The organism is Gracilibacillus thailandensis, assembly GCF_010994055.1.
Lineage (GTDB): Bacteria > Bacillota > Bacilli > Bacillales > Amphibacillaceae > Gracilibacillus > Gracilibacillus lacisalsi.
Genome location: NZ_WJID01000026.1, coordinates 1 through 46,138, shown reverse-complemented (window position 1 = coordinate 46,138; position 46,138 = coordinate 1). Strand labels below are relative to the sequence as shown.

Annotated in this window: 30 protein-coding genes and 1 pseudogene; 23 read left to right on the top strand and 8 right to left on the bottom strand. The window is 37.0% G+C overall.

The features are described from left to right. Positions 1 to 337: 337 nt before the first annotated feature. Positions 338 to 535 carry a hypothetical protein gene (locus GH715_RS09905; protein ID WP_153836207.1) on the bottom strand — a complete coding sequence of 66 codons (198 nt, stop codon included), beginning with the start codon at positions 533 to 535 and terminating at the stop codon, positions 338 to 340. Positions 536 to 832: 297 nt separating this feature from the next. On the opposite strand from GH715_RS09905, the gene GH715_RS09900 reads away from it, so the two are divergent. Beyond that, a complete protein-coding gene (locus tag GH715_RS09900; RefSeq protein WP_153836234.1) occupies positions 833 to 3,343 on the top strand; it encodes a rhamnogalacturonan lyase in 2,511 nt (836 codons plus the stop codon). Positions 3,344 to 3,726: 383 nt separating this feature from the next. On the opposite strand, the gene GH715_RS09895 is transcribed toward GH715_RS09900, so the two are convergent. The 4 genes from GH715_RS09895 to GH715_RS09880 are packed head-to-tail and all read right to left on the bottom strand — an operon-like array spanning position 3,727 to position 8,486. Then, positions 3,727 to 4,806, bottom strand: coding sequence for an MBL fold metallo-hydrolase (locus GH715_RS09895; RefSeq protein WP_153836208.1), 1,080 nt, complete (start codon positions 4,804 to 4,806; stop codon positions 3,727 to 3,729). After that, entirely contained in the window at positions 4,806 to 6,458 is a 1,653-nt protein-coding gene (locus GH715_RS09890) for an ABC transporter permease (protein ID WP_153836209.1), read from the bottom strand. The genes GH715_RS09895 and GH715_RS09890 overlap by 1 nt, the downstream gene beginning before the upstream one ends. A gap of 39 nt (positions 6,459 to 6,497) precedes the next feature. After that, entirely contained in the window at positions 6,498 to 7,514 is a 1,017-nt protein-coding gene (locus tag GH715_RS09885) for an ABC transporter substrate-binding protein (protein WP_153836210.1), read from the bottom strand. Positions 7,515 to 7,517: 3 nt separating this feature from the next. Next, positions 7,518 to 8,486: an ABC transporter ATP-binding protein gene (locus tag GH715_RS09880; RefSeq protein ID WP_153836211.1), complete on the bottom strand. Its 969-nt coding sequence runs from the start codon at positions 8,484 to 8,486 to the stop codon at positions 7,518 to 7,520. Between the two features lie 147 nt (positions 8,487 to 8,633). On the opposite strand from GH715_RS09880, the gene GH715_RS09875 reads away from it, so the two are divergent. Then, a complete protein-coding gene (locus GH715_RS09875) occupies positions 8,634 to 9,524 on the top strand; it encodes a LysR family transcriptional regulator (protein ID WP_163578580.1) in 891 nt (296 codons plus the stop codon). Positions 9,525 to 9,613: 89 nt separating this feature from the next. Here the strand turns inward: GH715_RS09875 and hpaB are convergent, their stop codons facing one another. Beyond that, positions 9,614 to 11,041 (bottom strand): 4-hydroxyphenylacetate 3-monooxygenase, oxygenase component, encoded by a 1,428-nt coding sequence (hpaB, locus tag GH715_RS09870; RefSeq protein WP_153836212.1) that lies wholly within the window; start codon positions 11,039 to 11,041, stop codon positions 9,614 to 9,616. A 295-nt stretch (positions 11,042 to 11,336) separates the two neighbouring features. Between hpaB and GH715_RS09865 the strand changes: the two genes are divergently transcribed. Beyond that, the gene (locus tag GH715_RS09865) at positions 11,337 to 12,200 is read left to right on the top strand and encodes an AraC family transcriptional regulator (protein ID WP_153836213.1); all 864 of its coding nucleotides are present in this window, start codon (positions 11,337 to 11,339) and stop codon (positions 12,198 to 12,200) included. A gap of 39 nt (positions 12,201 to 12,239) precedes the next feature. Next, positions 12,240 to 14,546, top strand: a complete 2,307-nt coding sequence (locus GH715_RS09860; protein WP_240469372.1) for an Ig-like domain-containing protein — start codon at positions 12,240 to 12,242, stop codon at positions 14,544 to 14,546. Between the two features lie 776 nt (positions 14,547 to 15,322). On the opposite strand, the gene GH715_RS09855 is transcribed toward GH715_RS09860, so the two are convergent. Further along, positions 15,323 to 16,288 (bottom strand): M23 family metallopeptidase, encoded by a 966-nt coding sequence (locus GH715_RS09855; RefSeq protein ID WP_153836215.1) that lies wholly within the window; start codon positions 16,286 to 16,288, stop codon positions 15,323 to 15,325. A 260-nt stretch (positions 16,289 to 16,548) separates the two neighbouring features. Here GH715_RS09855 and GH715_RS09850 point away from each other — a divergent pair, with 260 nt between their 5' ends. The 6 genes and pseudogenes from GH715_RS09850 (at position 16,549) to GH715_RS09825 (ending at position 24,160) form a co-directional block, all read left to right on the top strand. Next, on the top strand, positions 16,549 to 17,928 hold the full coding sequence (locus tag GH715_RS09850; protein WP_153836216.1) for an MATE family efflux transporter: 1,380 nt from the start codon (positions 16,549 to 16,551) through the stop codon (positions 17,926 to 17,928). Between the two features lie 33 nt (positions 17,929 to 17,961). Continuing rightward, positions 17,962 to 18,423: pseudogene (locus GH715_RS09845) on the top strand (VOC family protein). A gap of 304 nt (positions 18,424 to 18,727) precedes the next feature. Continuing rightward, on the top strand, positions 18,728 to 19,387 hold the full coding sequence (srtB, locus tag GH715_RS09840; protein ID WP_163578579.1) for a class B sortase: 660 nt from the start codon (positions 18,728 to 18,730) through the stop codon (positions 19,385 to 19,387). Between the two features lie 3 nt (positions 19,388 to 19,390). Then, positions 19,391 to 22,831 carry a carboxypeptidase regulatory-like domain-containing protein gene (locus GH715_RS09835; RefSeq protein ID WP_153836218.1) on the top strand — a complete coding sequence of 1,147 codons (3,441 nt, stop codon included), beginning with the start codon at positions 19,391 to 19,393 and terminating at the stop codon, positions 22,829 to 22,831. Between the two features lie 100 nt (positions 22,832 to 22,931). Beyond that, positions 22,932 to 23,561, top strand: coding sequence for a hypothetical protein (locus GH715_RS09830; RefSeq protein WP_153836219.1), 630 nt, complete (start codon positions 22,932 to 22,934; stop codon positions 23,559 to 23,561). Positions 23,562 to 23,935: 374 nt separating this feature from the next. Next, positions 23,936 to 24,160: a hypothetical protein gene (locus tag GH715_RS09825; RefSeq protein ID WP_163578578.1), complete on the top strand. Its 225-nt coding sequence runs from the start codon at positions 23,936 to 23,938 to the stop codon at positions 24,158 to 24,160. 335 nt (positions 24,161 to 24,495) lie between these two features. Here GH715_RS09825 and GH715_RS09820 read toward each other — a convergent pair whose 3' ends face one another. Continuing rightward, the gene (locus GH715_RS09820; RefSeq protein ID WP_153836220.1) at positions 24,496 to 25,344 is read right to left on the bottom strand and encodes a CvfB family protein; all 849 of its coding nucleotides are present in this window, start codon (positions 25,342 to 25,344) and stop codon (positions 24,496 to 24,498) included. A gap of 697 nt (positions 25,345 to 26,041) precedes the next feature. Here GH715_RS09820 and GH715_RS09815 point away from each other — a divergent pair. From GH715_RS09815 to GH715_RS09755, 13 genes are all read left to right on the top strand, one after another. Then, on the top strand, positions 26,042 to 31,414 hold the full coding sequence (locus GH715_RS09815; RefSeq protein ID WP_153836221.1) for a phosphodiester glycosidase family protein: 5,373 nt from the start codon (positions 26,042 to 26,044) through the stop codon (positions 31,412 to 31,414). A 263-nt stretch (positions 31,415 to 31,677) separates the two neighbouring features. Then, positions 31,678 to 33,006: a S8 family peptidase gene (locus GH715_RS09810; protein WP_153836222.1), complete on the top strand. Its 1,329-nt coding sequence runs from the start codon at positions 31,678 to 31,680 to the stop codon at positions 33,004 to 33,006. Between the two features lie 313 nt (positions 33,007 to 33,319). Further along, entirely contained in the window at positions 33,320 to 33,757 is a 438-nt protein-coding gene (locus tag GH715_RS09805) for a GNAT family N-acetyltransferase (protein WP_153836223.1), read from the top strand. 136 nt (positions 33,758 to 33,893) lie between these two features. Further along, positions 33,894 to 34,901 (top strand): LacI family DNA-binding transcriptional regulator, encoded by a 1,008-nt coding sequence (locus GH715_RS09800; RefSeq protein WP_153836224.1) that lies wholly within the window; start codon positions 33,894 to 33,896, stop codon positions 34,899 to 34,901. 352 nt (positions 34,902 to 35,253) lie between these two features. Further along, positions 35,254 to 36,603: an ABC transporter substrate-binding protein gene (locus GH715_RS09795; RefSeq protein ID WP_153836225.1), complete on the top strand. Its 1,350-nt coding sequence runs from the start codon at positions 35,254 to 35,256 to the stop codon at positions 36,601 to 36,603. Positions 36,604 to 36,668: 65 nt separating this feature from the next. After that, entirely contained in the window at positions 36,669 to 37,565 is an 897-nt protein-coding gene (locus GH715_RS09790; protein ID WP_153836226.1) for a carbohydrate ABC transporter permease, read from the top strand. 17 nt (positions 37,566 to 37,582) lie between these two features. Beyond that, positions 37,583 to 38,413 carry a carbohydrate ABC transporter permease gene (locus GH715_RS09785; RefSeq protein WP_153836227.1) on the top strand — a complete coding sequence of 277 codons (831 nt, stop codon included), beginning with the start codon at positions 37,583 to 37,585 and terminating at the stop codon, positions 38,411 to 38,413. 41 nt (positions 38,414 to 38,454) lie between these two features. Then, positions 38,455 to 39,528 (top strand): Gfo/Idh/MocA family protein, encoded by a 1,074-nt coding sequence (locus tag GH715_RS09780; RefSeq protein ID WP_153836228.1) that lies wholly within the window; start codon positions 38,455 to 38,457, stop codon positions 39,526 to 39,528. A gap of 612 nt (positions 39,529 to 40,140) precedes the next feature. Beyond that, positions 40,141 to 43,485, top strand: a complete 3,345-nt coding sequence (locus GH715_RS09775; protein WP_153836229.1) for a ThuA domain-containing protein — start codon at positions 40,141 to 40,143, stop codon at positions 43,483 to 43,485. Positions 43,486 to 43,563: 78 nt separating this feature from the next. Beyond that, positions 43,564 to 43,770, top strand: coding sequence for a SipW-dependent-type signal peptide-containing protein (locus GH715_RS09770; RefSeq protein ID WP_153836230.1), 207 nt, complete (start codon positions 43,564 to 43,566; stop codon positions 43,768 to 43,770). A gap of 120 nt (positions 43,771 to 43,890) precedes the next feature. After that, entirely contained in the window at positions 43,891 to 44,487 is a 597-nt protein-coding gene (sipW, locus tag GH715_RS09765; protein WP_153836231.1) for a signal peptidase I SipW, read from the top strand. Between the two features lie 35 nt (positions 44,488 to 44,522). Then, positions 44,523 to 45,110 (top strand): CalY family protein, encoded by a 588-nt coding sequence (locus GH715_RS09760; protein ID WP_153836232.1) that lies wholly within the window; start codon positions 44,523 to 44,525, stop codon positions 45,108 to 45,110. Positions 45,111 to 45,222: 112 nt separating this feature from the next. Further along, positions 45,223 to 46,080 carry a sugar phosphate isomerase/epimerase family protein gene (locus GH715_RS09755; protein ID WP_324186996.1) on the top strand — a complete coding sequence of 286 codons (858 nt, stop codon included), beginning with the start codon at positions 45,223 to 45,225 and terminating at the stop codon, positions 46,078 to 46,080. Positions 46,081 to 46,138: the final 58 nt, after the last annotated feature.

The following is a 46,138-nucleotide window of genomic DNA, read 5'->3' as shown; positions in this document are numbered from 1 at the left end:
TGAGAAGGTGCAACAATTCTTGTCATAAGTAATAGGTTGATTTTTTTACAATGGACCGTTATCTGTGGGTATAAAAGCGGCTGTGTTACTTCCTGCTATCGTTGTAGAGCCTGATAATAGCGAAGGCCGCACACTTCCACTCCTGTGGGAATTGTTTGACCTGAAGATCCACTTTTTTGAGCGGATTTTTGCTCAAAAAAGTTAGCTGAAGGACAAACCCCACGGAAAGGGAAGTGGGCAGCCGGAGTGGTGCTCAAGCAGTTGATATTATTCCATAATAACCACTAGAGGAAGCGTAAATCTAAGCATTCTCTCCTAAGTTTTGTCGCAAAAATAACTAATCGTTCTCTTTCTTAAAGACATTAGAAATAATGATTAGAATGATGCCAATGATTATCGCAGGCATAGAGAAGGAATACACACTCGCAGGTACATCTTGAATGATACCTAATGTCTCGTTAAACATAAAGCCTAGAATAAATATGAGAAAACCTAACCAAAAAATTACTTTGCCGAACAGAGTATGTTTTTTCATCGAATTCCCCTTTATTATCGCAAACTCATTTCTAGTTTAACATATTTCTATTTAACAGAGCTTGACCTCTGTTTTTTCATCATTTCCCTCTGATATTTGGAATTACTGAATCCGCTTTCTCTGATATAATCGTGTTTACGAAGGGAGGCGAGTAGGTTGAGCTAAGCAAACTTTCTTATACCAGAAGATGTAAGCGTTTACTATGTTTGTGTGGTATGAAAAGTTTCAAAAAATTAGAGGAGTGATTATTTGGGAAATCGATCGTTCACAAAAAAAGTATTTAGTTCAATCACAGCCATGACTTTACTTCTATCAGGTGCAGCAAGTGTATCAGCAAATGAACATAACACAAACGAACAAACGGATACAACAGAAGGTATCCAGTTAGAGAATTTAGACAGAGGTTTAGTAGCTGCTTCTACCTCTGAAGGTATTTATTTAAGCTGGCGTCTTCTAGCAAATGAAGTATCCGGATATTCAGATAATGGTTTAACAGGTGTGGATTTTAACGTGTATCGCAACGATGAAAAACTGGCAACAGTTGAGGATAGTACGAATTATTTAGATACGGCAGGTTCCTCTGATGATCAATATGTCGTCCGTGCAACAGTAGATGGAGAAGAAATCGATGAGAGTAAAACAACTATTCCATGGGATGAAAGCTATTATGATTTACCTTTACAAAAGCCAGCTGACGGTGAAACACCGGTCGGGGAGTCATACACGTATCATGCAAATGATATGAGCGTTGGTGATGTGAATGGTGATGGTCAATATGAATATGTCGTAAAATGGGAGCCGAGCAACGCTAAGGATGTATCACAGGTGGGTTACACAGGCAATACCTACTTAGATACCTATACTTTTAACGGAGAATTACTTTATCGAATTGATTTAGGCGTTAATATTCGCTCCGGAGCACACTATACGCAATTTTTAGTTTATGATTTTGATGGGAATGGTAAGTCGGAAATCATGTTTAAAACTGCTCCTGGAACAAAGGTGATCAAGTACGATGAAGCTGGCGAGGTAGCTTCGGAAGAATATATTACAATGCCTGAAGAAGATATCGAAGCAGGATTTAGCCACGATGATGATTACCGGATGAGTAGCGATGATTATTATGAGCATGTTGTTGATTTATTTATGAGTTGGCATGACCAAGAAGAAGTAGAAAAAGGTGACTGGCCGGCTACTTTGGAAGAAGCTTTTGACATGGAACCGCAGTATGATTATCCATTATCTAGAGAGGACGCAGAGAGTTTAGCTGATTACTTCATGGATGAATATGCCCCGTCACGGAGCGGCAATAATGATCTTCGAAACTTCGAGGGCTTTATTTTAGAAGGACCAGAATATTTATCCGTGTTTGACGGTGAAACAGGAGACGAGTTAGAAACGATCCATTATAAGCCGGCACGTGAGGACGATGGATTGAGATGGGGAGATTATGCGATGTCTCGTATTGAACCAGGAAATCGTGTTGATCGGTTTCTGGCTGGAGTTGCCTACCTAGACGGGGAAAATCCGTCAGCCGTTTTTGCGAGAGGATACTATACGAGATCTACCATTGTTACTTATGATTGGGATGGAGAGAGTTTAAAGGAAAATTGGTATGTAGATAGTGGCTGGACACCAATGAGTAATCCTTTTAATGATGGGCCTCATGGTGTAGATGGAACAGATGAAGAGTTTGGAACGATAACAACACAAGGGTTCCACTCTTTAAGTGCAGCAGATGTCGATGGAGATGGTAAGCATGAAATTGTTTACGGTGGTGCAACAATCGACCATGATGGATCATTGTTGTATAGCACGTTCGCTGAAATGCCAGAAGAAGGAGCAGCGGAAGGTATGGCACGATTAGGTCACGGTGATGCAATGCATGTAGCTAACATTGATCCAAATCGGCCTGGTTTGGAAATGTTCATGGTATTTGAAGGTGGAGCTTGGGCACCATATGGCTACGCACTCCGTGATGCAGCAACTGGTGAAGTGATTTATGGTGATTATACTGGTCGCGATACTGGGCGTGGCATGATTGGTGACGTACTTCCTGATGAACCTGGATTAGAAACATGGGCAGTCGGTATGCATACAGCAGATGGAAGAGAAATTGCCGATAGCTGGCAAGATATTCCGGGAACGAACATGAGCATTAGGTGGTCAGGAGATATGACAACCCAAATCATTAACGGTTCCAGAGATCAAACACCAACAATCGACCACTGGCAAAAGGGAACAGTTCTAACTGCTGAAGGAACGAGAACGAACAACTGGACAAAAGGGAATCCAAGCTTAGTAGCTGATATTTTTGGGGATTGGCGAGAAGAATTACTCGTAAGAACGGAAGATAGCTCCGCGATTCGAATCTACTTAAGTACAGAATTAACGGATCGCAAGCTTTATACGTTAATGCATGATCCACAATATCGAGCTGAAGTAGCTAGACAAAATACGAGCTATAATCAACCTGCTTATACGAGCTTTTATCTTGCTTCTGACATCGATTGGTCTCAAGTACCAATAAGGGATGTTTGGCTTCCAATCGATACATCAACTCTGCAGGATTTAATGGATCGTTATATGGAGTCAGGTGATGTAACTGGTCCATTAGCGAAGCAATTGACAAATACGTATCGACAAGCAGTTCATCATTATGAAAAAGGTTCAATAGATCAAGCAAGTAAGTTTATTGAAAAGTATTTAACTCAAATCGAGAAACGATCGATGCAGAAGCATATTTCAGAGGATGCCAAGAAAGTATTAGTGGAAGCGGCTGAAACTTTTCTTGAGCGATTGAAATAGTAGAAGGAGATTGCTAGTGTCAACAGTTCTGCGGACATATATTCCGTTATTTCAAATAAAAATAATAATTTGAAGGTGTTCATGGACATCTGTTCCGTTATTTCTTTAAATAAGTGCTCATTCAACGTTATTTGCGCTTCTTAACGGAATAGATGTCCGCTACATTCTTTAATAAGCAAATAATAGGAGAAATAGCGTACTAAATGTCCGTAATGATTCCAGAAGGGGATGATAGAAAACTTCTATTAAACGATATCCATCGATCCCCAATTACCTTCTATTCGTTAACGTTTGTAACCCCCACCTTTAAGTTTCAAGGAAGTTAAAGTGGGGGGTTACAGAATTTAACACCCCGCATAATCAGTGGAGGTTAAAGTCTCACGTTATTGAACAAGGTTATCAAGGATATAATTTTCGGTTCGTAATCCATCTAGAATTGTCTTCAAATCATTTCTCTCACTATGGAAAAAAATATATTCTTCTGCATCGATTATTCTCACCAATGTCTTTAAATCTCGATTATCAGGATGTGATTTATAAAAAGGTGATTTTTCATCCTGATAAACACCAGTCTTTATTTCATGAAAGCCAGCTACTTTATCTAATAATAGATAGATCCCCGTTTCTTTTTTTCCCTCATAGATGGTTACACGCTCACTGTGCATCAGTGCAGCTAATTCATTGATTTTTTCTTTCCGTATGTTATCAGGATTTTGGAGATAACTTTGTAAATGCTCCATTAATCCATGATCGATCACAAAGTTTCTATCAGGAAGTGCTTGATAGAGCAAAAATAACAGATCACAGGCTTTTCCAGAGATCGTAATCGGAATCTGATAGCTTTCAGATGGATCTTTTACTATCGACAAGATATTGTGGATACTTTTCTCATAAGGCATGGTTTGAGTAGCATGCCCACTATCTATCAATGCGATATCATAAGAAAGCATAGCAGGGGTATCTGTTACTAATAGCGGGGAAGCAAGTGCGATATCCCCGGAGAAAAAGATAGATTGCTCATTTATATAAAAGCTGTACCATACACTTCCGAGCATGTGTCCACTATAACCCCAAATGAATGAAAGACTGTCTGATATAGTAATCGACTTCCCTCTTGTACATTTGTCAAAAGAGCGAAAACGCAAAGCATCTAGTGATGTACCTTGCCATTTTGGTATGATGTTTTGCAATTGCTGTAGACTGGCTTCACTCATCCATACGTCACCCTGGAAGCCCTTTTCCGCTAATAAGGGCAGTGCACCAATGTGATCGTTATGAATGTGAGAGATAAATACTGCTTGAATCGATTGTGCTATTTCTTCTGTAATGACTGGATATACTTCTGGGTTTCCATTTCTGACGCCGCAATCCAGCATAATGCGTGTGTTAGTTGCTTGGTCTGTTACTAAAAAGCAGTTTCGACCATATTCTCGTACTCCTCCAAGCACGGTTACATCAATCATTAGTTTGTGTGTAACGCCTTTCGTTGTAAGAGTTCAATCAGAAAAATGCAAATCACCGTTAATAATACTGTGATTACTGCCATTGCCATTCCTTTTGATACATCACCTTGCTCAAATTGGCTATAAATAAAGGTGGCACTCGTTTCTACTGATGGAGGGAGAATAAGTAAAGAACCAACTAATTCACGCATTGAAATAATAAATGTCATCATCCAGCCTGCTAATATCCCTTGTCCCAATAGCGGTAACCATACTTTTAATAAAATCATCCAATAGTTGTGAGCGAAAACCGCATTGGAATGGTGAATAGATGGATGAAGCTGGGACAATGCTGATTTCGTATATTGAACAGAATAAGGTAAAAATAGCACAATATAAGTAACGATAGGCATCCAGTTAGTATTATAGATAGTTGCTGGAAGCCATCCTGCATTCCAGAATAGAATCAGGCCAACAACAAAGACAATACCAGGAATGATATTGGACAATAGACTTGTAAAATCAAGGAACTGTTGTGACTTCTTTTTAGCATCTCTAATATATAGTGCTGCACAAAATCCGATAAGAGCGGCTATAGTAGAAGCAACAAAGGCAAAGTTAATACTATTCATAAGCGCTGTGAAGCTAGATGAACCAACAGTGAATAGCTCAGCATAGTGACTGAGTGTTACATTACTTAAACTAAGCGGTTCGCCACGAACTTTTAATAGGGAAGTAGCGATGATTGAAAAATAGGGTACACCAATTGATAGCCCGATGATAATCAGTACATATCCACTAGAAAAGATTCGAATCAATAGTGAATCTTTCAACTGGTTAGAACTCATCGATTTACCAGAATGGGTGCCAAACGTATATTTACGACTAATTACATTTTGGATATACCAAATCACCATACAGACGCTTAGCAACAGTAAAGATAAGCTGGTGGCTGCTGATATATTAATCGGCCAGCGTGATAAATAGGCATGAATCTCTGTTGTAAAAACGTCATAGCCAATTCTTTTACCAAAAGTGGCAGGTGTTCCGAATTCAGCTAATGTTTTGATAAAGACGAGTAAGGCTGCCATCACATAGCTTGAAATCAGTAATGGTAAAATCACTCGGATCCAGTTCAAGACAGGGTTACCACCATAAATCATTGTTGCATCTTGAAAAGAACCGTCAATTCTCATCAGTGCATTCTTCAGCATTAAATAAAGAAAAGGATACAGGTGCATGCTCATAATAAAGACCATTCCAGCTACACTGAAAAAGGTAAATGGTGCTTCTGTAGTAAAGATTTGCTCATAATAACCATTGTGTTGCATAAACAAAATCCAACCCATTGAGCCAATATATGGTGGTGTCATAAAAGGAATGATAAAGATAATATCTAACCATTCACTTTTGACCAGGAAGGTTTTGGTTCTGATAATAGCAAGCGGAAGTGCTATACATGTTGTAAGAGCAATGACATATACACCAAGTAATAGAGAATTTTTCATGGTTTGGACAATGCTATTATTTTGTAGAACCGATAATAATGAGTCAAATGACAACGTGCCATTCTCAAAAAAAGTATAGCCGAGCACCGCAATAAGTGGTGCTACAGCTAAAATAGTAAGTATGATAAACAACGCCGTAAAAGGGGCATGTCTACGTAGAATCATACGTATTCCTCCATTATCTTACGTCATCACGTAGAAGTTTTAATCCATTGATGTGAACTTGTTTAATGTTTCTACCTGTTTTTCTTCGATATTATCCAAGTCTAATGGAAGTGTCGGTATATCACTTAAAGGAGCGCGGTTATTCAATTCAATCTCATTATTACCAGGTAAAATATATGCATCTGCAACCAATTGTTGCGCAGTGTCAGATAAAAGAAAATCTATATATTCTTGTGCGCCTTCAACGTTTTGCGCATCTGCTAATATACCTGCAGCACGTGGGCTAATAACTGTGCCACTTTCCGGATAGTAAATATCAACTGGTTCTCCACTGTCTTTTGCTTTATAAGTCATATAATCTACTGCAGAAACAACGACATCATTATCTCCTGTGATGACAGAGTTTAATGCTTCTTTATTCGCTCCTGCTATTAGTAAATCGTTGTCTAGCCAGTTTTGAATTGTGTCCCAACCATTATCATTTTGATTCGTTAAGCCATATAGAAAATCAACAGCAGAGCCAGAAGAAGTTGGGTCAGGCATTGCGACACGTCCTTGCCATTCTGAATCACTAAACTCTTCCCAATCAGCATCAAGTGAATCCACTTGATTCGTGTTATAAGCAACACCAAGAGCGGCAGCACTATATCCATAATAATAATGATCAGGATCGCTCCATTCAGGGTTCATGCTTTCACCGTTTTCCGATTCATAAGCTTGAAGTTTATCCTCGGATTTTAATCCTTCCATTGATGGAACAGAAGCAAGTACAACAACATCAGCAACTGGATTATTTGCTTCTGCTTCTAAACGAGATAGAATTTTTCCTGTAGTACTTTGGAACATTTCGATCTTGATACCTGTTTCTTCTTCAAATGCTTCTTGAATATTTTCTGCAAGCCCTCCTGGTCCAGCAGAATAAACGGTAATCGTATTTTCATCAGTAGAATTGTTATTTTCTGCACCTGAAGCTTCCTCAGAGTCAGCTCCACAAGCACTTAGTAGTAATGCGGAAGTAAAGATTCCTGCCATTGCAGTTCGTTTTAATTTTTTCATAGGTTACGCCTCCTGTTTTCTTAAAGAATGAATATGATTTTCTTCGACATAAAGCTTAATTTTAGCGCCTTGTTCATGCGGATGATGGTCATAAAATTTCCACAACTGACCATTTGTTTCGACAAAGATGACGTAACGGTCACCTTCATACGTACTTTTCTTCACAACCCCCGATCTTAATGTTGTATTTGTATGTGGATAAAGATGAACATTTTCTGGACGAATCATTTTCTCTTTATCCTCTACCCAGTTGGTCTTACCAATGAAGTTTGCTACAAATGGATTGGCTGGAGTATGATAGATTTCTTCGGGTGATCCTGTTTGGACAACGTCTCCAGTATCCATCACAATCATGCTGTCTGACATCGTCATTGCTTCTGTTTGATCATGTGTGACAAAGATCGCTTGTGCACCAATCGATTGGACAATGGCTAAAATCTCCTCACGCATCTGTTCACGTAAGATTGCATCGAGTGCGCTGAGCGCTTCATCGAAAAGGATAAGTTTCGGATTAATGGCAATAGCTCGAGCCAATGCTACACGCTGTTGTTGTCCTCCTGATAATTCCCCAGGTTTCATGACTGCCTTTGCATCTAGTTTTACTTTTAACAGGGCGTCGTGAACAATATCAGCTCGTTCAGACTTGGGTACCTTTCCTCGTAGACCAAATGCAACATTTTCAAAGACTGTCATGTGCGGCCATAGCCCAAAATCTTGAAATACCATGGCAATTTGGCGCTTGTTTGGTTTTACATTAATTTTCTTTGATTTAGAAAAGATGGTCTTGTCATCGAAAAGGATCTCCCCAGATGTTGGTTCTGTCAGCCCTGCCAACATTTTTAATAATGTTGTTTTGCCACAACCTGATTGACCGAGAATCGTAACAAAGGTGTCTTCTATCGTTAGATCAATCGGTTTTACTGCTTGGATATTGCCATATTTCTTCTCGATGCCTTTTAAGCGAATAATCATGTTATCCTCTCCTCATTTTCTCCTCACTATTAAGTGTAGAGAACAATTGTTTAGAGAATATTAACTAACTGTTAACATTAAATTAAAAAAAATCTGATAAAATCAACGTACTGTTAGAAAAAATCTAAAATACTTTAGGAGGATAAAGTGAATATTCAAAAATTACATGTCTTGATCTCATTGGTAGAAACGAGGAAAATGACAGATACAGCCAATTTACTAGGTTTGTCTACGCCTACTGTATCTTTCCATATTAAATCATTGGAGGAAGAGTACGGCATTAAGCTTTTTCGTACCAATGCGGGAGGATATAGACTGACAGACGCAGGAGAGATGCTCTATCATTATGCCAAGCAATTGAGTCAAATCAATGATGCATTAGAAAAAAGTGTGGAAGATTATAAGAATGGGGAAAACGGCTCTATCAAACTAGGGGCAAGTGGTGTACCTGCCCAGCTTTTTATGCCGGAGTTAATTCACCAGCTTGCTGAACAGTATCCGCGTATCAAGGTATCATTAGATGTTAAAACAGCCCCAGAAATAGAAAAAAAACTACTATTTCAAGAACTAGATTGTGGGTTAGTAATGGAAACGGGGAATAAGGAGCCAGACCTTGTATATGAACCAATCACGAGTGACAAAATTGTCTTGGCCTTTAGCAAGACGCATCCTTTTGCTGGGAAGGAGGGCTTAGGTGAAAGTGATTTATCTCATCAAACATTGCTCGTGCATAGGTTATCAAGTTCAACAGGGCATTTCTCCAAATCATGGTTGCAAGAGCAAAAATTACAAATGGAAATGATTCAACTAGATTCTGTTTCGACGATTATTAAAATGCTATCTTACGGGAAAACCGTAGCATTGATTTCGAAAAGATTAATAGAAAAAGAAGATCATTTAGCTTATATTGAATTTGAAAATCAAGACTTAGAAAGGCAAATTCATTTTGTTTACCATCGTAATTTATGGATAAGTGGCCCGTTTCGGTATTTTCAGGAGCTTGTTTTGGGATTAAGTGAGAGTGCAGAAAATCACTAACTGATAGGAACTTGGTCATTTCATTTTAGGCCTTCAGTAGATGGTTAGAAGGTGCAAAAAAGACGGGAGCAGCCATTCATCTCCCGTCTTTAATCGTATGTCAAAAAATTTTTAATATAGTCTGTATGTTTTGTGAAATTATATTGTTTGTATAACTCACTTGCTAATCGATTCGGACTTCCGAGAAAAAAGCGTTCATATTGGGTCTGTCTACTGCCAAATGAACTCATTGTCGCATCCCAAGCTAAGCGAAATAATTGCACACGATCTTTTGCTTCTAGTGTGGCACTTTGCAAATATTGATCTAGGTCGTCTCTAATCTCGGACTCAAAATCGGCTTCGGTTGGAATAGACACAAGCCCACTAGATCCTAATAGTTGGACAATTTCTGCTAGTCGAGCATATACTTTTTGAAAAGTAGAGGTCGCTACTTGTAAGGGGGTGAGTTCTGGACGCATTAGTTCAAATTCGTCTCTTTTTGCATTGGTTTCTGCTTTGATTAATAAGGCTTCCATCGTTTCTAGTGCTGTTATCATTTCAGCCATCATTTCTTGAACATGGGGATATTCACTAATATTAATGGTATTGACAATAGACTTAGCCAATCCCACCATCAATTCCGTTTTAATAACCTGTCTGCTAACGATTTGATGTAAGGTAAAGGGAGCAAATGCACTGGTGCTTTTGAAATTATTGGCTACTTCTAAATTGTTATAAAAGAATACTCTTTCCCATGGGACGACTACATCATCAAATACCACCATACTATCTGATTCTTCAAACCGAGAGCTTAGTGGATAATTATAAGTTGACTCGCCTCCAACAAAGGAATCCCTGCTAATGAATTTCAATCCTTTTGTTTCACTTGGAATGGAAAAAGCAAATGCGTAAGCTTTATCAGAGATACCTCCAGGGGAAAAAACAATAATCTCATCGGTGATGCCACCTTGTGTTGCTAGTAAGCGAGCTCCTTTAATGACAATTCCTTCTTCGTTCTCGGCAACCACTTTCGCTGCGATTGGTCCGTCAGTGTCTTCAAAGTAAAGTTGTGATCGATTAACTTGTGGGCTTATAAATGTATGTGTAAAAGAAAAATCCTCTTCTCTTGCCTTTTCATAAAAATGAATCAAATGTTCGGGGAAGCAATTTTCTTTATCTTTCAATAGTTGAGCCGAAGCAGCAAAAGTCATTAATACAGTATTCATATAATCAGGACTCCTGCCAAGCATACCTCCACTCATCTTTGCCCACTGTTGAATCATTTTTCTACGTTTTATAAGGTTTTCCATTGTGGTTGGCTGTAAGTAAGAGGTACCAACTAAATCTCCTGTTACAGGTGAAGGATAGGTCATGATGTCTTTTTTTTGTTGTAGGTCGTAAAGGGAGGCCTGACTGTTAATGATCCCTTTAAAGGCAGGATGATCAAGAATGTTAATAACTTTTTGTCCATTGTGCCAAAGTTCTACTTGTCGTTTTTTTATTCGATTTCGGTATTCTTCCCCTGTTATTGCTGGCATACTTCTGCACCCCTTATCACAAAAATAAACTTACATTATTATATTTTTGAGGGAGAAATATGTTCCGGTTAGCAAATAGCTGAAACAGGTTTTGCCGACATAATTGAAAAAGGAAAGGAGTCCGGCGGAAAATGATGTGGTTAGGGGATAATAGTATTTGTTTCAAGCAGGGACATTCCCTAGTTATACTGATGATTACAATACCTTAGACTTAGGTATTATTGCACTTCCCATATGATAGGTAATTCGATATGCTAAAATTACTTTCCATAATAAAAATAGAGGAGGAAAAGTTTTGGCAGATAAGGTAAATGTGTCTTTACGAAATCAGTCTTTTTATATCGATTATTCCCGTGGGTATGAAAATAGCCGTGATATGCAACATTATCATCTTCATCAGGATTATGAGATTTTTTATTTGCTTGAAGGGGAGAAAATTTTCTTGATAGATGGAGAGAAATATGTAGCAAAAAAAGATACTATGATGCTGATTAATAAAAACATCCTACATAAAACCATCGTTAATGATCATAACTATCAACGAATCGTCTTGAACTTCCGGGATTGTTTTCTTTTGGAAGCTGATCAAATCCTTCTTTCTACTTTGTTTAACAATGGCCCTCATCTGCTCTCAGTTAAAAATCCAACCATATTTCAAACCATATTAGAAAAGATGTTAGAAGAATATTTCCTCGATCATTCTCACAGTGATCGTTACTTACAGTTACTTCTGTCACAATTACTAATGGAATGTGAACGACTGATCCGAAGTCAAACGTCTATAGAACATGCAACTGCTAATCGTCATCAACATGCATTAATAAATGATATGATCACCTATATCAATGAACGTTTCCACCAAGATATCACATTGTCCATCCTTGCTGATACGTTTTTTCTTCATGAGCAATCGATAAGTAAATTATTCAAGCAATCTATTGGCTGTAGTTTTACAGAATACTTGAATGCGGTACGGATTACGGAAGCGAAGAGGCTACTAACGGAAACAAAAATGAAAATCAATCAAATTACGAGGAAAGTTGGCTATACCAACCATGTTCACTTTTGGAGAATCTTTAAGAAATTCACCGGCATGTCACCAAATAACTATCGCCAACAAGAAACAACTAAATGTAAGCGTTTCACAAACAAAGCATAAAAAAATGTAATCTAGCGATTGATAAAATAAAGTTAATCAATGATGGAGGTGAAGGCTGAAATGAAAAACTTGAAGAAGATAAGGCACATGTGGATGATTGCAATCATCATGATCTTACTGGTTCCATTGATGGAAGTTGATATGGTACAAGCAGAAGAAGCTGAAGACGAGAAAGTACTTGCTTTTCCTGGAGCAGAAGGCGGAGGAAAATACACATCTGGAGGAAGAGGCTATGATGTGTATGAAGTTACAACAACAGAGGACTACGGCGAAGGAGAAGAACCGATTAAAGGATCACTGAGAGATGCAGTAAGTGAAGATAATCGTACGATTGTTTTTCGTGTGTCAGGTATCATTCATTTGGAACAACCATTGCGAATTAACAGGAAAAACCTGACGATAGCTGGGCAAACAGCACCTGGAGACGGTATTACCGTAGCAGGCTATGGTACAGATATTAGTAATTCAGAAAATATTATTATCAGATATATGAGATTTCGCCCAGGTAGTGCTAATACTCACATGGAATTTGATGCATTTGGCGGACGAGATATAAAAGATGCCATGATTGATCATGTTTCTGCAAGTTGGGGGATTGATGAAGCTTTTTCTTTATATCGAAATGAAAATACTACGGTACAATGGAGTATGATAAGTGAGAGTCTATTAATCTCTGGCCATTCGAAAGGCAGACATGGCTATGGCGGAATCTGGGGCGGACATAATGCGACTTTCAGCAATAATCTAATCGCAACTCATATTAGTCGTACACCTGCACTTGGTAATGGTGGCAATACAATTCATCCAGTAGCAAATGATGAGCTGGTTAATAATGTCATTTATAATTGGGGATTTAATTCCATGTATGGTGGGGAAAACCAGCGGAATAACATTATGAACAACTACTATAAGCCGGGTCCGGCAACTTACAACAATGTCAGCCAGCGAATTATCAGCCCTGGCCGTGATGGTGAACCGGGATGGTTTTATATTGATGGTAATGTAATGCATAATAATGAAGCTGTCACGGCGGATAATTATTTAGGGGTAGAAGATATTAAAGAGGATGTTACCTTTGGAGACGAGCCTTATCCAGTTGCCTATCAGGATGAGTTAAATGTGAAACCGGCAGAGGAAGCATATGAGCTCGTGTTAAAAAGAGCGGGTGCTACTTTGCCGAAACGTGATCCAGTAGATGCACGTATCGTTAACGATGTCAAAAATGGTACAGGTCGGATCATTAACAACGAACTGGAGGTAGGTGGTTTCCCGGAAATGAAATCAGATGAAGCACCAGTTGATAGCGACCATGATGGAATACCGGATGCGTGGGAGATTGAAAATGGACTGGATCCTGAAAATCCAGAGGATGGAAAGGAGATCACGGAATCTGGATATTCCAATTTGGAGTTGTATCTGAATTCATTAGTAGATATGGAACACGAACCAGAAAATCCGGATGTAGCGTTGGTTTCTCCTCGTGTAAATAGTATCCATGAGACAAATAAGGATATCACGTTTAACGTGAAACTAGAAAATAAACAAGACATTGAGAAAGTAGAATATTATCGAAATGATGAAAAAATCGGAGAAAGTTCAGGAAAGTCATTCTCCTTCACATGGGAAAATGCTCCCGAAGGAACATGGTATGTCTCTGCTAAAGCAATAGATAAAAACGGACGTGCTACTCAGACTACATCTACTCCTATTTATGTGAATACCAAAAATCAATCTGGTGAATGGAAATCGAAAGACATCGGAGGAGTTGCAGTTAAAGGTAACGCTAGTTTTGAAGATGATGCTCTAACAGTAAAAGGCACCGGCCGTATAATCGGAGATAAAGATCAATTTCAATTTGCTTATCAAAAATTGAAAGGTGATGGGTCTTTAACCGCAAAAGTTTCTAGTATAACCAAATTAAATAACAATGCGATATCTGGTTTAATGGTAAGAGATCAACTATCACCTAATGCTAAAACAGCAATGATCAGTACTTCTGTTGTAAAGGCAGACCGTCAAGATACATTGTATGCGATACATTTTTCATCGAGAGATGAGAAAGGAGCGGATATCATTGCACCGGGTGAAGACGATAGACCGGAAGAAAATGGAGTTCCATCACTATTAAACACTGATATCCCATATTGGTTAAAAATTGAACGAGAAGGTAATCTGATGACAGGATATGCATCTGAAGACGGAGAAAACTGGGTAGAAGTTGGTCAGCAGCAAATCAATATGTCCGACAACATTTATATCGGATTTGCAGTTGATGGCTCACAAAACCCTAACCAGTTGATTCACTATACTACGGCAACCTTTACAGACATAGAACTGGAAAAATAGTAATTGAATAAGAGTAAAAAAACCACGCCACTTCTAATTGATTTTGCGCCGACGTTATTGGATGGAGTTGGAATTGATGTGACAGAAGAGGAAAATCCTTTTTATCGTTAGTAACGAATAAAGTGACAGATTGGTAAAATGAAGTCTATATTCAGATTAGTGAGGTCAAAGAATGTTTGCGTGAGAGATTAATAGACTACATTCAGAGAGTGGAAGGAGAAACGTCGCAATTTTGAACAGTTGCTCACGTGGAAAATAATCCCTGTAGTTATTAGGGATGAGTCTATTATATTTTATAAACATGATAATATTAGTTGTTTGTTCCAGAATACCATATGATAGAAAAATAAATTCACAAATACAAGGTTGTAAAAAAAGTATCTGTCATTAAGTAAAAATAATGACAGATACTTTTTGCTTGCAATTTAAGCTTTATTGCTACCTGTTCATGAGATAGATTCATGTAGTTTCATGTAACCTTATTGATCTAGCTAGAGGTGTAGATAGCTTTTCCAAATTCGTCTATATGCTCTCGTAATTGTTGATTTTCTAATTGGTCATAATGAACAATATCGAAGAAATAGGGAAGTGGATAGCTTTCTTCCAATAGGTCATGTAAAATAAGTTGATAACTATTTTTTTAACACACTTTCCGATAATCTACTGTTGATCTGTTGGATTGGACACACCATGCTTCCAAAACGTAGTGTGAACATTTCATTGATTAATATATCGCTTTTGAAAGGCTTTAAATCTTCCATTAACACGTTATTTGATTAAAATCCTTCAACAATATCCCCTCGAGTAGGCTGTTCTCCATTTTCTAACTTAATCCTAATAGAAGTAGCTTCTTCTAAATTATCGCTATCCGCCACATGAAAATGTATGTGAGGTTCGCTGGAATTACCCGAGTTCCCCACGCTTCCTAACAAATCACCAGCATTGACTTGATCGCCTTCGTCCACTTCAAGAGATCCTTGTTTGAAATGGGCAATATAACTGTATTCATTATTTTCATGCTCCAGGATAACATGGTTTCCAAGTGGCTCCTCAGCATTAGTATCAACTGTAGGTGTATTGTCAGGTATGTCATTTTCTGCGGAGACAACTGTTCCTTCTCTAGGTGCGACAATATCTTGCCCAAATGCATAATAGCTTTCATTATCTGTAGGGTCGCCATTATAGGTGAATCCATCTTCTACAATAAGTAAATCGTAGGCATATCTCTGACTTGCTACTGCATAATGATAGTTGACAAGCTCATTTGTACCACCCCAAAAGGTGAACCACTCTCCGATCATGGGCATTTGATATGTATTTTCTGTATATACTTCATCATTTTTCGGGTGACTACTGATAGGTGTAAGTTGAATCCCCTCGATTGTTTGATCGTCTGCAAAGTGACTTACAATACCTTTGTCTCCTTCGTCACTGATCCATTGGTATTCTGTTACATGTTGAATAGGCATCTCAGATAGAAGTTCAAAGTTAGTGACCCCACTATTAAATTCACTACCTATTTCACGGAATTCATCTAATGTCACCATATCTTGAAACGATTCGCTTGTCTGGTGATAAATCACATCAAAATTTCCTGCAAGAAATTCGTCTGCAAATTGATCAGCAGCAACCGTTTCCTCTTTGGAATTACTTTCCTCTGGTTCATTCTCACTATCATTGTTACATGCAACTAGCATTATTCCGAATAAGCTCCCCATAGCAACTAATGGAAATTTCTTCATATCCCACTCTCCTTCTAGTATTCTCCTATTTGCAGGATCCTTACACAAAATAGACAGAAGTGTTATGGAAAGAATAACAATAATTCATGTAAATGAACAGCATAATAGAATTTATCTAAATCAATAAAGAAAAATCTAGTGAAGCATTATGCTAGAGTAAATCTATCATATCATGTAAAATCATAAATGATAACGCTTTAGTTTAGTCGTTAAACAAAGATGAAGTTACAATGTCGGTTCATTGAAGTGGTGAGGGTAAAATGTCAAAAGCGAACAACGAAAAGCAAACTTTGAAAAAGGTCGGCTTACTAGCGATAACATGGCCAATCTTTATTGAGGTATTTTTAAACACTTTCATGAGAATAGCAGATATTTTCATGCTCAGTTTTGTGTCAGATGAAGCGGTTGCTGCCATTGGTGTTGTCAATCAAATGATGATGTTTACCTTTGTATTGTTTAACTTTACAGCGATGGGATCAGGTGTGGTTGTAGCACAGTTTGTCGGAGCAAACAAACTGAATGATGTTAGTAAAACGATCGCGAATGCAATTTTTATTAATTTATTGTTTGGTTTCTTTATCAGTAGCATGATCGTCATATTCCGCTACCAATTTCTAGATATATTCCATATGTCCCAAGAATTGATTGAATACGCAGATATTTATATTTTGATTGTTGGTGGAACACTGTTTACTCAAGCAATGGTGATGACTCTTTTCTCCGTTTTACAGGCACAAGGTTTTACTAAAGAAGTAATGTATGTAGCTCTAGGGATGAATATTCTCAACATTATCGGAAACTACTTCGTTATTTTCGGACCATTCGAATTACCGACGTTAGGAGTAATGGGGGTGGCTATTTCAACAGCTGTATGTCGTGCATTGGCAATGGTTGTTATCTTTGTCCTGTTATACAAGAAAACAGCAGTCAAAATCAAAGTGCAGGATTACTTCAAGTTAAAGAAAGCATATGTGAAAAAGATATTACGTATTGGTGTACCTGGTGCCGGGGAGCATTTATCACATAATTTAAGTCAATTAACGATTACCGTCTTTATTACCATGCTAGGTGCTGATGCGTTGGCAACAAGGGTATATACACAGAATTTAACGAATTTTATGACTGTATTTTCGTTGTCCATTGCCAAGGGGATGCAAATATACATAGGTCAGCTTGTCGGTGCAGGAAAGTTAGAGAAGGCATACAAGGAGATGTACCGTGGCTTGAAAATAGCTACTATTGTTGCGCTTGGTGTTGGAGCTGTGATCGCTTTTTCCGGGAAATTCTTACTTGGATTTTTTACGGACGACGCCAATATTATTGCCTTAGGTTCGATCATTCTATTTTTAGGAATGATATTGGAACCAGGTCGAACTTTTAACCTTGTGATTATTAGTTCTTTACGGGCGTCAGGTGATGCTACTTATCCAGTTATGGTAGGAATTCTTTCGATGTGGGGAGTAAGTGTAACACTAGCATATCTATTAGGATTGCCTTTAGGTTATGGATTAATCGGTGTGACGATTGGAATAATTGTCGATGAATGGTTCCGTGGCGGTTTAATGTTCATTCGTTGGCGTAGTAAGAAATGGCAAGAAAAAGTGCTCGTGAAAGAAGTGAAGCCAGCTGTTAGTCAATAAATGGCTAGTCTATAAATTTAGGAGGTTATTAAAATGGAGAAAAATATGTTAGGAACAAATGTGATTACTCAAATAGGGATTCTTGTACATGACATTGAAAAAACAGCACAAACATATGCAGACTTTTTTGGAATGAAAAAGCCTTCCATTAATCTGACAGATGCTGTGGAACAGGCACAAACGAAATACAAAGGGGGAAAGCACGCCTGCTAGAGTGCTAGAGCAAAGCTAGCCTTTTTTGATATGGGTTCATTACAACTGGAATTGATCGAACCTGATGAACACCCTAGTACATGGCGTGAATATTTAGATCAACATGGTGAAGGCCCACATCATATTGTCTTCGTAGTCGACGATTTAAAAGAAAAAGTGACAGTGATGGAAGATAAAGGGATGACATTGCAGCAAAAAGGTGAATACCCAGGTGGGCGTTATGCTTATATGGATACATTGAAAGATTTAAAGATTATTACGGAATTATTAGAGAATGATTAAATATAGAAAAAAAGCCCGTATCAGATTTATTCGGTGATATGGGCTTTTTTATTGTGAAAAACAGTCCTTATAGACTATCAAAAAGTTCGTTATCTCGGAAATAGGTAATATAGCACTATTTTACCAATAGACAATTGATTCCGTATACAAAATATGCTAAATTAATTCATATAATTCCATATTTTCCTACTAAATAGTAATTTTTGGGTGTGAATATATAAATATGATCGAATGGTAGGAAGGAATTAAGTAATAAAAAGAAAGGAGAGTGAAACACATAGGGAGGAAATTCTACTCTTTTTTATTGATAACTAGTGTATTTGGTATCGGTTTTTCTTTATATTTTCTAATAATTCAAATCAATGATTATGTGGTGGCGCAAGGTAAATATGAAGAAATTCAGACTATTTATCATCAACGAGATCGAAGTCTAGAAGATATTAATGAAGATTATATCGGTTGGTTGTCGATAGAAAATACCGATATCGATTATCCTGTCGTATTAGGTCCTGATAATCAATATTATTTAAACCATAACTTTTATCAGGAGGAAGACTTTGTAGGAACTATTTTTATGGATTATCGGAACACGGTCAATCCTATGAATCAACATAGTATTATTTATGGACATAACATGAAAGATAAAAGCATGTTTGGTAGTTTATCAGATATTATAGAGGATCCGACGTTTGAAGATTATCAGATAACATTCGAAGTTGACGATAGCATATACGTTTGGGAAATTTTCTCTGTGTATGTATCAACAGAAACAAATTGGATGAAGAAGGATTTCGATACACCAGAAGCGTATAATTGGTTTTTAGAACATATCAAGGAATCTTCGATACATTCATCCAATGGTGAAATAGAAGAGACAGATAGAATTATAACATTAGCTACATGTACGGATAGCAATTCTGATAAACGAGTCATTGTACATGCGAAATTAGTAGAGGAGATTTAGTGAATGGTGAAATCAAAAAAATTAATACTTGTGGTTTTATTATTTTTAGCTGTTTTTAGTTTTCCGTTTTCTTCACATGCAGCAAGTTCCATCAATGACATATTAAAAATAGATTTTGAAACCGATAAACAATCTTATGATAATTCAGATGTAGTCACTTCAACTTTAAAGATTACAAACATGTCTGAACGCTATAGTGCGAATGATATAGATATTCAAACTAAACTTCCTGATGAATTAGAAATAATAGAATCAGAGGATCTCCATGTCGAAAACGGAATCATTTCTTGGGATATTGACAGGCTGGAACATGATGAGTCTTTAGAATTAGTATTTGCATCACAGCTTAAAGATTCTGTTAAAGAACAATTAGCAGGTGATAGTACAGAAAATGGCAGTAATACGGACAATTCTTCCGATTCAGAAAGTACTAGCAATCAGTCTGTATCCAAAGATGAACAATCCGAACAGACCGTAACCAAAACGGTTGCACCTCAAACCGGAGATAATTCCGACCTTTTAACTTATATTCTTATCCTTCTTTTGTCAGTCATTACAGGAGTTATTGCTTTCCTAGGTATTCGTAAGAAGAAAATACCAAAGACTGCTACTTTTATTCTTGCCATTTTACTGTTTACACCATTTGCTTCTAACATACAAGCTGTTGAGTCAGAAACTATCACACAAGAATATACATATCATCATACTTTAGCAATTGGTAACAATGAGTATGATATTGAAACATCGGTTACCACAACAGTAGCGGAGAGTTTAGAGCAAATTCCTGTTACTGGTACAGTATATGATGCAGAAGGTAATCTATTGACAGACAATCAGCTAATATTTAATGCTACCATTGACAATGAAGAAGTAAATCATGTAATAGAAACCGATGATGAAGGGTATTTTGTGGCACGTCTTTACAAAAATATCGACTATCAGGTGAGTGCCGAAAATGTAAAAGCTAGCTTAAAAGGCACGGATGTAAATGAGATAGAACTTACGAATGAAACTGGTGAAATTGAACTTGGAAAATCGTTAAGAAATGGCGATAATCAATCTTCTTTACAACCTAGTGTTATTTATCTTGATGAGGAAGAAGCAGAAAACATTAACGATATTTCATCTGATTTATCTCAAGCAACCCTCGATGATTCATTAAATCTAAGGGAAGACGATCTAATTGTTCTTCCTGAGTGGGAAGAATATCCTTCAGGGATTGCTTTCCAAATCGAATCTATTGAAGTAAATGGATCCAATATCATTTTAGAATTAGAACAACCAGAGTTAGAAGAAATATTTGAAGAAATAGTAGGTGAAATGGAAGTCGATATGTCACCGGAATATTTTATTCCTGCAGAAGGTGTAGATATTCAGCAGGAATCGGACGTAATGAGATCTTTTAGTACCAATACGCTTCAACGTTCTCTCAACAGTCAGGCTATTGGTGGTAAAGTTACATTGAATTTAGGAAATCTTTATCAAGAAGATAACTTTTCTTTAAGTGGATCCATTGATTTGTCAGGTAAATTTACAGGGGATATTGATTGGCGTGTTGGATTAAATCCAGTTAATTCGTTCGATTTTAATTTTCAAGGTGAGCAACGAATCAACGGAAACGTTAAGACAAGTGTTTCAAAAGATCTGCCAGAGGTCCCACTAGGTAAGTTGGTTGTACCAACTCAAATACCTGGACTTGCCGTTAGTGTTCCGTTTGACTTGGTTACAAAGGTAAGTGGGGAAGTCAGTGTGAAAATTTCGTACGGAATGCGCGAGAATATTGGGTTGGCATATGGAAGAGGCAATGGCGTAAGAACATACCCAGAAGAGAATTTTGATCCTTTCTTTCAAATGTCTGATATAAATGGTACAGGAAGTATCTCAACAGGCTTAAGAATGTCCGTACTTGCACAGGCATTAGGATTAGACTTGGCAGGAGCAGCTGCAACAGGTGGTGTAAGTGGAAAAGCAACTACTTCTCTTATTGGGGACAATGGATTTTTTAGCTGTATTCAGTTCTCAGGATCATTTGATGGTAAATTAAATCTGAGAGCGCCAATTGCTGATTGGGAATCGTCAGGAGGTATAGAAGCTAGCAAAACATTTGCTAAGAAAGAACTTGGTCAGTGTGTTAATGCAATTAATGTAAATCCTGATCAACTAGAGATTCAACCTGATGAAACAAAATCAGTAACAGTTTTCGCAAGGAATAATACCGGTGAAACATCGATTAACAATGACCCGAATTTGAATGTGGAAATATCAAACAGTGATTTGGTTTCAGTTGAAAAAGATACGAATAAAGTAGATATTAAGGCATCTGAAGAAGCACAGGATGGTGACGAAATTGAGGTAAAATTCGTATATGACTTAAATGGTACTAATATTACGGATACGCTAACGGTAAATGTAGTAGATAACCGGCCAAAAGGAGAACTGGTTGGAAGTGTTATTGATGCAGTAGAAGAAACACCGTTACACAATGCTACCGTGAAATTGTTCAACGATGATCGATTAGCAACTACTGTTGAAACATCAGAAGATGGAACCTATCAAGTCGATATAGCTCCAGGTGAGTATAAAGTTGAAGTATCATACCCAGGTTACATTACAGATTCATCTATTGTAACGATTAATTCAGAAGATTCTACAACTTATGATTCTGTTCTATATTTGGTTGGTGATGAATATGGTGGTAATGGTATAGTTTCTGGTATTGTCACGAATGCAGTAACTGGAGAAGGTGTACAACAAGTAACAATTGACATTCGACGAGGAAAAAATACTACTTCTGGTGAAGTGGTAAAGACTATCACGACAAATGATGATGGCTCATACGAAGTAGAACTACCAGGTGGAAACTATACTATGGCTTTAAGTGCGGAAGGTTTTATTCCGTCAGAAGCTAATATTTTATCTATTGGTGGGCAGGAAAAATCTGAACAAAATGCTACCATTTCACCTAGCGGATTACTAAGTGAAGATTTAAGAATAGTCCTAACATGGGGAGAAGAGCCGAGAGATCTAGATTCACATTTAACAGGGCCTAGGGATGATGGGGGCAGATTCCATGTTTACTATTCAAATAGGGATTATAAAGATAGTGTCAATAACGCTAATCTTGACCGCGATGATGTCACCTCTTATGGTCCTGAGACAGTAACAGTGATTAAACAATTACAGCAAGGTACGTATACGTATTCGGTCCATAACTATACAGGACGCAATTTTAATGAGAGTAATCAATTTGATCTTTCTAAATCAGAGGCAACTGTACAAATATATAAAGGTGACCTTCTAATTGAAACCTTTAATGTCCCTGTAAATCAGTCTGGTAATTCGTGGCGAGTGTTTGAGATCAGGAATGGAGAAATTGTTCAAATAAACAGAATAGAAGCGATTGACGACTGGCATTCAGCAGAAAGTTTTGCACCAGTCCAATAACAATTAAGTGATATAATGTACAAAAGAGTGTTTCGGTAATTATACGAAACACTCTTTTTGCCAATATCATTAATTAATTTGAACAGGAGTTGACGCTGCTTTGAAGGTGATTATAAATATAGCCATTCTTATCATAATAGAATATTTTATGATAGATTGGTTTATAAAAGGAATCTATTATTTTGTTTTCAAATCTAATCAATATCTTAGTTTTACCAGTCCTATGATGCATTTATCGAAATATTTTATTATAGGTTTTACATTAATTATATTCTTTAGGAAATATGTGACGCTTACGCAAGTAGGTAAAGTTTTCAGTTTGATTGTCATGGTTATATTATTCTTTTCTTTTATTTCAACCACCTTCTGGTTTAATGCAGCGGGGGAAGATAGAATAGTCAAGCATCGTTTTGGTTGGACGAATAGCATAAGTTGGGAAGAAGTAGATTATATAGCTACTAATATTTATCATGAGCAAAAAGTTGCGATAGAGAATGAAAGTCCGTTCAAACATTCAAAAGTAAAAGGAGAGTACATGATTCATTTAAACGATGGGAGTCATATCAATGTTTGGAGCGGTATTTCGACTGCTTATGATCTGCATCGTTACATTGTTGATCAAGAGATCGAGGTTAAATACTTAACTGAATCAGAAAATTTCGATCAAAATTTTGCTTATTATTTTGATGATCAATTAGAAAAAGCACACTTTGTATTTGGGGTTAAGTAGAAATAAAAGATAAATATTGCATTTGTTGAAACGATAATAAGGAGACATAATAATGGATGGTAGCTTGGCATTCTGGGATGGCGTCTTATAAAGAGATCGTTCTCTACACTTCCATGCTTCATGGCTATTTTATAATCCTAGAAAAATATAAAAAGTAAAGTGTAGACGATAAGTACGTGAAAACTAATCTTATGGACAGAAGAAAGTCAAATGGAAAATAAATGTCCGTAAGAATCAATCTTATGGACAAAAAAGAAATGAATTCGATATCTTTGTCCGTAAGAACCAATCTTACGGACAGAAGGAAGATAAACCGAGGAAAAGTGTCCCTAAGAATTAGTCTTATAGACAAAATAAAGCAAAATCGAGAATAAGTGTCTATAAGATCTGTTCAAACTGAATATTGTGATGTCCATAATAGATTTGATATAGAATGGATAGATGAAGAGACTTTACTTATTATCAATGAATCACCTGAATATCCAAGTTCAGATAAAAGTATGGAATTAAACGTGGAAACAGAAATTTTTCACGATATAGGATTGGCTTGTCAAAGCTGGTTAATGAAGAGTGGGAACGAAACATGCTATGAGGAATAGACTTGTGGCATTTAATATAATAAGGAAAGAAAGCATGAAAATTGGGTGCCTGTCTAGCTCCAAACGCCCAGAAATTAGCGACTTTACGAATCGCCCTACGATAAGTCATCATCGGTTCGTAAACTCACCGTGATTCCTTTATCTCAGTTGATGCTGAAGTCGTTACGTTTCTAAACGGGTGCTCAGCGCTTTTCTTATATATATATATATTCCACTTTATCAACTGTTGTATCAAAAATAACTTTGATACAACAGTTTCTGCCTATTAAAGGTATTTGATTTATTTGACGATAGATGCCGATCTTGTAGGGCGCGAAATATTGAGAAAAGTGCAGTTATTTGGTGATTAAATAAGTTTTTCCATCATGTTGTTCAATTTTTCTTTCTTTCATCAACTTACCAAGTGCACGTTTGAATGCTGCTTTACTTATGTTAAATGTGTCACGGATATCTTCTGGGTCACTTTTGTCGGAAAACGGAATCACGCCACCACTTTCTTCTAATCGTGCTAATATCGCATCAGCATCTTCACCCATACTGTGCTGTTTTAATGGTCTTAGTGACACATTTAATGTGCCATCATGCTTCACTTCAATCACGCGACCCTTCACAAGTTCACCTAATCGTGGTTCTTCTTTTCGTTCGGTGTGATGGATAAACCCACGATAGCCTTCATCAGTTATACATACAGAGCCTTCTCTGTCTGTACGATAGATGCGACCACTAATGGTTTTATTTAATAAATCATCCGGTGCAAATTCAAATTCCCTTTCCAAAATTCCCTCTGTTGCAGGGATTGCGAGCAGGCGTCCTTTACGATCTTTTCCTAATGTAACATAAAGCTGGTCGCCTATTGCTGGCCATACGTTTTCAAACAATGGCAGATCATCTTTTGATACGAGAATTTCTTTTGTTGTTCCAATGTTAACAAATACACCTAAGTGTGGTAAGACTTCCACAACTTCAGCCCAGCCATACGTATCGATTTGAATAGTCGGTAATTGTGTAGTTGCAACAGTTTGTCCTTTTTTATCCTGATATAGGAAAACATCAACAGTTTGCTCAGCTTCAAGTTCCGACGCTGTTTCATTATGGTGAAGGAGTATGTCGTTTTCTAAAACATAACCAGTATCGATTTTTCGTAGCACCTCCAGCGTTTGGATTGTACCTATTTGATTATTCATGTTAAAACCTTCTTTCTTCATTTATATGTATTGGAAAAGGGGTACTCTTACTATAAGAGTACCCCTTTGATTTCTAAAGTAACACATAAGATTTTTTATTTTTTAATATCCCTATAAATTAGGGTGGGAAATTTCATTTTTTGAATTTCACTTAACCGCGGTACATGTTCCACTGGGAATTTTCTAACTTAAGCAACATAAGCCCTACCTGCTCTTACGTCCTTGCGACCCCTTAGTCGCGCCAGTGTGAATAAGCATCTTCGAAAAACTTTCCGTAGAATGCCAGATACACTTAGTTGTTACTTCACTTTGTTAACTTATCTATGATCTCACAAATAAATAGAAATGTCAACTATTAAATTGCGTTTTCACAGATCTATCGTCTGTATTTCATGAGATTTTAGAAAACTTTCTTCATTTTTAACATACTACAGAAGTTAACCAAACCTCTCATAAGTAAGTTTCTACAATTCCTTAAAGTTAGAAAAAAGAACAGGAATGTCCATTCTCCCATATCAGATTTATTACTTGTATAAAGAAAAATATAAGTAAAACATTATACCTATGTCATTTTACCTATTTATTGACAAATGAGTAAACATTTACAAAAAATTCATACAAATACATGTTCTACTTAATATTAGCTTCCTAGAATAGATGTTGGAAATTATAATATTAAATTTTAGGAGGTAAAAGGATGGATCTTAAATTTACCAAAGATGGGTGGAGGGGAAAAGTGAAAGTATTCTACATACTTCTTTTTTTGGCATGGGTTTTACTTTCTTTTCCACTAATAACGACAACTGCTGCTCCACTGCCTGAAACAGAATATGGCGAAGTATTGGACACACGGCAGGTGGAACTGGTTCCAAATGTAAAATACAATTGGCGCAATATGGAGACAGAACATGGCTTGCAAAAAATGCATTTTGTCGAGTTTGACCCTGCAAATGAGCATTTACAACTACAAGGTGGGACAAGTCAAGACAAAGTGCGTGGTTTTCAAACATTGACTGAAATGGCAGAGGATGTGGACAGGCTAGGTAACCGCGTGATTTCTGGTATCAATGGTGACTTTTATGAAGTAGCAACAGGCATTCCGAATGGGTTGTTTATAGTAGATGGAGAAATTTATAATACTCCGAGATCGAATAATCAATATGCATTCGGTGTTACAGAAGACGGTCGGAGTATTTATGCTCGTCCCAATCAACATTTTCATAAAGAGTTACAGATAGACGACCAATCATTTTCGATCAATCATATTAATCGCTTACGTGGTAATAATCAGCTTGTCTTGTATACAGATAAGTACTACACATCAACACAAACGGATAATAGTGGTGATGAAGTTATACTTGATATCCAATCTGGTATGGTTAAAAGTGGTGAAACGTTGATAATGGAAGTTGTGGAAGTGAGGAAGAATGAAGGAAATACAAAACTTACTGAAGGACAGGCTGTTTTATCCGCAAGCGGGACGGCAAGAGAGATCTTAGCAGGGCTTACAGCAGGTGATCTTGTAGAAGCAAGTTTCCTTGTTGAATCTCCATGGGATGAAGTGGTGACAGCAATCGGCGGTAATTCCATGCTTGTTGAAAATGGTGAAGCCAATACTGACCTAAGTCCTGGGGTACATCCACGAAGTGCGATTGGTACTAAGCCAGACGGTTCGATTGTGTTATATGAAGTGGATGGACGTCAGCCTGGTTTTAGTGAAGGTTTAAAGCTGGATGATCTCGCGCTTGTTATGAAAGACTTAGGTGTAGAAAATGCGATGAACTTGGATGGCGGTGGGTCGTCTACTTTTATTGGCAGAATGCCTGGAGAGAACACTGCAAGAATGTTAAATAGTGGTTCTGATGGAGGGGAACGAAGTAATGCGAATGGGTTGCTTCTTGTTAGTACAGCGCCAGAAACAGGTGAGCCAGAAAATTTGGTTGTTTCGCCATCATTTGAGCGGATTTTGAGTGGATCAAGTTTTTCATTTGATGCATCTGCTGTTGATGCCAATGGACATCCTGTATCATTCGATGGATTACTAGAGTGGAGTAGTGATGAGGAAATCGGTGAAATAACAGATGGCCAATATACTGCTTCTAGCCATGCGTCCACTGGTGAATTACGAGTTTCATCAACAAATGTTAACGATGGAGTGGCATCTGTAGAAGTTGTAAATGAATTGACTGATCTGCAGCTAGAAGCAACCGAAATGGCAGTTATGCCAGGTGAAACAGTGAACTTAGATGTAACAGCATTACGCGATGGCCAAGTTATTCAGGCTGATGCAGACCAATTTGACTGGATGGTCGAAGGGGATATTGGTACCGTAAATGATAAGGGAGTGTTTACGGCTACAAACCAAGATGAAGTAAATGGGAAAGTAGTTGTAAGCTATGGAGAAGTTACGGCTGAAACACGTATAAGTGTTGGACAGCCGCCAGTGATGATAGAAAATTTTGATGGTTTTTCAGATGATTTTGCATTTAATGATCGTTATTATAATCAGTCTGGAGCTACTTATGTATCAGTAAACGCAGATTTGGAGTCTAATCAGGATTATGTCCGCTCAGGAGATCATTCGCTACGTCTTGATTACGATTTTCGAGGGAAGACTGGAACATCTGGTGCCTATTTAACAGTAAAAGGTGTTAGCAACCGACTAGAGGTGCCAGGATATCCTATGAAGCTAGGAATGTGGGTATATGGTGATGGGCAAGGACATTGGCTACGAGCACAGTTCCGTGATGGAGATGGTAACGCCTTTCCTGTAAATTTAACTGGTAGTAATCCAGGTGTAGACTGGGTGGGATGGCGTTATGTTGAAGGAAATATTCCGCAGGGGCGCCCATTACCTCTAACGATAGATATGCCAGTGCGTTACATGGAGACAAATAATAGTAATAAAACGGCTGGAACTCTTTTTGTTGATGATATCCGCGTTTTGTACGGAGATGTCGAAGAAGACCGCGAACCCCCGATCATACGTGATATTTATCCAGCAGAAGATGAAACGATTGAAACAAACATGCCAACAATTAAAGCTTTTGCTGAGGATGCGCATTACGACCCTGATCTGCATCCCGCTAACACGCTAATCAATCCTGAAAAAATAAGGATGTATGTTGATGGTAAGCAAGTCGAGCCTGCATTTTATCCATTAAATGGGCAAATCAGCTATACACCGGAAGAAAGTTTAAGTGATGGTATTCACGATGTTAAGCTTGCAGTACGCGATATGTCTGACAATGAGACAATTCGGGAATGGCAATTTAATGTCGACACAGGCTCATCGAAGTTCCGTTACACAACATTAGAAAATGTATATGCTGGTCAAACATATACCGTAGACATTAAAGGTGACCAGGTTGAAAAATTGAGTGGTGGCCATCTGGAATTTCAATTCGATCCAGATAAAACGAGTAATTGGTCAGTCTCGCCTCATTCTCTTTTAAAGGATGGCCAGGTAAGAGAAGTTATGGATGCAGAAACTGGGATGGTTAAAGTAATGTTCGAGAATCTGGAGAACGAGAACCTTACAGATGACGAAATTTTAGCACAGATTCACTATGACATTAAAGCCGATGCTGAAGGTGCAAATCAGATTGAGTTTGTATCTGGGGAGATACTACAAGTGGGAGATTCTGAACCACAGCGCTATGCTGGTTTAAATATGGTATCACAAATTGGTCATGAGCTAGTGCTGGAATGGGACGATCAATATGCACAAGGGCAGACGACAACCTTTGAAGTATTGGATGAACAAGGTCAGCCTGTAGCAGGTGCTTCTCTTTACGCTAATGGGGAGCGTATAGGTGATGAAAATCTAGTAACAGACGAAAATGGTATACTGCATACCTCACTTTTAACCGAAGAAGTGACAACTCATATGGTCCAGGCAGTTGAAGGCAATCGTCACAGTCCTGTACACAGCTTTGAAGTTTCAGAACTTGCTGGGGAAATGGAACCAACTAATATTAGTGTTGCTATGGGTGCGGAATCAACAACTGAGAGGCGTTTTAACTGGAATACTCATCCGAGTGTTGATGATACAGTTGTTGAATTAGTGAAAACCGAAGAATTTTCTAGTTTTGATGCAGACAATGTGATGGAATATACAGGGACAAACTATTCTTATAACACAACATTGGATGGTACGATCCGTGTTCATAAAGTAAGTGCAGATGATCTGGAACCAGGAACTTCTTATACGTATCGTGTTGGAGATGGTAAGGAATATTATAGCGAGACAGGAACATTTAAGACTGCACCAGCTAATAGTAACGAAACGAAATTTTTGGTGTTTGGTGATTCCCAGGCAGGTTCGCTAGAGACTTACCAGCTATGGGGCAATACAGTGGATACAGCGTTTAATCATTATCCGGATAGTGAATTTATTATTCACCTTGGTGATATGGTTGATCATGGTCATAATGAAAAGCAGTGGAATTGGTGGTTTGAGACAGCTCAAGAACATTTGCTAAACACAACTACGCAAACGGTTGTAGGTAACCATGAAGTGACTGGAACCCGGATGAATGAGGATTATTTAGCACACTATAATAATCCGAGCTCAGATTATTTTGGTGAAACGCTAGACGGAACGGTTTATTCGTTTGATTATAATAATATTCATTTTGTTTTCCTTAATAGCGAATATGATTTTGAAGAACAGAGTGAGTGGTTACAAAGAGATTTAGAACAAAATGACAAAGATTGGACGATTGCAGTGTTTCACCGTAGTCCTTATGGAAGTACGTATGTAACAGAATCTGTCCAAGAGCACTGGGTACCAGTATTTGATGAGTTCGGTGTAGATCTCGTTCTTAATGGTCATGACCATATTTATTTACGTTCACATCCGATGAAAAATGGAGAACAGGTTGCTGAAGGTGAAGGGACTACTTATTTGACACCAGGAGGTACTGGTAATAAGTACTACGGTCTTACGGAATATCCATGGCAAAAAGTTGTCGATGATGAAAAAACGCAAATGTACGCAGCTGTAGAAGTTAATGGAGAAAATCTTCAAGTTATTACGAAAACGATAGGTGGTAGAACAGTTGATGAGTTTACTTTAATCCCACTTGATAAATCAAATTCTGACGAAGAAGTGATAGTAGAAACTATTAAGCTGAGTAAGGAAGAAGTAGATTTAACAGTTGGAGAAAGTGACCAACTAGAAGCAACCATTTTACCCGAAGATGCAGAGAACAAAGAAGTAGTATGGGGTGTGGAAGGATCTACTGAGGAAGTAGCAGAAGTTTCTGAAAATGGATTAGTAACAGCACTTGCGGCAGGGGAAGTACGTGTGAGAGCAACAAGTGTGGCGAATCCTGAAGTGTATGCTGAAGCGATTATTCGTGTTACAGAAGATGATGAAGACGAAGAGCCATCCGAGCTAACAGCGCATTTGTCTGGTGAAAATAGCGTTCGAGCAGGGGAAAAGTTCTCTCTAGTATATGGACTAGAAGGCATGAAAGGACAACTGCCAACTCAACATGTTACGATTCGCTTTGATGAAGAACAAATCAGTTTTGAAGGTTTTGCAGAAACAGCAGAGAAAGAAGGGTTCCGTATCCTGACGCATGAAATTAATTCAGGAGAATTACAATTCGTAGCAGAGGATCGATCTGAGGATGCAGATTCTTTAAATGAAAGTTTACAAAAGTTGATCTTCCGTACACATAAGAAAGCTGATGCAGAAATCAGTAATATCACTATAAATGATGTAGTAATGGAAGATCATAATGGCGAGGAAGTTCTTTTTCCAGGTATGACATTTAAGGTGACCATTCAAGCTGATGCTTCAAAATTAGTGAAAACAATTGATCGAGCACAGCGATTGTATGACCGAACAGAAAATGCTAATCACCCTATCAAATACGATGAAGGATCGAAAAAGGTGTTCCATGATGCAATTGAAACAGCTCAACTTGTTGCAGATAACAATACAGCAACAAAAATGGAATTGGAGCAGGCAGAAAAAGAACTCAAACAAGCGATAAAAGATTATAACACTACAAAAAACAAACCAAAACCTGGTAAAGGTCAAAGGCCAGCTAAATAATTGTTTGTTTAAACAATTACGCTTTAACCATGGATGATTTGGATATAGTTTCGAAGCGATCAATTTTTCTATTAAAAATATGCAAGAAGAAAGCATACCTTTTGAACCATTGGTATGCTTTCTTTTATATTTCTGTGGGTCCATTAAAGAAAATCCCACTTTTCTTGCAAATTCGCCTATTTTCGACGATTTATGGACAATCATGGATTCCAACCCCCTCATTTACTCATAGCTTGTAGAAAAAGAAGAAATGAGGGGATAATTTGTTTGGATATTCAATGATTCAGACGGTACGTAACCATGCGAGTAAGTTAGATCGTCCTTTACGGGATGAGTTAATTAATCTGTATCGCCCTTTTAAATATACACCATGCTTTTTGCATCGATTAGCTGAGAAAAGGTTAAAACGTAAGAAAAAACTGTCAGTTATAGTTCAGTTTCATCCGGAGGCTTATGAATCGGGTTGTCACCAAATAGAGGAGGTCACTAAAAAATATCGGAAAAATAAGTTATATCATTATCATTCGAGGATTTCCTGTTGTTCAGCAGATATGACCCCTGACAGCTTGGATGAGATACTATCAAACTGTAAACATATCAAAAAGGTATATAAGAATAAAGAGGTTCACGCCTTATTGGATGTAGCGGTTGAATCAGCTAACGCGAAACAAGTCATTCGTAATAATACAACATTAACAGGCCAAGGGACCAAAATTGCAATAGTTGATACAGGGGTATATCCTCATCAAGATTTATCAGGAAGAATCACTGATTTTGTGGATTTTGTCAATAATCGCTCTGAACCATACGATGATAACGGTCATGGAACACATTGCGCAGGAGATGCAGCGGGTAATGGTTCTGCTTCTTCAGGAGCGTACGCAGGACCAGCTCCAGAAGCAAATATTGCAGGTGTGAAAGTATTAAATAATGTAGGATCTGGTTCTTTAGATACGATTATCCAAGGTGTAGAATGGTGTATCCAATATAATGAAAATAATCCGGATACTCCGATTGATATCATGAGTATGTCCCTTGGAACAGAGCCACAGGATTATGGAGAAGAAGATCGGGATCCGTTGGTTCAAATTGTAGAGGAAGCATGGAGGAATGGGATTACTGTCTGTGTTGCAGCTGGTAATAGCGGACCTGATCCACAAACCATTTCAAGTCCAGGTCTGAGTGATCGTGTTATTACCGTTGGAGCATTAGATGATCGTGATACCGCAGATACTCGCGGAGATGATGACGTAGCAAGTTTCTCCAGTAGAGGACCAACGATTTACGGTGAAGTGAAACCAGATATTCTAGCACCTGGTGTTGATATTATATCCTTGCGTTCACCAAATTCATATATTGATAAATTGCAAAAATCAAGTCGTGTCGGAGAGGATTACTTTACCATGTCAGGTACGTCGATGGCGACACCAATTTGTGCTGGCGTAGTTAGTTTAATGAAGCAGCATAACCCAGATTTAACACCTGATGAGATAAAAGAACTACTGAAAAATGGAGTGGATTTGTGGGAAGACCGTGATAATAACATCTATGGTGCTGGTTATATCAACGCAGAAAACACCATACCACAGTAGAAGTTGTGATGGAGCGATAAATGGGGACATGCCGTTAATTCATAATTAGATGAGTGAAACAAAAAAGGCTACCATCTCGAGATTTCGTTTCATATCTCGGATGGTAGCTTTTGATTATTGACTATGAATATCCTTTACTTTATAGTATCGGTGTAACAGTCCCTCTGTACAACAGAACAAAAAAGAATTTATGACATATGCTTTATTATGGTGAACAGCCGTCAAACTGTATAGTTAATCATCCATATCGGAGAAATATGCTATTACTGATGGTGATTCACATCATTACAATGCTATTTTGAGGGGCGTAACTATGATTAGAAAGGCAACGAATAGAGATGTGCAGTTTATTTTGTCCAAAGCGAAGGATGCTGCAAATGAAGGTACGTTATCTAAAAAAGCTATCAGTCAAGAACAAGCTGTACAAATGGCGTTATTTACACTTGATCAAAATGGATATTATTTAGTGTATGAACATGTCAATCGAGAAATTACTGGTTGGATTCTGCTTGGGGAAAACGTAGATTATATTACAAATTCACCTCATGCATTTATTTATGAGCTGTATGTTTTACCCGAATATCGGAATCTAGGGATAGCTAAGCAATTATTACAAGCTGCGGTGACTGATAGTAAATATCGTGGTTTTAAAGAAATTCGTCTCAATGTATTTGCCAGCAACTTTGCGAAAGAGATTTATCACCGAATTGGTTTTCAAGATTTACAAACCATAATGTATAAAAAGTTGTAAAAAACGTTGCTGATTGAACTGATTCGAAATACTTAATAAATGTCAAAAAAATAGATAAAAAGTCTTGATTTTTTTGAACGATATTTATATCATAATATATGTAAACGTTTATACTTTACTGCAGGAAAGGATCTGAATGAAAGTGAAAAAAACCATCAAAGACGTGGCCAGAGAGGCAAATGTATCAATTGCGACTGTTTCCAGAGTTATTAATGGGAAAGATAAAGTGAAGCAAGAGACTAGGTTAAAAATACTAGATGCGATTGAAAAAATGAATTTTAAACCAGATTATAGTGCTAGATCTATGAAACAAAAAAAGACAAAAATGATTGGTTTTATCCTTCCAGAGTTAGCAAGCTACTGGTCTGAATTAGCGGAAGTTATTCAAAATGCATTATGGGATAAAGGTTATGCACTATTACTTGCATCACATAATAGAGAAAAGGATAAAATTATATCTGTTTTGGAACTATTTGAAGAAAGAAATGTGGACGGGATTATTGTTGGACCGTTAACACATGGAATGGATGAAAAGGTAAATGAAAAGCTTTCTACTTTCTATGAAAATGGTATATCAATGGTAGGCTTACAAAGCCAAAACTTGTCGGACATTATTTCTGTAGACGTCGATCATTTGGGCGGAGCCATAAATGCTGTAGAATACTTAATAAGCAGAGGACACAATAGTATAGCGTATATTGGAACTGATCGAGCATCTAAACAAAGAGAGCTTGGCTATAAAAATTGCTTGATGACAAACAACATTCCGATAAATGAAGATATTATTTATTCAACGCGCAACGATGCTAATTTTATGGAAATTGGTTATAAAGCAGTGTTAGAATTATTAAAGGGGAACCCAACATTCACGGCTATTTTCTGTGCTAACGATTTAATTGCATATGGTGCGTTAAATGGTATCAGGGAGAAAAAGCTGTTAGTACCTAATGATATTTCCGTTGTAGGTTTCGATGATATTAGCACTTCTAGTATTATTAGTCCATCTTTAACAACTATTAAACAACCAATACATGAAATGGGGAAAACAGCTGTTAATATATTAATTGAACAAATGGAGAGTAGTGAAAGCATTGCTCCTAGAAAAATAATACTTCCTACCCAGTTAATTAAAAGAGACACCTAAAATATTGAAAAAAATGAGAAATTTTATTGAAAATATAAAAATAGTATGGTAACATTTGTTTTAACTAGTAAGCGCTTACTTATAAATGTAAACGTTTATATTTATAAGTGATTAAGTAGGGGTAAATATCATTATTTATGTAGAATCATATGTAAACATCCTGCTTATATCAAGGATTCAATAAAAAATAATGCCTATTGCAACATTTGTCGTAAAATGTAAACGTTTTTATTTTAATTCGGTTTTAGGGAGGTGGAGAAGAAAACAAACCGTTATATTGTATGAGTAATGTAGTCGTAACGCTGTAGTTTATGGCATGAAAATACTAAATCAATCATGGAGGTTTATGTTTATGCGTAACAAAATGCGTTTTTTAAATGTTTTATTACTGGCTATTATTTTTACTATTATTGTAGGGTGTTCAAGTGATTCATCTAGCAGTGAAAATAGGACTAATAATAGTTCTAATGGTAATACTTCTGGTGAAAACAATAAAGGTGAAAGTGGAGAAGTGGTGGAGCTTAGCTTTTGGGATATGTCTTGGGGACCTTCAGAATACATAACAGCAGCTGAAGAAATAGTTGATCAATTCAATAGAGAACACCCTGATATAAATGTAACCTATCAATCTACTCCATGGGCAAACTGGTATCAAACATTTACTACAGCAATCGCATCAGGCACAGCCCCTGATATAAGTACTGGAGCCGGTTTTCAAGCATTCCAATTTTATGGGCAAGATGCTATTTTACCGATTGATGATGTAATTGAAGAATGGGAAGCTGAAGGAAAACTAGATGACTTTTATCCTGGAACTATCGAAGCAATGCAATATGACGGTCATTATCTAGCGTTACCTTGGGGATTAGATACAAGGGTATATTGGTACAGAAAAGACTTATTTGAAGATGCGGGAGTAGAAGTGCCAACAAATTGGGAAGAGTTTCGAGAGGCTGCTAATCAGTTAACTGATGGAGATGGTCAGTATGGATTAGCTATTGAAGGTGGAGCAAATAATGGTGTTCATACTTTATTTACCTTAATCTTCAACAATGGTGGAGGTATTTTTACGGAAGATGGTCATGTAGAGTTAGTGAATAATGAGCTAAATCAGGAGGCAATTCAATTTTTGGCTGATCTACAAGCAGACGGTTCAATTAATCCTGCATCTCCAGGAATGGGACAGGATGATGCATTAAATTCATTTGGACAAGGGAACGCAGCGCTGTACCTTGGTACACCAGGCACAAGAGGTGAATTCCCAGAAATAACGGATGAAGTTGGTATCTTACCAGCTTTAGAAAGTCCCAATGGAAATAAAGGAACTGTTATGTGGGTTAATAACATTATGCTTTATAAGCAAACAGAACATCCGGAAGAAGCTAAAACTTTCTTAAAATGGTGGTCTGAAAATCAGTTGCCGTTATGGACAGAGGGGAATTCTAATCAGTTGCCTGCAAGAGTCTCTTTCTCAGAAGAGCCATATTTTCAAGAAGACCAAGACTATAAATTTGTCTACGATGAGTATATTCCAAATGCATTTACTACCTCTACATATTTTAATGGAAGTTTTCCGGAATTAAATGAAATTGAAGGTGATGGTGTTTTACAATCTTTAGCGCAACAGATTCTTTCAGGAAAAGATGTAATGAGTTCAATGGAAGAAGCAGAAGGAGGTTTACAAGAAATTATGGGTGAATAGATAAAAAATATGGAAGAGTTTTATAAACTAGCTCTTCTTAGATAAAAAACAGGAGGAGGTTCCCTTTGAGTTTACTGAATATAAGTAAAGCAGAGAAACCACTTAATAGGAGAAAAATAGATTGGGCTCCTTATAATTTTCTATTACCATCACTTATTCTTATTGCAATGATCAATCTATACCCTTTAATTGTAGGGGTTATGTACAGTTTGCAAGATGGTACCTTAATACAACCTGGTGATTTTGCAGGCATACAGAACTATATTGATTTGTTTCGAATGTCAGAATTTTATAATTCATTATATTTTAGTACTGTTTTTGCGTTTTTTGCGGTGATTGGGAGTTATTTAGCTGGGTTAGGACTTGCGGTATTGATTAATAAAGATGTATGGCTAAAAGGGTTTTTTAGAGTTGCCCTACTTGTTCCTTGGATTATTCCCTCTATTGTTTCAATTGTAGGTTGGAGATGGTTAATAGCTGATGAAAATGCTCTATTAAATCAAATGATTACTTTTTTTGGCTTTAGTTCAATAAATTTTTTAGGAACAGAAAGTGGAGCTATCTTTTCAGTAATTCTTATTAAAATTTGGAGAAGCTTCCCTTTCATGATGGTATCCATTCTAGCAGCATTACAAACTATTAGTAATGATTTATACGAAGCAGCAACAATAGATGGTGCTAATAGGTGGAAATCATTTCTCCATATCACCTGGCCTTCTATTAAAGGTATTTCTGTTGTTTGTTGGATCCTTATGACTATTTGGTCTTTTAATGATTTTGACACGATCTGGTTACTAACACAGGGTGGTCCAATCAATGCAACAGAAAATTTAATCGTATTAGCATATAATTACACATTTATCAAAAGTGAGTTAGGTATAGGTTCATCCATTGCGATTGTAAGTTTAATCATACTAATGGGGTTAGCTTATTTAATGCTGAGATTTCAAGAAGAAGATTGAAAAAGGGAGAGAGATGGATGAAGAAACATAAAGGGATAAGAAAAACTATTTTGTTTTTTTCTCTAATAGTTATTACATTTTTAATTAATCTACCTATCATCACCATGATATTAAATTCTTTCAAAAGTAATTCTGAAATGAGGACGTCAACTCATATATTACCTCAAAATTTTACTTTGGAGAATTATCTACATTTACATACTCAAACGATGTTTTGGACCCAATTTAAGAATAGTGTAATTGTTACGTTTTGGGGAACTTTATTGAGTATTATTGTTGCGGCATTTGCGGGGTTTGCCATATCTCGGTTTCGTTCAACATTTATTTCTATCTATTCAAAATCATTATTAATGCTGCAAATGTTTCCGATTATTCTCGTGTTGATACCATTATTTATTATGTTTCGACATTTAGAGTTGATTAATACCCTTTACTCAGTGATTATTCTTTATGTTACGCTTCACCTACCTTTTGCAATTTGGATGTATAAGGGTTATTTTGATTCGATACCGCGGGAGTTAGAAGAGGCAGCTAGAATGGATGGTTGTAATCGATTTCAAACCTTTATTAAAATTATTCTTCCTATATCAGGACCTGGTATCGCAGCAGTAGCTATTTTTTCCTTTTTATTTTCATTTAATGAATACTTAATAGCTAATATATTTTTAAAAACAGAGGATGTAATGACTATTCCGGTAGGTATACAGTTATTTATGCAACAGTATAGTTCAGATTGGGGAAGTATAACTGCTGCTGCAACACTAACAATGGTTCCGGTATTTCTTTTCTTTTTATTTGTACAAAAGTATTTTATTGCAGGTAGTGCAGCAGGTGCTGTCAAAGGATAAAGCTGATTCTATTACTTAAGAAAAAGTCAGGAGAGATAATGATGGATCACAAATTAAAGGTAGGAATTATAGGATTAGGAGAAGTAGCACAAATAATACATTTGCCGATATTAGAATCATTATCGGATAAGTATGAAGTGACGGCATTGTGTGATATATCTAAACAGCTATTGCAAACTATAGGTGAAAGGTATAGGGTAACCAACTTATTTACAGATGCCAAAGAGTTAACAAAACAGAAGGATCTTGATGTAATCTTTGTGCTAAATAGTGATGAATATCATACTGACTGTGTAATTTCTGCAGTGCAAAATAAGAAACATGTACTAGTTGAGAAACCAATGTGTTTGACTAAATCTGATGCGGATAGAATTATTGAGGCTCGTGATAAAAATGAAGTGCATGTAATGGTTGGTTATATGAGAAGGTTTGCACCAGCTTTTATTGAGGCAGTACATGAAATGAAGAAGTTAGACAAAATTAATTATGTGAAAGTACGTGATATTATAGGGCAAAACAGCTTGTTTATAGAACAAAGCAGTAATGTTCTTCGGTTTAATGATATGCCCAAAGATGCAATGGTTGATAAAGAAGAGCGAGCTATGAAAATGGTGAATGAAGCAATTGGAGAAGATGCACCTGATACATTACGCACTACTTATCGGTTGTTGTGTGGGTTAAGTAGTCATGATTTATCTGCAATGCGTGAATTAATTGGATTTCCGAATAGAGTTGTGTCGGCATCTAATTGGAACGGAGGTAAGTTTATAACAGCAACTTTAGAATATGACGATTTTTATACTACCTTTGAAACTGGAATAGATAATATTATTAGGTTTGATGCCCATATTGAGGTGTTTGGAAACAATAAACAACTAACAGTTCAATACAATACGCCCTATATTCGTCATTTACCTACTAATTTAATTTTAGCCAAAACAGTAAATGGTAACTATTCAGAGTGCGTGACAAGACCGACATTTAAGGATCCCTATACCCTGGAATTAGAACATTTTTTTGAGGTTGTGACCAAAGGGATTTTGCTAAAAACGACACCTGAAGATTTTAAAAAGGACTTAGAATTATTTGATATGATTATTGAAAAATTAAGGTAGGGTTTGTTCACCTTCATTAGCTTTTTTAGGTAATGAAGGTGAGCAAAAGGACAATACATTCGGATTCGCTAAAAATGATATATACAAAACCTATAAGCGAAAGAAGGAAGCTATACGAGGAAGTTAATAAAATAACTTTAATTTTGAAAATTTATTGACAATTATTACATGGTTTGGTATCTTTACCAATGTAAAGGTTTACATTAATGTATTATATAGATGTTGGCGCTTTATCTTGATATTTCATGCTTGTTTATAGCTGGTATCTATATATTATAGGTCTTCTTATGAAAAGGATTACATCACAAGTTATCACTTCAACCCTTCAACCTAGATATCTCCCATTTAAAATCAAACCCATATTAATATCACCTATGATTATTTCTACTGAAAATACAATGATACTCAATTTCTAAAACTCAAAGAATTATTTACTGCTAATAAGATTTGCTAGCCAAAAAATAGAATACGAACCGAAACTCTTTGTAATTGTCTAATTTAAGGGGGTGATTAATGGAGTTCGAGCAGAATGCAGAATAGAGTGGTTTTTAATTACTAACAGCAACAGGTCTAGGCATCTAAGGATTAAATCAAATCGGAGGTGTCAAACGAATGGTAAAAAAGAAAATCGGTAGTATTTTCTTCATTGCAATCATTGTATTGTCGACATTGGTATCGCCATTGATGCAACCAATAACGACTTCCGCACATGAAGGAGACCATGAAGACGGAGAAGTACACAAGTTGTTAGTTGTTACCCATACTGCAGGTTATCGTCATGCATCAATCGAAGATATTAAAGACGTGATGCCTCAGTGGGGAGAAGAAAATGGCTTTGAAGTAACGTTTGTTGATGGAACAGATCAGGCGAGAGAAGGTGATTTGTCATTGGACGAAGCTTTCACACCTGAATTTCTTGCAGATTATGATGCCATCATGTTTGGTAATACAACTATGAACTTCGGAACAGAAGAACAAAGAGATGCAATTATTGATTTTGTAGAAAATGGTGGTGGCTTCATTGGAGCACACGCTGCTATTGATACAGGATATGATTGGCCAGAATATGGTGAAATGGTAGGGGCTTACTTTGATTCTCACCCTTGGACACAAGAAGTAAATTTCTTAGTAGAGGATAGTGAACACCCCGCGACAGAACATCTTACAAGTGGAGAATGGACAAAACTGGAAGAAGTTTATATTTTCCCTGAAGATATGAACCCACGTGATGCTGGAAAGCATATTTTGCTAAGCCTAGATACCGATTCTGTGGAAGGTGAACGTGGCGGTCAATTTGATGATCACCCAACTTCTTGGTGTAGCCCTCAAGAAGCAGGACGTGTATTCATTACAGCGTTAGGGCACCATTCACAAACTTGGACATCAGAGGAAAAATTTGAACAACATTTTCTTGGAGGTTTAGAGTATGTTTTCGGTATGGCAACGGATACAAACTGTGATGAACCTTCTCCAAAACCAGGATTAGTTTCTGAAACATTAACAGATGCAGTTCCACGTCCCACTTCATTAGAAGTAACGGATGATAACCGTGTATTCTCAATTAGTATCAATGGTGGTGTGTATGAAACACAACCAAATGGTTCTACAAATCAAATTTTAGACATTGATACAACAACTGAAGGGGAACATGGTGTAATGGGAATTGCCTTAGACCCTGAGTTTGATGAAAATGGTTACGTTTACATTTACTACTCCGTACCAGGATACACTGAAGATGGGGAAATTATTAATAATCTATCTCGCTTTGATTATGCAGATGGCACAATTGACCCGGATTCAGAAGAAATTTTATTGGAAGTTCCTTCTGATCCACAATGTTGTCACCAAGCTGGTTTCTTAGAATTTGGGCCAGATGACAAGTTATATTTAACGCTAGGGGATAACTATCCAGCAACAAATGGACCACAAGTAAATTCGATTACTACTTCTCAAAACCTAGGAGATTTACGAGGTAGTATTCTACGTCTAAACAAAGACGGTTCCGTACCTGAAGATAACCCATTTGTAGATGTAGAAGGTGCACGTGGTGAAATTTATGCTTATGGTTTCCGAAATCCTTATCGTATCTCCTTTGATCCAGAAACTGGATACATTTATGAAGGGGATGTTGGACCAGATGGAGAAGATTATGATGAATTTAATGTTATTACCGAGCCAGGGCAAAACTTTGGATGGCCATATGTAAATGGAGATAATCCTTATGATGAATTTACTGATCGCTTCGTAGAGTTTGCTGAGAACTTCGATTTCAGTACCATCAGAGGTGATCTATCTGCAGAAGATATTTTAACTACTCCAGATGAAATACTTGATTTCGCTGAGAATGAAGCAACTTATCCAATTGCGTTCTATCCATATGGAGAAAAAGAGCCTTGGGGTAGTGGTGGACGTTCAGCAAGTGCAGGTCCAGTTTATCAGCCAGGGACTGGTGAAAATGCACTGCCATCTTCTTACCATGGAAAACTACTATTCTATGATTTTGCTCGAGGATGGATGAAGGCAGTAGACACTGATGAAAATGGTGAGATCGTATCAGTCGACGATTTCATTGAAGGTTTAAAACTACCAATGGATGTCGAAGTAGGACCGGATGGAAGCATCTATATTGCTGAGTTTGGTAACTCTTGGTGGGAAGTAAATGAAGAATCTGGTATTCGCAAGGTTTCTTGGGGAGTACTAGAGCGTGCACCTGAAGTACAAGTAGAAGCAAGTGCGGAATATGTACAAGTAGGTGAAGAAGTATCCTTCGATACTAGCGGTACTCAAGATCCAGATGGAGATGAGATTACATTTGCCTGGGATTTCGATGATGGTAATACATCAACAGAAGCTAATCCAGTTCATACGTTCACTGAAAATGGTTCATACAATGTTCGTTTAACTGTTACAGATACAACAGGTAAGACGGCAAACTGGAGTAAAACCATCGTAGTTGGTAATACGCCTCCAGTGGTAGAAATTGACGACTACGAAGGCAAAACATTCTTCAACAACGGTGATACGATTACCGTTACTGGTAGTGCAACTGATCAAGAAGATGGAGAAATTGCCTGTGAAAACTTAGAATGGCGACTAGATTTACTTCATGATGATCATGGTCATCCGCAAGAGTATAAAACTGGATGCGAAGCCACTTATACTCTATTGGATGAAGGTCATAACTATAATGATAACATATGGTGGCAATTGAGTCTAGTTGCGACTGATAATGGTAACGATGGTGCACCAGCACTTGAAGGTATTGAAACTATTGAATTTATCAAACCACGTATTGAAGCAGAGTACTATGATGACAAGTCATCTGGTATAGACACAGAAAGTACTTCTGATGAAGGCGGCGGTCAGAATGTCGGATGGACTGGCGAAGGTGAATGGTTGAAATTTGAAGACTTAAACTTAGAGCAAATGGAAGAAGTCTATTTCCGACATGCTTCTAATTTTGATGCAGAAATTGAATTACGTCTAGATTCTCCTGACGGAGAAACAATTGCATCTGTAAGCCCAGAAGCTACTGGTGATTGGCAAGCATGGGAAACAATTGGTTCCGAACTTGCTAGTGTATCTGGCGTCCATGATGTTTATGTTTATTGGGTATCAGGTGAAGTAAACATTAATTGGATTCAATTTGCAGGTGAGAACTTCCCGGCACCAGGTGAAGATTCCGTCATTGTAGAAGATGCGAATGCATTAAATGACATGGTTAATCAATACAAAGAATCTGGTGATATTACAGATGAAGAAGTGGCTCGTTTATTAAATACGCATTTAACTTCTGTAAGTCAATATGAAGAAAATGATCAAGCTGATAAAGTGGTCAAACACTTAAATGGCTTCCTAGACTTGATAGAACACCAAAATCAAGAAGGAATCTTAACTGATCAAGCTTATCAGCAATTAGCAGCAGGAACTGAATATTTAATAGCAAATTGGCAGTAAGTAGTTTGGTATTTACCCTTCTGTGGCAGTTAGAAATCTGTCGCAGAAGGGGAGTATGACGAAGGGTTGGATATTGCAATGAATAATATATGGCTTTTACAAGCAAATAAGAATGCGATAAAAAGACGGACAACCTTTTCGATACAAATACTTGTTATTTTATATGTGTTACTTCTACTGATTAGCCAACTAACATCACCAACTGTTGCTTATTTTGATGATTCTGAAACTGTTACAATAACCATTTCTACCGGTGCGGAGGAACAGGAAGAATTAATGAATTAAGTATAAAAATGTAACAAATAACTGTGATCGAACGTAGCAAAAGGTGTTTCAAGAATCTATCTACCATCTAAACTATGTTCAGATAATAAATTTTATAAAGTATCGGGGTGTTGTTCAACCATGAAGTGGAATAAAATCTTTAAAATGATTAACAACATTATTACAGGTCTATTGTTTATTGTATTAGTATTTTCTGTAATCGTTGTCATTTCTGTGCGTGCATCAGGTGGAGAACCAACTGTTTTCGGACATCAATTGAAAACAGTATTGTCTGGATCAATGGAACCAGAGATTCAGACAGGTTCGGTTATTTTAATTCAAGTCGGTGGTGATATGACCAGATTTGATGAAAGGGACGTTATCACGTTTAGAACAAAAGATAATATTCTTATTACCCATAGAATTGTGGAAGTGAAGGGAAATGGGCAACAGTATATTACAGAAGGAGACAATAACGATGGACCAGATATGGAACCGGTACTTTCTGAGAACATAGTAGGGCAATACACAGGTATTCACTTACCATATGTTGGGTATATCACAAACTTTGCTAATACAAAACAAGGGCTTGCGTTATTATTTATTGTTCCCGGTGTTTTTCTACTTACTTATTCAGTAATAAGTATTTGGCAAGCGCTAAAACAACTGGATAGTCAACAAAGAGAAAGAACAGAAGAATCAAAGATAGTATCTTCTCAAGCCAATAAAAAAGTTTAAGTTAAATAATATCTAATTATTAGGAGGACGCTAAGATGGGGATTAAAAAGAAATTAGGGATGAGTATTGCAACTGCAGCGTTAGGTTTATCACTAGTTGGTGGTGGAACTTTCGCATACTTTAGCGATAGTGAAGTAACAAATAGTACATTTGCTGCTGGTACGTTAGATTTAACTGCTGAGCCAACAGAAATTATTAATATTGACAATCTAAAGCCAGGCGACCAAATGATTCGTACATTTGAGTTACAAAATAATGGTTCATTAGATATCGCTAGGGTTCTATTGGATACTGATTATTCCGTCATAGATGCAAATGATGACAACACCGAAGATTTTGGTGAACATATCAAAGTAGAATTTTTAATGAACCTAGATAAATTTGATGAGGTTGTCTATGAAACTACTTTGGCAGATCTTAAATCTATGACACCTGAAGCTGTTGCTGAATCTGCTATTATTCCAATTTTAGGAGAAGAAGGACTTCCATCAGGTACATTAGATGATCTTTCAGTAAAGTTTGTATTTGTTGATAATGGAGAAGATCAAAACCAATTCCAAGGAGATTCTTTAGAATTAGAATGGACATTTAATGCACAACAAACTGATGGTGAACAGAATTAATTTTCTGTTGGGATTAAAATCTAAATAAAAATTGTTTCCTAGGGACGCCCATTCTGCTTCCCTAGGAACTACAAACTAGACTTTATAAGTGTATAAGATTTTTAAACTAGGGGTGATAGCTTTGAAATTAGCATACAGTACAAATGGTTATCAAAATATGACATTAACAAATGCCGTTTCTGAAATAGGGAAAACAGGTTATCAAGGTGTGGAAATACTTGCAGATACCCCTCATGCATTTCCTCCTTCAACTAATGCAAATTGGGTAAAGGATTTGAAGTATGAATTAGATAAATATCAATTAGAAGTATCTAATATTAATGGAAATACGGTTGCGGGCTTCTTTTTTGATCCAACAGGAGAGCCTACATTTGAACCGTCTATTTGTAATGCTGATAAACAAAAAAGATCGAAGCGAATTGCATATACAAAAGCTTGTATAGATATGGCTGTTGAGTTAGAGGCAAAAAACATTAGTATTACAAGTGGAATGTGTCTTCCAGGTAATCCTCCTAATCAGGCGCTTATTCAATTAGTTGAGTCGCTTAAAGAAATTATGGAGTATGCCGAAGCAAAACAAATAAATGTAGGAATCGAATATGAACCAGGACTTTTAGTTGAAAATGGCAGAGAGCTATTAGAAGTTATCGATTTAGTAGGTTCGGATCGACTAGGTGCAAATTTAGACTTAGGTCATGCGGAGGTAATCGGAGAAAATTTACCCGAGTTATTATCAAATTTCAAAAATAGAATATGGAATTTGCATATGGAAGATATCGCTTATCAGAAGCATTATCATTTAATACCAGGTGATGGAACGATGGATTTTGATTCGATTTTTCGAGTGTTGAATGAAATTGAATATGATGGTTTTGTAACAGTAGAACTATATACGTATTCGCACGATCCTATTTATGCTTCAAAGCGCTCCTATGAATTTTTAGAGCGTTATATAAATATTTCAATATAATAACAAAAATTATAAATAGGGAGCATTCCTGTTATGAAGAAATTTGAGGTTTGAATAA

Excerpts from the sequence above, each read along its gene's own strand:
- GH715_RS09905 (WP_153836207.1), bottom strand. The coding sequence starts at position 535 with ATGAAAAAACATACTCTGTTCGGCAAAGTAATTTTTTGGTTAGGTTTT.
- GH715_RS09900 (WP_153836234.1), top strand. The coding sequence starts at position 833 with ATGACTTTACTTCTATCAGGTGCAGCAAGTGTATCAGCAAATGAACAT.
- GH715_RS09895 (WP_153836208.1), bottom strand. The coding sequence starts at position 4,806 with ATGATTGATGTAACCGTGCTTGGAGGAGTACGAGAATATGGTCGAAAC.
- GH715_RS09890 (WP_153836209.1), bottom strand. The coding sequence starts at position 6,458 with ATGATTCTACGTAGACATGCCCCTTTTACGGCGTTGTTTATCATACTT.
- GH715_RS09885 (WP_153836210.1), bottom strand. The coding sequence starts at position 7,514 with ATGAAAAAATTAAAACGAACTGCAATGGCAGGAATCTTTACTTCCGCA.
- GH715_RS09880 (WP_153836211.1), bottom strand. The coding sequence starts at position 8,486 with ATGATTATTCGCTTAAAAGGCATCGAGAAGAAATATGGCAATATCCAA.
- hpaB (WP_153836212.1), bottom strand. The coding sequence starts at position 11,041 with ATGCCAGCAATAACAGGGGAAGAATACCGAAATCGAATAAAAAAACGA.
- GH715_RS09860 (WP_240469372.1), top strand. The coding sequence starts at position 12,240 with ATGATGGAGGTGAAGGCTGAAATGAAAAACTTGAAGAAGATAAGGCAC.
- GH715_RS09855 (WP_153836215.1), bottom strand. The coding sequence starts at position 16,288 with ATGAAGAAATTTCCATTAGTTGCTATGGGGAGCTTATTCGGAATAATG.
- GH715_RS09850 (WP_153836216.1), top strand. The coding sequence starts at position 16,549 with ATGTCAAAAGCGAACAACGAAAAGCAAACTTTGAAAAAGGTCGGCTTA.
- GH715_RS09835 (WP_153836218.1), top strand. The coding sequence starts at position 19,391 with ATGGTGAAATCAAAAAAATTAATACTTGTGGTTTTATTATTTTTAGCT.
- GH715_RS09820 (WP_153836220.1), bottom strand. The coding sequence starts at position 25,344 with ATGAATAATCAAATAGGTACAATCCAAACGCTGGAGGTGCTACGAAAA.
- GH715_RS09815 (WP_153836221.1), top strand. The coding sequence starts at position 26,042 with ATGGATCTTAAATTTACCAAAGATGGGTGGAGGGGAAAAGTGAAAGTA.
- GH715_RS09805 (WP_153836223.1), top strand. The coding sequence starts at position 33,320 with ATGATTAGAAAGGCAACGAATAGAGATGTGCAGTTTATTTTGTCCAAA.
- GH715_RS09800 (WP_153836224.1), top strand. The coding sequence starts at position 33,894 with ATGAAAGTGAAAAAAACCATCAAAGACGTGGCCAGAGAGGCAAATGTA.
- GH715_RS09795 (WP_153836225.1), top strand. The coding sequence starts at position 35,254 with ATGCGTAACAAAATGCGTTTTTTAAATGTTTTATTACTGGCTATTATT.
- GH715_RS09785 (WP_153836227.1), top strand. The coding sequence starts at position 37,583 with ATGAAGAAACATAAAGGGATAAGAAAAACTATTTTGTTTTTTTCTCTA.
- GH715_RS09780 (WP_153836228.1), top strand. The coding sequence starts at position 38,455 with ATGGATCACAAATTAAAGGTAGGAATTATAGGATTAGGAGAAGTAGCA.
- GH715_RS09775 (WP_153836229.1), top strand. The coding sequence starts at position 40,141 with ATGGTAAAAAAGAAAATCGGTAGTATTTTCTTCATTGCAATCATTGTA.
- GH715_RS09770 (WP_153836230.1), top strand. The coding sequence starts at position 43,564 with ATGAATAATATATGGCTTTTACAAGCAAATAAGAATGCGATAAAAAGA.
- sipW (WP_153836231.1), top strand. The coding sequence starts at position 43,891 with ATGAAGTGGAATAAAATCTTTAAAATGATTAACAACATTATTACAGGT.
- GH715_RS09760 (WP_153836232.1), top strand. The coding sequence starts at position 44,523 with ATGGGGATTAAAAAGAAATTAGGGATGAGTATTGCAACTGCAGCGTTA.